This window comes from Niveispirillum sp. (assembly GCF_017996735.1).
In the GTDB taxonomy this organism is placed as follows: domain Bacteria; phylum Pseudomonadota; class Alphaproteobacteria; order Azospirillales; family Azospirillaceae; genus Niveispirillum.
Genome location: NZ_JAGOGJ010000011.1, coordinates 1 through 57,671, shown reverse-complemented (window position 1 = coordinate 57,671; position 57,671 = coordinate 1). Strand labels below are relative to the sequence as shown.

General features: G+C 65.3%; 49 protein-coding genes. 33 read left to right on the top strand and 16 right to left on the bottom strand.

Annotated elements, in window-relative coordinates:
* Positions 1-72: 72 nt before the first annotated feature.
* From mutL to KBA48_RS06365, 4 genes are all read right to left on the bottom strand, one after another.
* Complete coding sequence (gene mutL, locus KBA48_RS06380) at positions 73-1,938, bottom strand: DNA mismatch repair endonuclease MutL (RefSeq protein WP_292904348.1); 1,866 nt, start codon at positions 1,936-1,938, stop codon at positions 73-75.
* A gap of 48 nt (positions 1,939-1,986) precedes the next feature.
* The gene (locus KBA48_RS06375) at positions 1,987-3,273 is read right to left on the bottom strand and encodes a pentapeptide repeat-containing protein (RefSeq protein WP_292904346.1); all 1,287 of its coding nucleotides are present in this window, start codon (positions 3,271-3,273) and stop codon (positions 1,987-1,989) included.
* Positions 3,274-3,387: 114 nt separating this feature from the next.
* Positions 3,388-4,260 carry a universal stress protein gene (locus KBA48_RS06370; protein ID WP_292904344.1) on the bottom strand — a complete coding sequence of 291 codons (873 nt, stop codon included), beginning with the start codon at positions 4,258-4,260 and terminating at the stop codon, positions 3,388-3,390.
* Positions 4,261-4,322: 62 nt separating this feature from the next.
* On the bottom strand, positions 4,323-7,049 hold the full coding sequence (locus KBA48_RS06365) for a cation-transporting P-type ATPase (RefSeq protein ID WP_292904342.1): 2,727 nt from the start codon (positions 7,047-7,049) through the stop codon (positions 4,323-4,325).
* A 242-nt stretch (positions 7,050-7,291) separates the two neighbouring features.
* Between KBA48_RS06365 and dnaE the strand changes: the two genes are divergently transcribed.
* Together dnaE and KBA48_RS06355 are read left to right on the top strand one after the other, a co-directional pair.
* Positions 7,292-10,783 (top strand): DNA polymerase III subunit alpha, encoded by a 3,492-nt coding sequence (dnaE, locus tag KBA48_RS06360; RefSeq protein WP_292904340.1) that lies wholly within the window; start codon positions 7,292-7,294, stop codon positions 10,781-10,783.
* Between the two features lie 64 nt (positions 10,784-10,847).
* The gene (locus tag KBA48_RS06355; RefSeq protein ID WP_292904338.1) at positions 10,848-11,471 is read left to right on the top strand and encodes a hypothetical protein; all 624 of its coding nucleotides are present in this window, start codon (positions 10,848-10,850) and stop codon (positions 11,469-11,471) included.
* A 6-nt stretch (positions 11,472-11,477) separates the two neighbouring features.
* On the opposite strand, the gene KBA48_RS06350 is transcribed toward KBA48_RS06355, so the two are convergent.
* A complete protein-coding gene (locus KBA48_RS06350; RefSeq protein ID WP_292904336.1) occupies positions 11,478-12,053 on the bottom strand; it encodes a hypothetical protein in 576 nt (191 codons plus the stop codon).
* A gap of 187 nt (positions 12,054-12,240) precedes the next feature.
* On the opposite strand from KBA48_RS06350, the gene KBA48_RS06345 reads away from it, so the two are divergent.
* The 16 genes from KBA48_RS06345 (at position 12,241) to lpxB (ending at position 28,086) form a co-directional block, all read left to right on the top strand.
* Entirely contained in the window at positions 12,241-13,221 is a 981-nt protein-coding gene (locus KBA48_RS06345) for a tetratricopeptide repeat protein (RefSeq protein WP_292904334.1), read from the top strand.
* A gap of 252 nt (positions 13,222-13,473) precedes the next feature.
* Entirely contained in the window at positions 13,474-14,247 is a 774-nt protein-coding gene (gene rpsB / locus KBA48_RS06340) for a 30S ribosomal protein S2 (RefSeq protein WP_292904332.1), read from the top strand.
* 135 nt (positions 14,248-14,382) lie between these two features.
* A complete protein-coding gene (gene tsf, locus KBA48_RS06335) occupies positions 14,383-15,306 on the top strand; it encodes a translation elongation factor Ts (protein WP_292904330.1) in 924 nt (307 codons plus the stop codon).
* Positions 15,307-15,380: 74 nt separating this feature from the next.
* Complete coding sequence (pyrH, locus tag KBA48_RS06330; RefSeq protein ID WP_292904405.1) at positions 15,381-16,145, top strand: UMP kinase; 765 nt, start codon at positions 15,381-15,383, stop codon at positions 16,143-16,145.
* 1 nt (position 16,146) lies between these two features.
* Positions 16,147-16,707: a ribosome recycling factor gene (gene frr / locus KBA48_RS06325; RefSeq protein WP_292904328.1), complete on the top strand. Its 561-nt coding sequence runs from the start codon at positions 16,147-16,149 to the stop codon at positions 16,705-16,707.
* Positions 16,708-16,744: 37 nt separating this feature from the next.
* Positions 16,745-17,485 (top strand): isoprenyl transferase, encoded by a 741-nt coding sequence (locus KBA48_RS06320; protein ID WP_292904326.1) that lies wholly within the window; start codon positions 16,745-16,747, stop codon positions 17,483-17,485.
* A gap of 4 nt (positions 17,486-17,489) precedes the next feature.
* A complete protein-coding gene (locus KBA48_RS06315) occupies positions 17,490-18,248 on the top strand; it encodes a phosphatidate cytidylyltransferase (RefSeq protein WP_292904324.1) in 759 nt (252 codons plus the stop codon).
* Positions 18,230-19,426, top strand: coding sequence for a 1-deoxy-D-xylulose-5-phosphate reductoisomerase (gene dxr / locus KBA48_RS06310; protein ID WP_292904322.1), 1,197 nt, complete (start codon positions 18,230-18,232; stop codon positions 19,424-19,426). The genes KBA48_RS06315 and dxr overlap by 19 nt, the downstream gene beginning before the upstream one ends.
* Before the next feature lie 21 nt (positions 19,427-19,447).
* The gene (gene rseP / locus KBA48_RS06305; protein WP_292904320.1) at positions 19,448-20,599 is read left to right on the top strand and encodes an RIP metalloprotease RseP; all 1,152 of its coding nucleotides are present in this window, start codon (positions 19,448-19,450) and stop codon (positions 20,597-20,599) included.
* Positions 20,600-20,616: 17 nt separating this feature from the next.
* Positions 20,617-22,944 (top strand): outer membrane protein assembly factor BamA, encoded by a 2,328-nt coding sequence (gene bamA / locus KBA48_RS06300; RefSeq protein ID WP_292904318.1) that lies wholly within the window; start codon positions 20,617-20,619, stop codon positions 22,942-22,944.
* Positions 22,945-22,958: 14 nt separating this feature from the next.
* Positions 22,959-23,552: an OmpH family outer membrane protein gene (locus KBA48_RS06295; RefSeq protein WP_292904316.1), complete on the top strand. Its 594-nt coding sequence runs from the start codon at positions 22,959-22,961 to the stop codon at positions 23,550-23,552.
* A 132-nt stretch (positions 23,553-23,684) separates the two neighbouring features.
* Positions 23,685-24,734 carry a UDP-3-O-(3-hydroxymyristoyl)glucosamine N-acyltransferase gene (gene lpxD, locus KBA48_RS06290; protein WP_292904314.1) on the top strand — a complete coding sequence of 350 codons (1,050 nt, stop codon included), beginning with the start codon at positions 23,685-23,687 and terminating at the stop codon, positions 24,732-24,734.
* The gene (fabZ, locus tag KBA48_RS06285; RefSeq protein WP_292904312.1) at positions 24,712-25,185 is read left to right on the top strand and encodes a 3-hydroxyacyl-ACP dehydratase FabZ; all 474 of its coding nucleotides are present in this window, start codon (positions 24,712-24,714) and stop codon (positions 25,183-25,185) included. The genes lpxD and fabZ overlap by 23 nt, the downstream gene beginning before the upstream one ends.
* Positions 25,186-25,311: 126 nt before the next feature.
* Positions 25,312-26,100 (top strand): acyl-ACP--UDP-N-acetylglucosamine O-acyltransferase, encoded by a 789-nt coding sequence (gene lpxA, locus KBA48_RS06280; protein ID WP_292904310.1) that lies wholly within the window; start codon positions 25,312-25,314, stop codon positions 26,098-26,100.
* Positions 26,101-26,107: 7 nt separating this feature from the next.
* Positions 26,108-26,926 (top strand): LpxI family protein, encoded by an 819-nt coding sequence (locus tag KBA48_RS06275; protein WP_292904308.1) that lies wholly within the window; start codon positions 26,108-26,110, stop codon positions 26,924-26,926.
* Entirely contained in the window at positions 26,923-28,086 is a 1,164-nt protein-coding gene (gene lpxB, locus KBA48_RS06270) for a lipid-A-disaccharide synthase (protein ID WP_292904306.1), read from the top strand. Before KBA48_RS06275 ends, lpxB begins: the two co-directional genes overlap by 4 nt.
* A 24-nt stretch (positions 28,087-28,110) precedes the next feature.
* On the opposite strand, the gene KBA48_RS06265 is transcribed toward lpxB, so the two are convergent.
* Entirely contained in the window at positions 28,111-29,838 is a 1,728-nt protein-coding gene (locus tag KBA48_RS06265) for a tetratricopeptide repeat protein (protein WP_292904304.1), read from the bottom strand.
* A gap of 35 nt (positions 29,839-29,873) precedes the next feature.
* Positions 29,874-30,308, bottom strand: a complete 435-nt coding sequence (locus KBA48_RS06260; protein ID WP_292904302.1) for a VanZ family protein — start codon at positions 30,306-30,308, stop codon at positions 29,874-29,876.
* 200 nt (positions 30,309-30,508) lie between these two features.
* Here KBA48_RS06260 and KBA48_RS06255 point away from each other — a divergent pair, with 200 nt between their 5' ends.
* Both KBA48_RS06255 and KBA48_RS06250 read left to right on the top strand, forming a co-directional pair.
* The gene (locus KBA48_RS06255) at positions 30,509-30,838 is read left to right on the top strand and encodes a hypothetical protein (RefSeq protein ID WP_292904300.1); all 330 of its coding nucleotides are present in this window, start codon (positions 30,509-30,511) and stop codon (positions 30,836-30,838) included.
* A 61-nt stretch (positions 30,839-30,899) separates the two neighbouring features.
* Entirely contained in the window at positions 30,900-31,412 is a 513-nt protein-coding gene (locus tag KBA48_RS06250) for an MmcB family DNA repair protein (protein WP_367273814.1), read from the top strand.
* Positions 31,413-31,458: 46 nt separating this feature from the next.
* Here KBA48_RS06250 and KBA48_RS06245 read toward each other — a convergent pair whose 3' ends face one another.
* The 4 genes from KBA48_RS06245 to KBA48_RS06230 form a co-directional block, all read right to left on the bottom strand.
* Positions 31,459-32,817 (bottom strand): hypothetical protein, encoded by a 1,359-nt coding sequence (locus KBA48_RS06245; protein WP_292904298.1) that lies wholly within the window; start codon positions 32,815-32,817, stop codon positions 31,459-31,461.
* Positions 32,798-33,325, bottom strand: coding sequence for a BON domain-containing protein (locus tag KBA48_RS06240; protein ID WP_292904296.1), 528 nt, complete (start codon positions 33,323-33,325; stop codon positions 32,798-32,800). The genes KBA48_RS06245 and KBA48_RS06240 overlap by 20 nt, the downstream gene beginning before the upstream one ends.
* Before the next feature lie 159 nt (positions 33,326-33,484).
* Positions 33,485-34,258 (bottom strand): N-acetylmuramoyl-L-alanine amidase, encoded by a 774-nt coding sequence (locus KBA48_RS06235; RefSeq protein WP_292904294.1) that lies wholly within the window; start codon positions 34,256-34,258, stop codon positions 33,485-33,487.
* Between the two features lie 204 nt (positions 34,259-34,462).
* Positions 34,463-38,248 carry a vitamin B12-dependent ribonucleotide reductase gene (locus tag KBA48_RS06230; RefSeq protein ID WP_292904292.1) on the bottom strand — a complete coding sequence of 1,262 codons (3,786 nt, stop codon included), beginning with the start codon at positions 38,246-38,248 and terminating at the stop codon, positions 34,463-34,465.
* A 471-nt stretch (positions 38,249-38,719) separates the two neighbouring features.
* Between KBA48_RS06230 and KBA48_RS06225 the strand changes: the two genes are divergently transcribed.
* Positions 38,720-39,691: a lysylphosphatidylglycerol synthase domain-containing protein gene (locus tag KBA48_RS06225; RefSeq protein ID WP_292904290.1), complete on the top strand. Its 972-nt coding sequence runs from the start codon at positions 38,720-38,722 to the stop codon at positions 39,689-39,691.
* A gap of 88 nt (positions 39,692-39,779) precedes the next feature.
* On the opposite strand, the gene KBA48_RS06220 is transcribed toward KBA48_RS06225, so the two are convergent.
* A complete protein-coding gene (locus KBA48_RS06220) occupies positions 39,780-40,679 on the bottom strand; it encodes a hypothetical protein (protein ID WP_292904288.1) in 900 nt (299 codons plus the stop codon).
* A gap of 106 nt (positions 40,680-40,785) precedes the next feature.
* On the opposite strand from KBA48_RS06220, the gene KBA48_RS06215 reads away from it, so the two are divergent.
* The 4 genes from KBA48_RS06215 (at position 40,786) to KBA48_RS06200 (ending at position 43,649) form a co-directional block, all read left to right on the top strand.
* Positions 40,786-41,985 carry a hypothetical protein gene (locus tag KBA48_RS06215; protein ID WP_292904286.1) on the top strand — a complete coding sequence of 400 codons (1,200 nt, stop codon included), beginning with the start codon at positions 40,786-40,788 and terminating at the stop codon, positions 41,983-41,985.
* Between the two features lie 107 nt (positions 41,986-42,092).
* A complete protein-coding gene (locus KBA48_RS06210) occupies positions 42,093-42,482 on the top strand; it encodes an NADH:ubiquinone oxidoreductase subunit NDUFA12 (protein ID WP_292904284.1) in 390 nt (129 codons plus the stop codon).
* Positions 42,483-42,591: 109 nt separating this feature from the next.
* Positions 42,592-43,068: an outer membrane lipid asymmetry maintenance protein MlaD gene (gene mlaD, locus KBA48_RS06205; RefSeq protein ID WP_292904282.1), complete on the top strand. Its 477-nt coding sequence runs from the start codon at positions 42,592-42,594 to the stop codon at positions 43,066-43,068.
* Positions 43,069-43,142: 74 nt separating this feature from the next.
* Complete coding sequence (locus KBA48_RS06200) at positions 43,143-43,649, top strand: DUF2155 domain-containing protein (protein ID WP_292904280.1); 507 nt, start codon at positions 43,143-43,145, stop codon at positions 43,647-43,649.
* Here KBA48_RS06200 and aat read toward each other — a convergent pair.
* The 3 genes from aat to KBA48_RS06185 form a co-directional block, all read right to left on the bottom strand.
* Positions 43,583-44,239, bottom strand: a complete 657-nt coding sequence (gene aat, locus KBA48_RS06195; protein WP_292904278.1) for a leucyl/phenylalanyl-tRNA--protein transferase — start codon at positions 44,237-44,239, stop codon at positions 43,583-43,585. The genes KBA48_RS06200 and aat overlap by 67 nt on opposite strands.
* Positions 44,240-44,304: 65 nt before the next feature.
* Positions 44,305-45,717, bottom strand: a complete 1,413-nt coding sequence (locus KBA48_RS06190; RefSeq protein ID WP_292904276.1) for a hypothetical protein — start codon at positions 45,715-45,717, stop codon at positions 44,305-44,307.
* Complete coding sequence (locus tag KBA48_RS06185; protein ID WP_292904274.1) at positions 45,714-46,610, bottom strand: ABC transporter ATP-binding protein; 897 nt, start codon at positions 46,608-46,610, stop codon at positions 45,714-45,716. Before KBA48_RS06185 ends, KBA48_RS06190 begins: the two co-directional genes overlap by 4 nt.
* Positions 46,611-46,889: 279 nt before the next feature.
* On the opposite strand from KBA48_RS06185, the gene KBA48_RS06180 reads away from it, so the two are divergent.
* The 8 genes from KBA48_RS06180 to KBA48_RS06145 all read left to right on the top strand — a co-directional run bounded on the left by KBA48_RS06180 (position 46,890) and on the right by KBA48_RS06145 (position 56,286).
* Positions 46,890-49,040, top strand: a complete 2,151-nt coding sequence (locus KBA48_RS06180) for a methyl-accepting chemotaxis protein (RefSeq protein ID WP_292904272.1) — start codon at positions 46,890-46,892, stop codon at positions 49,038-49,040.
* 63 nt (positions 49,041-49,103) lie between these two features.
* Positions 49,104-49,427: a helix-turn-helix transcriptional regulator gene (locus tag KBA48_RS06175; protein WP_292904270.1), complete on the top strand. Its 324-nt coding sequence runs from the start codon at positions 49,104-49,106 to the stop codon at positions 49,425-49,427.
* On the top strand, positions 49,417-49,959 hold the full coding sequence (locus tag KBA48_RS06170) for an SRPBCC family protein (RefSeq protein WP_292904268.1): 543 nt from the start codon (positions 49,417-49,419) through the stop codon (positions 49,957-49,959). Before KBA48_RS06175 ends, KBA48_RS06170 begins: the two co-directional genes overlap by 11 nt.
* 118 nt (positions 49,960-50,077) lie before the next feature.
* Positions 50,078-51,328, top strand: a complete 1,251-nt coding sequence (locus tag KBA48_RS06165; protein WP_292904266.1) for a Bcr/CflA family multidrug efflux MFS transporter — start codon at positions 50,078-50,080, stop codon at positions 51,326-51,328.
* 58 nt (positions 51,329-51,386) lie between these two features.
* Positions 51,387-51,680, top strand: coding sequence for a type II toxin-antitoxin system ParD family antitoxin (locus KBA48_RS06160; protein ID WP_292904264.1), 294 nt, complete (start codon positions 51,387-51,389; stop codon positions 51,678-51,680).
* Between the two features lie 5 nt (positions 51,681-51,685).
* Entirely contained in the window at positions 51,686-52,042 is a 357-nt protein-coding gene (locus KBA48_RS06155) for a type II toxin-antitoxin system RelE/ParE family toxin (protein WP_292904262.1), read from the top strand.
* On the top strand, positions 52,039-54,261 hold the full coding sequence (locus tag KBA48_RS06150) for a primosomal protein N' (protein WP_292904260.1): 2,223 nt from the start codon (positions 52,039-52,041) through the stop codon (positions 54,259-54,261). Before KBA48_RS06155 ends, KBA48_RS06150 begins: the two co-directional genes overlap by 4 nt.
* 90 nt (positions 54,262-54,351) lie before the next feature.
* The gene (locus KBA48_RS06145) at positions 54,352-56,286 is read left to right on the top strand and encodes a S9 family peptidase (protein ID WP_292904258.1); all 1,935 of its coding nucleotides are present in this window, start codon (positions 54,352-54,354) and stop codon (positions 56,284-56,286) included.
* 46 nt (positions 56,287-56,332) lie between these two features.
* On the opposite strand, the gene KBA48_RS06140 is transcribed toward KBA48_RS06145, so the two are convergent.
* A complete protein-coding gene (locus KBA48_RS06140; protein WP_292904256.1) occupies positions 56,333-57,565 on the bottom strand; it encodes a divergent polysaccharide deacetylase family protein in 1,233 nt (410 codons plus the stop codon).
* Positions 57,566-57,671 lie beyond the last annotated feature (106 nt).

Below are 57,671 nucleotides of genomic sequence, written 5' to 3'. Positions count from 1 at the left end.
GGTAAAAAGGACGGGAGGGGATAAGCAAGCCATATGCCGGTTTTTACAGGGAAAAATCTGCCCAGTGGGGGATTACCGCCGGCCGAACAGCCGCTCGATATCGCCCAGTTTCAGCTCCACATAGGTGGGGCGGCCATGGTTGCACTGGCCGGAATGGGGCGTGGCCTCCATCTGGCGCAGCAGGGCGTTCATTTCATCCACATTCATGGGCCGGCCGGCCCGCACGCTGCCATGGCAGGCCATGCGCGAACATATGGTGTCCAGCTTTTCCTTCAGCGCGTGGGCATCACCCATTTCCGCCAGTTCGTCGGCGATATCCTTGATCAGGCCGCGCACATCGGCACGCACGCCCAACATGGCCGGCACCTCCCGCACCACAATGGCGCCCGATCCGAAGCTTTCCAGCACCAGCCCCATCTCCGCCAGTTCGTCGGCGCGTTCGCCCACCCGCTCCGCATCGGCGGGGTCTAGTTCCACCACCTCCGGGATCAGCAGGATCTGACGCTTCACGCCACCGCCCAGCATCTCCTTCTTCATGCGTTCATAGACCAGCCGTTCATGGGCCGCGTGCTGGTCCACGATGACGATGCCATTGTCGGTCTGCGCCACGATATAGGTGGCGTGCAACTGCGCCCGCGCGGCACCCAGGGGGAAATGGGCCGGCGTGGCTTCCAGGCTTTCGGCGGATTCCGCGCGCGCGGCCGGGGCGAAATCGGCGGCGGCCGGTACCGGGGCTGTGGCGGGCTGCGGCGCCTGGAACCGCCAGGCCGCCTCTGCCATCTCCCGGTTCACCGGCGGCGGCGCGTGGTGGGTCTGGGCATAGGGCGGTGGGGCGGCGGCCGGGCGTTGTGGTTCCCAGAAAAATCCGGTCTGTGGCGCCACGCGCGGCGTCAGGCTGGCCAGCGTATCGGCGGCGACGGTGGTGCTGGCCCGATGGCCGGCGGCGGCCAGCGCATGTTTCAGGGCGCCCACGATCAGGCCCCGGATCAGGGCCTGATCGCGGAACCGCACCTCCGTCTTGGCCGGATGCACGTTCACATCCACATCATGCGGGTCCAGCGACAGGAACAGGGCCAGCACCGGATGCCGGTCGCGGGCCAGGAAATCGGCATAGGCGCCGCGCACGGCCCCGACCATCAACCGGTCTTTTACGGGGCGGCCATTGACGAACAGATACTGCCCGGCCGCCGTCGGCTTGTTGAAGGTGGGCAGGCCGATATGCCCGACCAGCCGCACCCCGGCCCGCTCGGCATTCACCGGAATGGCATTCTCCTGGAACTCGCGCCCCAGGACGGCGCCCAGCCGGCCCAGGCGGGCGGCTTCCTCCTCGCCTGAGCTTGCCGTCAGGCGGACGGGTGTGCGTCCTTCATCCGTCACCGTGAAGGCGACATGGGGATGGGCCATGGCCAGCCGTTCCACCACATCGACGGCATGCTGACTTTCGCTGCGGCTGCTTTTCAGGAATTTCAGACGGGCCGGCGTGGCGAAGAACAGGTCCCGCACCTCCACCCGTGTTCCCAGGCCGCCCGGCGCCGGCCCGACCGGATGCACCGCGCCGCCCTCTACCAGAATGGCGCTGGCATGGTCGGCGGCTTCCGTGCGGCTGGTGATGGTCAGGCGGCTGACGGCGCCGATGCTGGGCAGTGCCTCCCCCCGGAAACCCAGGGTGCGGATGTCGGTCAGGTCGCCGTCGGGCAGCTTTGACGTGGCATGCCGTTCGACGGCGAGCGCCAGTTGCTCCGGGTCCATGCCGCAGCCATCGTCGGACACGGACAGCAGCGCCTTGCCGCCATCGCGCAGGGTGACGTCGATGCGCCGGGCCCCGGCATCCAGCGCGTTCTCCACCAGCTCCTTCACGGCGGCGGCGGGACGCTCCACCACCTCACCGGCGGCGATCTGGTTGACGAGATTATCGGGAAGGCGGCGGATGGTCGGCATGGGGTGGTCATAGCACCGATGGGGGGCCGGTGCCAAGACGGCCACAAGTTATGGGAGCTTCACCCCGATAACCTCCGCCAACTGCTCCCGCTTCATTTTGGTGCCCGTCAGGCGGGTGCCCGTCAGGTCTGTCTCTTTCATGTCGGCCAGCAGCAGGTTGGCGAAAGACAGGTCGGCACCACTGAAATCCGCCTTCACCAGCCGCGCGCCCGACAGGTTGGCATAGCGCAGTCTGGCGCCCGAGAGGTCGGAACAGACGAAGCGGTTGGCATCGATTTTCAGATAGCCCAGGTTGGCTTCCGACAGGTTGGCATTGCCCAACTGTGCCTCGGCCAGATTGATGCCGCGCAGGTCGCAACCCGACAGGTTGGCCCCGCGCAGGTCCGCCCCCCGCAGGGTTCCCACCTGTATCTGGGCGCGGGACAGATCCACGCCATACAGGATGACGCCCGGCGCATGCAGACGGGTCAGGCAGGCATGGGTCAGACAGGTTTCGTGCCGCAGGTCGTATCCGGTCAGGTCCAGCGCCAATCCGCCCTGGCCCGCCGTGCCCACCCATTCGGCATGCAGCTTCAGCATCTCTTCCAACGGAAGGGGCAGGGCGCTGGCGGGTTTGCCGGCGGGTTTATCGGTCAGGGCGCCCGCCATGTCGGCACCGGCCATCTCCGTCAGCATCAGGACGGCGCCGGTCAGTACCGCCCCTTTCAGGCTGGCGCCGCGCACATCGGCGCCCGACATGTCGGCCCCTTCCAGAATGGCGCCGTCCAGGGTGGCGTTGCGCAGGTTGGCCCGCACCAGCTTGGTGCCGCGCATCACCGCATCGGTGAAATCCGTGTGCTGGGCGATGGCGCCCGACAGCTTGGCCTGGGACAGGTTGGCGTTGGCCAGCTTGGCCCCCTGCATGTCGGCCGGGCTGGCATCGCTTTCCACGACAAGGATCTTCAGGCTGCCATCGGCGCCCCGTTCGGCCAGCGACCCATCGCGCAGATCGGCGCTGACCAGATTGGCGCCCGTCAGGTCGGCCCCGCGCAGGCTGGCGCCGCGCAAATCCACTTTTACCAGCGAGGCGCCGTTCAGGTTCGCCTCCCGCAGGTCGGCGGCGAACAGGGTGCAGCAATCCAGCGTGGCCCCCGCCAGATTGGCGCGGCGCAGGACACAGCCTGTCAGGTCGGCATGGGCCAGATCGCGGCCTGCCAGGTTCAGCCCCGTCAGGTCGTAATTGGTCAGGACCGCGCGGGCACCGCCCATGCGGGCGTTACGGAACATCTCGTGCCGCTTCAGCAAAGCGTCGAGCTGTTCCTGTGTCACCTTAAATAGCGGACGGTGTTCGCCCACGCCTGTCCCCCGGTGTGGCTGGCTTTCCCGAATGATGAGCCATCCTGCGCCGGTGCTTGCAAAGGAATTATGAATCCGGTCGCCGCCGGACCGGATTCCCCTTTGGTTGCAGGGTCACGCCCCGTCGGTTGTCACAGACGTCGCAGTCGTCAGCAGCATGTCGCATGGGGCCGCCTCCAGAATCGATCCCGCCGTGCTGCCCAACAGGAAGGTAAGGACGGGTCCGTGCCGGGGTGCGCCGATGACGGCCAGATCCACCCCTTCCGCCAGGGCGTAATCGCGCAGGCTCTGCGCCGGCTCCCCATCCACCAGCAGGGGGCGCACCCTGGCCTGCTGTTGCGGCGGCAGCGTGTCGCGCAGGAACCTGTCCAGATCGGTGGTCATGGCCTGGGCGTAATCGGCGCGCAGGCGCGGTTCATTGGCGACCAGCCCCGCAAACGGTGTGCGATAGGCGTGGAACAGCGTCAGGTCGGCCTGTGGGAACAGGGCGGCGGACGTGCGCAGCACCTGGGCCGATCCCTCGCCCAGATCGGTGGCGACCAGGACATGGTTGTAGTCATGCCGGGGGCGGCAGCGCACAACCAGGACCGGGGCAGGCGACAGGCGTGCCAGCCGTTCCACCGTGCCGCCCAGCCGGAACCGGCCCAGCGCCTCGTTGCGGGCCAGACCCGTGACGATCAGATCGCAGCCCTGGTCACGCGCGATGCCGGCCGTGATTTCCGCCGCGTCGCCCCGGTCCACGATGATGGTGACGGGGCCGGCATCGGGCGGCAGGTCGGCCTCCAGCGCCTGGGCCGCCAGGGTTTGCGGATCGCCGGGCCGCTGCCATCGCGGCGCCTCCGCCATGTCCCTTTCCGGTTCCAGCACATGCAGGATGGTCAGCCGGGCGTTCCAGTCGCGGGCCAGCCAAACGGCCCGGTCCAGCGCCCGGTCGCAGCGGGCCGACAGGTCGGTGGCCAGCAGGATGTGGCGCGTGGTCTCCGTCATTCTTTCCTCCTTCATGGGATGTCGGGAGCCATGGTCGAAGGCTCCTGACAGGTTTGGTTCCCTCACAATTCATCGCTGAACAGGCCGACGCGGCGCAGCAACGTCTTCTCCGCCTCCAGCACCAACAGCAGCAGGATGCCCGTCGATATGATCACCAGCCCGTCCAGCAGCCCTATGGGCCGCGTATCGAACAGGAGCTGCATGAAGGGGAGATAGGTGAAGGCGAATTGCGCCACGGTGACGGCGCCTACGGCCAGCAGCACGGCCGGCGTGCCCACGATGCCGCGCAGGGTGATCGACCCCATATGCAGATAGCGGACATTGAACAGGTAGAAGATTTCCAGCACGACGATGGTGTTGACCACCATGGTCCGCGCCGTTTCCAGGTCCTGCCCGCGTGCCAGGGCATAGAAGAAAATGGCCAGCGCGCCGGCCACGAACAGGGCCGATACCAGAAACACACGCCAGACCAGAAAGGGCGACAGCAGCGGCGCATCGCCGGCCCGGGGGCGGCGGCGCATGACATTGGGCTCCGACGGCTCGAACGCCAGGACCAGACCCAGCGTCACGGTCAGGATCAGGTTGATCCACAGGATCTGTGCCGGCGTCATGGGCATGGCAAAGCCGGCCAGGATGGCGGCGATCACCGTCAATACCTCACCCCCGTTGGTGGGGAGCGTCCAGGCGATGACCTTGCGGATATTGTCATAGACGGTCCGTCCCTCATGCACCGCCGCGACGATGGAGGCGAAATTATCGTCCAGCAGGACGATCTCTGCCGCTTCCTTGGCGGCTTCGGTACCCTTGCCCCCCATGGCGATGCCAACATTGGCCTGTTTCAGGGATGGCGCGTCATTCACCCCGTCGCCCGTCATGGCGACGATCCCGCCCTCGGCCTGCAGCGCCCGCACGATGCGCAGCTTGTGTTCCGGGCTGGTGCGCGCAAAGACGCTGGCCCGCGCCGCCACGCTGCGCAGGTCCGCATCGCTCAGCGGGTCCAGATCGGCGCCGGTCACCACCTCCGGCTTTTCCGCAATGCCCAACTGTGTGGCGATGGCGGCGGCGGTGGTGCCATGGTCGCCGGTGATCATCTTCACCTTGATACCCGCCGTGCGGCATTCGGCGATGGCGGCGATGGCCTCCGGCCTCGGCGGGTCGATGAAGCCGATGATGCCGACAAAGACCAGCCCGTCCGTCAGGTCGGCGAAGGACAGCCGGTCCGGCGTGCCCGTCACCGGCTTCACGGCGAAGCCCAGGACGCGTTCCCCCTGACCGGCCGCCGCGTCGATGCCGGCCTGCCAGAAGACGGTGTCCAGCGGTTCCGGACCATTGGCCCCGGCCTGGTGGGCGGCCATGGACAGAAGCTTCTCCGGCGCGCCCTTCACGAAGATGTGGGACCCGTCCAGGCCACGGTGAAGCGTCGCCATGAACCGGTGCTGTGCGTCGAAGGGGATTTCATCCTGTCGTGGCCATTCGCCCCGCACATGCGCCGGGTCCAGCCCGGCCTTCATGGCGAGTGAGACCAGCGCCCCCTCCATCGGGTCGCCATCCACGCGCCAGGCCCCATCCTCCCCCTGGTGCAACCGGGCGTCGTTGCACAGCAGGGCGGTGCGCAGCAGCGGGCCGGCGGTGGACAGCGACAGCACATCCTCGTCCTGACCGCTGACACTGAAGCTGCCTTGGGGGGCATAGCCGGCGCCGCTGACCCGGATATCATGCCCGGCGGTGACCAGACGGGTTGCCGTCATCTCGTTACGGGTCAGGGTGCCCGTCTTGTCGGAACAGATGATGGAGGTGGACCCCAGCGTCTCCACGGCCGGCAGGCGGCGGACGATGGCGTTGCGGGCCGCCATGCGCTGGACCCCGATGGCCAATGTGATGGTGATGACGGCCGGCAGCCCTTCCGGGATGACGCCCACGGCCAAGGCCACGACGGCGATCAGCGCCTCGTCCCACGCAAACTCCCGCACCAGCACGGCAAAGGCGAACAGCAACAGGGACGCCGCGATGGATATCCAGGTGAAGCGACGGCCGAACCGGTTGATCTGGGCCAGCAGCGGCGTGGTGATCTCCTGCACCTCGCTGATCATGCGGCTGATATGGCCGATCTCGGTTGCGGACCCGGTGGTCACCACCATGCCCGCGCCCTGACCCGCCGCCACCAGCGTGCCGGAATAGGCCATGCAGGAACGGTCGGCCAACGGGGACTCGGCGGCAACCGGGTCTTCGGATTTCTCCGACGGGACCGATTCCCCGGTCAATGCTGCTTCCTCCACCAGCAGGGCGCGGGCCCGGATCAGGCGCAGGTCGGCCGGCACACGGTCACCCGCCTCCAGCAGCACCAGATCACCCGGCACCAGATCGGCCACGGGCACGGCCTGCCGCGTGCCCTCGCGGATGACATGGGCGTGCGGGGACAGCATGGATCGGATGGCGTTCAGTGCCTTTTCCGCCTTGCCTTCCTGTACGAAGCCGACAATGGCGTTGATGGTGACGACGGCCACGATGACCAGACTGTCAATATGGTGGTCCAGCGTCCAGGCCGCGACGGCGGCGGCCAACAGGAAATAGATCAGCGCATTGTTGAACTGGGCCAGGAAGCGCAGCAGCGGGTTCTTTGCCGCCGTCGCCGGCAACTGGTTGGGGCCGAAGGCCGCCAGCCGTTCGGCCACCTTGTCCGGGGTCAATCCCGCGGGGCCGCTTCCCAGCGCCGCCACCGTGTCGGCGGCGGGCAATGCATGCCAGACCGGTCCATCGCCACCCGCACCCGGCGGGGGCTCCTGCATCATCGGTTCCATCTGCCTGCCTTGTGTTCTTTATAGATGAACGCGTTGCCATCGCGTTTCGTCCCGAAACTTTAAAGGCTGGCTCCTGTCATGCCGTTGATCTCGGTCAATAAGGGTTTCGTTTCCGATCCTTTCGGCTACCGGCCGATTGCCGCCATCGGCATTACGGATGTCAGAGTCGCATTCGCCTGGCCATCCGCGCTAAGGTCTGCGCGTCCATATCCGTCGCCACAGGCACAGCGCCCATGTCCGCCGATCCCGGTTTTATCCATCTGCGTGTCCATTCCGCCTATTCCCTGGCGGAAGGGGCCATCAAGACCAAGGAACTGGTGAAGCTGTGCAAGAAGCACGGCTATCCGGCCGTGGCGGTGACCGATACGGGCAATCTGTTCGGCTGTCTGGAATTCGCCATGGCGGCGTCGGATGACGGGATACAGCCCATCGTCGGCTGCCAGATGTGGATCACCCCCTTCGGGCCACAGAAGAAGGTGGGCGGGCGTTTGCTGGGTCCCGGTGCGGATCAGTTGGTGCTGCTGGTGCAGAGCGAGCAGGGCTACCGCAACCTGATGCGCCTGGTCTCCGTCGCCTTCATGGAGACGGAGACGGGCCTGCTGCCGCAGGTGTCGCTGGACCGGATGGAGGGGCTGACGGACGGCCTGATCTGTCTGACGGGCGGGGTCGGCGGCGGGTTGAACCGGCTTTTGCTGGACGGGCAGAAGCCGCATGCGCTGGACCTGCTGGAACGGCTGAAGGCCCTGTTCCCCGGCCGGCTTTATATTGAGCTGATGCGCCATGTGGAGGGGCCGCTGGCCCAGGCGGAGGAGAGGGTCGAACCCGACCTGATCGACCTTGCCTATGCCCACGACATCCCGCTGGTGGCCACCAACGACGCCTATTATGCCGATGCGTCGATGTATGAGGCGCATGATGTGCTGCTCTGTATCGCGGAGGGTGCCTATGTGATGCAGGAGGAGCGGCGGCGCGTCTCCCCCCACCATTATTTCAAGTCGCCGCAGGAGATGCGGGAACTGTTCGCCGACCTGCCGGAGGCGGTGGACAATAGTGTCGTCATCGCCCGGCGTTGCGCCTATATGCCGCGCAAGGTGAACCCGATCCTGCCGCCCTTTGCCACCGAGGGCGGGCGGGCGGAGCTGGACGAACTGCGCGCCCAGGCCCATGACGGCCTGACCTACCGCCTGAACAAGTACGTGTTCACCAGCGGCATGGGTAGGGAAGAGAAGGAGAAGATAGAGAAGGAATACCGGGCGCGCCTGGATTTCGAGCTGGAAACCATCATCAAGATGAAGTTCCCCGGCTACTTCCTGATCGTGTCGGACTTCATCAAATGGGCCAAGGACAATGGTATTCCCGTCGGGCCGGGCCGTGGTTCGGGCGCCGGGTCGCTAGTGGCCTGGTCGCTGTTGATCACCGACCTTGATCCCATCCGGTACGGCCTGCTGTTCGAACGCTTCCTGAACCCGGAACGCGTGTCGATGCCCGACTTTGATATCGATTTCTGCCAGGACCGCCGTGAAGAGGTGATCAAGTACGTTCAGCAGAAATACGGCACCGACAAGGTCGGCCAGATCATCACCTTCGGTAAGCTGCAGGCCCGCGCCGTCGTGCGCGACGTGGGGCGCACCTTGCAGATGCCCTATGGCCAGGTGGACCGCATCTGCAAGCTGATCCCCAACAATCCCGCCAACCCCGTGACCCTGCAGCAGGCGCTGGACGGGGAGCCGCAATTGCAGGAGATGAAGCGCGGGGACGAGACGGTGGATCGCCTGATCACCATCGCCCTGCGCCTGGAAGGGTTGTACCGCCATGCCTCGACCCATGCGGCGGGCGTGGTGATCGGCGACCGGCCGCTGGACCAGCTTGTCCCCATGTATCGCGATCCGCGTTCCGACATGCCGGTCACCCAGTTCAACATGAAATATGTGGAACTGGCCGGGCTGGTGAAGTTCGACTTTCTGGGCCTGAAGACGCTGACAGTGCTGAAGACCGCCGTCGACCATGTGCGCGACCTGGGGCCGGAACTGGACCTGCTGGACCTGGATATCGAGGATAAGAAATCCTACGACATCCTGGGGCGGGCCGAGAGTGCGGGCATCTTCCAGCTTGAAAGTTCGGGCATGCGCGACGTGCTGCGCCGCATGAAGCCGAACCGGATCGAGGACATCATCGCCCTGGTCTCGCTCTATCGTCCCGGCCCGATGGACAATATCCCGAAATACATCAAGGTGAAGTTCGGGCAGGAGAAGCCCGATTACATGCACCCGGCCCTGGAACCGATCCTGAAGGAAACCTTCGGCATCATGGTCTATCAGGAACAGGTGATGCAGATCGCCCAGGTCCTGGCCGGATATTCGCTGGGCGGCGCCGACCTTCTGCGCCGCGCCATGGGCAAGAAGATCAAGGAGGAGATGGAGAAGGAACGGGCCAAGTTCATCAGCGGCTCGGCCGAAAAACTGGCAGTGCCTGAGGAACAGTCCGGACTGATCTTTGATCAGGTGAACAAGTTCGCCGGTTACGGCTTCAACAAGTCGCACGCGGCGGCCTATGCGCTGGTCGCCTATCAGACGGCCTTCATGAAGGCCAATTACCCGGTCGAGTTCATGGCCGCCACCATGACCTATGATATGGGCAATACCGACAAGCTGAACCAGTTCCGTCAGGAACTGGTGCGTCTGGGCATCCGGCTGCTGCCGCCCGATGTCAACGCGTCGGACCCGCGCTTCCGGGTGGAAAAGCTGCCCGATGGCAGCCGGGCCGTGCGCTATGCGCTGGCCGCCGTCAAGGGTGTGGGCCAGCAGGCCATGGAGATGGTGCAGCGCGAACGGCAGGCAGGCGGCCCCTTCAAGGATATTTTCGATTTCGCGCGGCGCGTGGACAGTTCGGCGCTGAACAAGCGCATGCTGGAAAAACTGGTCTGCGCCGGCGCCTTCGACAGCCTGAACCGCAACCGCCAGCAACTTTTCGCCGGGCTTGAAACGGTGGTGCGTTACGCCCAGGCCGAGGCGCAGCAGCGGGAAAGCGGCATGGCCAGCCTGTTCGGCGGGTCGGAAGCCATGAAGGCGCCGGATCTGCCCAAGGTGCCGGACTGGGACCCGCTGGAACGGCTGCGGCACGAATTCGAAGCCATCGGCTTCTACCTGTCGGCCCATCCGCTGGACAGTTTTGCCCCCGCCATGGCCCGCATGAAGGTGGTGAAGTTCGCCGACCTGCCGCGTCAGATGCGCGATGCCAAATCCACCCGGTTCAAACTGGCCGGCATCGTCGTTGCTAAACAGGAACGAACCGCCAAGAGCGGTAATCGTTTTGCCTTCGTAACCTTATCCGATGCCTCCGGTGTCTATGAGGTTACCCTGTTCGCCGAGACGCTGGCCCAGAGCCGGGAGATGCTGGAGGCGGGCAGGGCGGTGCTGATGTCCGTCGATGCGCAGAAGAATGGCGAGGAACTGCGCCTCACCTGCCACGGCGTCCTGTCGCTGGAGGATGAGGTGGCGAAAAGCGCCGCCGGCCTGCGTATCCTGCTGGACGACGCCAATGCCGTGCCGGCCATCAAGACCACGCTGGGCCGGCTGCCGCCGGGCCGGGGCAAGGTGACGCTGGCCGTGGAACTGGACGCGCTGCGCGAGGTGGAGATCGCCATTCCCGGCGCCGTGGCCATCAATGCCGCCAGCCGGGGGGCGTTCAAATCCATTCCCGGCGTCATCGAAGTACAGGAACTCTGATTAACGGCTGCGGATGGGGGCCGGATCGGGTAGAAGCGGGGCTCTTTTTCGGGAGTACCGGTTCATGAGCAAACCCTACTGGGATCTGGAACAGCCGCGCGGGCGGATTTTGCCGGCGGTGGCGGCGGGACTTGTGCCGGTGCTGGTGGCGCTTGTCGCCGTGGGCTTGCTGCTGATCCGGCCGGCCTTCCGGGGGCTGGACCATGCCCAGACAGTGCTGTCGGCCGCCACGGAACTGCGCTCCACCAGCCGCGCCCTGCAGCGTGATGTGCTGCTGCTGATCTTCGACGAACCGACGCGGGAGAAGACGGATCAGCGGCTGGCGGCCCGCCTGCCGGAGTTTCGCACGGCGGTCGACGGGCTGGGCGCGGCCTTGGACCCGGTCGACCCGGAAAAGGCCCGCCGCATCCGCGAGACGCATGCGGCCCTGGCCGACGGAGTCGCGGCCGTCGTGGCATCCGTCCAGGCCCGTGAAGGCATAGATGCGACCTGGCGGGTGCAGCAGGACCGGGTGCTGGCGGCGGAGATCCCGGCGGCCCGCACCAATGATCCGATCATCGACCAGTACCGGATCTTCGTGACGGCGTCGGTGGGGGAGGTAAAGACAGCCTTGTGGCTATCCTTCCTGATCGCCTTTGTGGCCCTGGGTTTTGGGATCGCGTCGGCTGCCGTGGTGCTTCGGCGGTAAGCCGGCTTACCCCGGCTGGTGCCCGCTCAGCAGTTCGACGGCATTGGCCAGGACCTTGCCGTCGGCCTGGGCATACAGGGTCGTTGCCCGGCCATAGATGGCGGCCCCGGGCGTCACGCGCAACAGGCGGGACAATTCCTCGCTGGCGACCAGACGCAGAAAACCCGCCGGGCGGCTTTTGAACGAGACGCCGCAGGCGGACAGGATGGCCCCGAAGGGAATCCGCCGCTGACGCACCGCGAACAGGGCGCCGGGCGGTAACGCGTCCAAACGGATTTCGATCAGGCCAAGTTCAGCCGGCATCCCGCTGTCGACACCCGTCAACAGCACATGCCGGCGCAGCAGGGTCCCCACTTCTTCGGTATGCAGAACCGACAGGCGCATCTGCTCGCCCCAGAACGCCTCCAGCGTGGCGGTCATGCCATGGTCATGGACCAGCAGCCGGCGCGGTACGTCCGGCAATCCGTCGCCCTCCAGCCAAAGCGGCGGTGACGGCTCGCGACCAGGGGATTGCAGGCGCAGGAAGCCTGTCAGCAGGTCGGGGGCGGCGTCGGTCGGGCGGACAGGGGCGGTCATAATCACGGGGCAAAGCCATTCTGGGTGCGGGCACGGTCGGCACGCGGGGCGGACCATAGCCACGCCCGGGCCGCTTGCCAAGGCATGGCGGACCTGCACTGCCCAAGTTCGCGTAATTGGAACCATAACGCCATGAATCCGCCACAGCGAGCCGTCAAAGGGTTAATTCTCCTTAATCTTTTCGGTCGAGCCCATGCGTCTTATGCTGTCCGCCGCCGCGCTGTCGCTGCTGGCCCTTGCCGGGTCTGCCATGGCCCAGGTGACCCCGTCCGATTATGCCGCCCTGGTCGAGCCGGATGACCGGGAAGAGAGTGCTGCCGGACCGCTGAAGGAGAGGCTGGCGGCCGACCCGGCCGACTGGGCGGCGGCGCGCGATCTGCTGCTGGTTTATGAGCGTTTCGGCGATTTCGAGGTCGGGCTGCCGCTGGGTGCAAGGCTGGGCGCGGAAATGCCGGACGACCGTAAGGTGCTGGAGGCCCGGATGGTGCTGGCCACCCGGCGCATCGACGATGCCTCCCTGTTCTCCAAGAAATCCGCCGCCACTGAACTTCTGTCCCTGTGCGAGGCGGAGAGGAAGCGCGATCCGCGCAGCGTCCCGGCCGTCACCTGCATCGCGCAATATCACCTTGTCGCCCCTTCCATCGCCGGCGGCGACACGGCGAAGGCGGATGAGGCCATCGCGGCGATGCAGGCGCTGGACGAAGGGCAGTATCTGCTGCTGCGGGCGAATCAGGCATTGAGCAACGATGATCTGGCAGAGGGTCAGAAAAAGCTGACCGAGGCGATGTCGAGGCTGACCGATGCCTCCGATCTGGCGGGTGCGGGGGTGCTGCTGGGGCGGCTGGGTGACGTGGACGGTGCCTTCCTGGCGCTGGACAAGGCGATGTCTGTCGATCCGGCCGACCCCTTCACCCTGTATCAGCGGGGGCGGGCCGTGGCCGTCACCGGCCGCAACCTGGATAGCGGGCGCGAGGCGCTGTTGCGCTTCCTGTCGGGGTCGGCCTGGATCGGGGGCGTCAATTACCGGGCTGCGGCACATTGGCGGCTGGGCATGGTCTATCAGGCCATGGGGGACCGGGTGACGGCGGAAAAGGCCTATAAGCGCGCCCTGGTGCTGGAGCCCAAGCACAAGGAAGCCCAGGCAGCCCTGAAGGCCCTGAAAACCGCCGGATAAGGCCGCTTGATGCCCGGCCATGCGGAGATGGCGGGACGGGCGGGCGTAAATGGCTGCCGGGCGGGGTTGCAATGCGGGCCCGCCTGCGCTATTCCACGCCCCGTCGTTAATCCCACACGTGGGCTTGCGGTGTGTCGGCTTTTATCCGGGCGCTGGTTGCCCGGTCGGCCTTCGCATCGATCCGGTGTTCGCCGGGCATGCTGCCCCTCGGACGTCGCCCACGGAGGACAAACCGGAAAAGGAAGTTTTCCTATGGCTATGCCGACCTTTACCATGCGTCAGCTCCTGGAAGCTGGCGTGCATTTCGGTCACCACACCCGTCGCTGGAACCCGAAGATGTCCACGTACATCTTTGGCGCCCGCAATGGCGTGCACATCATCGATCTGGAACAGACCGTTCCGCTGCTGCACCGCTCCATGCAGGCCGTGCGTGACGTCGTCGCCGGTGGCGGCCGCGTCCTGTTCGTCGGCACCAAGCGCGCCGCCCAGGAGCAGGTTGCGGCGTCCGCCAAGCGCTGCGGCCAGTACTATGTGAACCATCGCTGGCTCGGCGGCATGCTGACCAACTGGAAGACCATTTCCCAGTCGATCCGTCGTCTGAAGGAAATGGACGAGGCGCTTGCCCATGGTGAAGGCTCCGGCCGCACCAAGAAGGAACTGCTGAACATGACGCGCGACCGCGATAAGCTGGAGCGCGCGCTGGGCGGTATCCGTGACATGGGCGGCCTGCCCGACCTGCTGGTGATCATCGACACCAACAAGGAAAGCCTGGCCATTCAGGAAGCCAACAAGCTGGGTATCCCGGTTGTCGCCATCCTGGACAGCAACAGCGATCCGGACGGCATCACCTTCCCGGTTCCGGGTAACGACGACGCCCTGCGCGCCATCGAGACCTATTGCGAGCTGCTGAGCGGCGCCGTTCTGGACGGTCTGCAGGCTGAGATGTCGGCTGCCGGCATCGATGTCGGCGCCCAGGAAGTGGCCCCGGTCGAGGCTCTGCCCGCCGAAGAGGCTGTCGAAGCCTGAGTTTGAGGTGCGACGGCCGGGCCGCATCCAGTAGGGTGCTGTCCGGCCGTTGTGCTGTCCGGGCTAGGCGCGAAAACGCCATAGTCCCTATGCTAAATGATATCCCGTCACACTCCGACGATTAGAGAGGCGAAAATGGCCGAGATCACCGCTGCCCTGGTGAAGGACCTGCGCGAGAAGTCCGGCGCCGGCATGATGGACTGCAAGAAGGCGCTGACCGAGGCGAATGGCGACGTGGAAGCCGCCATCGACTGGCTGCGCAAGAAGGGCCTTGCCGCCGCCGCCAAGAAGGCCGGCCGCGTTGCCGCCGAAGGTCTGGTTGGCGTTGCCGCCAATGGCCTGTCCGGCGCCGCTGTCGAGCTGAACGCCGAGACCGACTTCGTTGCCCGTAACGATGCCTTCCAGACCGCCGTTGCCACCGTCACCAAGCTGGCGCTGGACACCGACGGCACGCTGGACAGCCTGAAGGCCGCCACCTATCCGGGCACCGGCCGTACCGTCGCTGACGAGCTGCCGAACCTGGTCGCCACCATCGGCGAGAACATGAACCTGCGCCGCGTCGCCAAGCTGTCGGTCACCGATGGCGTGGTGTCGTCCTATGTCCACTCCGCCCTGGTCCCGGGCCTGGGCAAGATCGGCGTGCTGGTCGCTCTGGAGTCGACCGGTGACAAGGCCGCTCTGGCCGACCTGGGCAAGCAGATCGCCATGCATGTCGCCGCCGCCCGTCCGGAAGCGCTGGACATCGCCGACGTGTCGACCGCCAATCTGGAGCGTGAGCGCGCCGTTCTGGTCGAACAGGCCCGTGCTTCCGGCAAGCCCGAGAACATCATCGAGAAGATGGTCGAAGGCCGCGTCCGCAAGTATTATGAAGAAGTGGTCCTGCTGGAGCAGCTCTACGTCATCGACGGCGAAACCAAGATCCGCAAGGTCGTGGAAAACGCCGCCAAGGCCGTTGGCGCCCCGGTTGCCCTGACCGGCTTCGTCCGCTTCCAGTTGGGCGAAGGCATCGAGAAGGAACAGTCCGACTTCGCCGCCGAAGTGGCCAAGATGGCCGGCTGAGGCGGTCCGGGGCCGGACCCTGTGCCGGCTCTGGAGCGTTATTCTGTCGGGGCCGGTTCGCCGGCCCCGATATGATGTGTGTGAAGACCGGATTCCCAACCCGAAAGGACAAGCCCGTGCCCGAGGCCCGTTACAAGCGCGTTCTTCTGAAGCTTTCAGGCGAAGCCCTTATGGGGGAAAGGGAATACGGGATCGATCCCAACGTCGTCAGCCGCATGGCGACGGAGATCAAGTCCGTGATCGATATGGGGATCGAGGTCTGCGCCGTGATCGGCGGGGGCAACATTTTCCGTGGCATTTCGGGTGCCGCTTCCGGTATGGAACGCGCCACGGCCGACTATATGGGCATGCTGGCCACCGTCATGAACGCGCTGGCCGTGCAGAACGCCCTGGAAAAGGCCGGTGTGCCGACCCGCGTGCAATCCGCCATTCCCATGGACAGCGTGTGCGAGCCCTATATCCGCCGCCGCGCCGAGCGCCACATGGAAAAGGGCCGGGTGGTGATCTTCGCCGCCGGCACGGGCAACCCCTTCTTCACCACTGACACGGCCGCCGCACTCCGCGCCTCTGAAATGGGCTGCGATGCGATGTTGAAGGCCACGAAGGTGGATGGCGTCTACAGCGCCGATCCCAAGAAGGTGAAGGATGCCATCCGTTATGACCGCCTGACCTATCTGGACGTGCTGTCGCGCGATCTGCAGGTCATGGACGCGTCGGCGATTTCACTTGCCCGCGAGAACAAGATTCCCATCCTTGTCTTCTCCATCCAGAAGGACGGCGGTTTCGCCGAAGTGATGGCCGGACAGGGCAAATTCACCATCATAACCGAAGAGGCATAAGGTGGCCGCTCCCGATCTGATCAAGGACATTGAGCATCGCATGGCCGGTGCTCTTGAGGTGCTCCGCAAGGAATTCGCCGGTCTGCGTACTGGTCGTGCTTCCGCCAATCTGCTGGAGCCGGTGACGGTCGAGGCCTATGGCACGACGGTGCCCCTCAATCAGGTGGCCAACATCTCCGTGCCGGAGCCGCGCCTGATCTCGGTGCAGGTGTTCGACCGTTCGACCGTAAAGGCGGTGGAAAAGGCCATCCGTGACGCCGGCCTGGGTCTGAACCCGCAGACCGAGGGTGCGACCATCCGCGTGCCCATTCCGGAACTGAATTCCGAGCGCCGCAAGGAACTGTCCAAGGTTGCCGCCAAATATGCCGAGCAGACCCGCGTGGCCGTGCGCAATGTGCGCCGCGACGGCATGGACGGGCTGAAGAAGCTGCAGAAGGACGGTTCCCTGTCCGAGGACGAGCAGAAGGTCTGGGCCGACAAGGTGCAGGCTGCCACCGACGCCCATATCAAGAAGGTGGACGAGGCGCTGGCCACCAAGGAAAAGGAAATCCTGCAGGTCTGATCGTTTCCCGGTACCCAAGGGTTAAGGACCTGCCGCCATGCCGGGCCCCGACACAACAGCCTTTACGCCGCCGCCCACACACATCGCCATCATCATGGATGGCAATGGCCGTTGGGCGACGGCGCGGGGCCTGCCGCGCACTGCGGGACACAAGAAGGGCGTGGACGCCGTCCGTCACGCGATCGAGGGGGCACGCGAACTGGGCGTGCGCTTCCTGACGCTTTACAGCTTCTCCACCGAGAACTGGAGCCGTCCGGAGGACGAGGTTTCCACCCTGATGCAGCTTCTGCGCTTCTACCTTCGGGGAGAGATCGCAAAGCTGCACAAGAACGGCATCCGCCTGCGCGTCATCGGCGATCGCTCCCGCCTGTCATCCGACATCCAGGCCCTGATCGAGAATTCAGAGGCGCTGACGGCCAACAATGCCGACATGACCCTGGTCCTGGCCCTGTCCTATGGGGGGCGGCAGGAACTGGTGGATGCGGCGCGCAAACTGGCCCAGGCGGTGGAGCGGGGGGAGATGACGCCCGGCGACATCACGCCCGATACCTTTGCCCGCGAACTGACCACGGGCGGGGACATTCCCGACCCCGACCTGATGATCCGCACCAGCGGGGAAAAGCGCATCAGCAACTTCCTGCTCTGGCAACTGGCCTATGCGGAGCTGGTTTTCCTGGACACGCTGTGGCCGGACTTCACCCGCCGCGATCTGGAAGCCGCCATTCAGGAATTCCACCGGCGCGAGCGGCGCTTCGGGGCCACGGTCGGAAGCCGTTGATATCGTGATCGACAGCCAGCGCCCCCCCAAGAAGCCCCGGTCCAACTTCACGCAGCGCGTGATCTCCGCCCTTGCCCTGGCACCCCCTGTGCTGGCCGCCGTCTGGTATGGCGGACTGCCGTTCCAGGTGCTGGTCGCGGTGCTGGCGGGGCTGTCGGCGTGGGAATATTACCGGCTGGTGATGCCGGGTCCTAACCGCTCGGGCCATCTTGCGTTTCTACCTCTCTATATCGGTCTGCCCTTTTTCTCCATGCTGTGGCTGCGGCTGGAAAGCGGCCCCTATGGTCTGGCCCTGTTCCTGTTCCTGATGCTGTGCATCTGGGCCACCGATATCGGGGCCTATGCGGCGGGCAAGAGTATTGGCGGGCCGAAACTGGCACCGCGTATCAGTCCGAAAAAGACCTGGGCCGGCCTGATCGGCGGCATGGTGGCGTCGGCCACGCTGGGCGGGTTGTTCGGGGCGGCGCAAAGCGGGGACTGGCTGCCGGGCTGGCTGGTGCCGCCGGCCGCCACCGATGTGCCGCACCATGTGCATGCCGCCGCCGTCATGGCCTATGCCGCCATCGGTGCCGTGCTCGCCGTGGCGGGGCAGGTGGGTGACCTGTTCGAGAGCTATATGAAGCGCCGGGTCGATGTGAAGGACAGTTCCAGCCTGATCCCTGGCCATGGCGGTATCCTGGATCGCATCGACGGGCTGCTGTTCGCGGCCCCGCTTTATGCGCTGTTCGAAATGACGGCCGGAGAATGGGTGCGATTTTGGTGACGCCTGAGACGACGCGCCGGGTAACCGTGCTGGGCTGCACCGGATCGGTGGGCAGCAACACGGTCGAACTGCTGGCGGCCTATCCCGACCGGTTCCGCACAGAGGTACTGGTGGCCGGCCGCAATGTGGGCAAGCTCGCTGAACAGGCCCGGTTGCTGCGTCCCGCCCTGGCGGTTATTTCTGACCCTGCCGGCTATGCCGATCTGAAGGACGCGCTGACCGGGACCGGCATTGCCGTGGCGGCCGGCCCCGCCGCCGTGGTGGAGGCCGCCAGCCGCCCGGAAGCCGACTGGGTGATGGCAGCCATTGTCGGTGCCGCCGGCCTGGCCCCGACGCTGGCCGCGGTACAGCGTGGTGCCACGGTCGCGCTGGCCAACAAGGAAGTGCTGGTCTGCGCGGGCGAACTGGTGATGGCGGAGGTGCGCCGCTGCGGCGCCACGCTGCTGCCGGTCGACAGTGAGCATAGCGCCATCTTCCAGGTCTTTGACGAGGCCCGGCGCGATCGCATTTCCCGCCTGATCCTGACCGCGTCGGGCGGGCCATTCCGCACCTGGACACGGGAAGCCATGCAGGGCGTGACGCCGGCCCAGGCCTGCGCCCACCCCAACTGGTCCATGGGCGCCAAGATCAGCGTCGACAGCGCCAGCATGATGAACAAGGGCCTGGAACTGATCGAGGCGCATCACCTGTTCGCCATGCCGGAAGACCGGATCAATGTGCTGGTCCATCCGCAATCGGTGATCCATTCCCTGGTCGAATATGTCGACGGGTCGGTGCTGGCTCAGTTGGGAACACCCGACATGCGCACGCCCATCGCGGTGGCGCTGGCCTGGCCGGACCGGGTGGCGACGCCGGGCGATCGGTTGGATCTGGTGAAGGCGGCGAACCTGACCTTCGAGTCGCCCGATCCTGTTCGATTCCCCGCCCTGGGGCTGGCGCGGCTTGCCTTGCAAAGCGGCGGGGCGGCCCCTACAATCCTGAACGCGGCGAACGAGGTGGCGGTTGCCGCCTTCCTGGCCGGGACTCTGGGCTTTCTGGATATCCCGCGCGTCGTGGAGAAGTGCCTGACCACGCTGGCGCATGGCCCGTTGGGCACGCTGGCGGATGTGGAAGCGGCCGATGCGGAAGCGCGTTGCCACGCCATTGCCGAAATTGCGGTTTTATCTCGCGCGAACTGAGCGGCCCCTGGAGGCGCATTGATGGAAGTCTTCGGCTTCGTCTGGAATTACGGGGTGATGTTCCTGGTCGTGCTGACCGTGCTGGTCTTTGTGCACGAAATGGGGCATTTCCTGGTGGCGCGCCGCAATGGCGTGCGGGTGGAGGTATTCTCCATCGGCTTTGGGCCGGAGATTTTCGGCCGGACCGACCGCCACGGCACCCGCTGGAAATTCAGCCTGATCCCGCTGGGCGGCTATGTGAAGATGTTCGGCGATGCCGGTGCCGCCAGCACGCCGGGAAGCGGCCTGTCGACGATGAGTGCGGCCGACCGTGCCGTGTCTTTCCATCACAAGCGGGTGGGACAGCGCATGGCCATTGTGGCGGCGGGGCCGGCGGCGAACTTCCTGTTCGCCATCGTTGCCCTTGCCTTCATGTTCATGGTCTATGGTCAGCCCTATACGCCGCCCGTGATCCGCGACGTTTTGCCCGAAGGGGCGGCGGCGGAAGCGGGGATGAAGCCCGGTGACCGCATTCTGTCCATGGATGGGCGTGACACGCCCCGGTTCGAGGATGTGCTGGGCGTCATCGTCATGAATCCGGGCCGCACCGTGTCGATGGTGGTGGAGCGGGTCGAGGTGGAGGGTGCGGAGCCCAAGCGCCTCGAACTGACCGTCACACCGCGGGCGGAGCAGATGGAGGACCGGTTCGGCAATATCCACACGATAGGCCGGCTGGGTGTGATGCGTGGTAATGACGAATACCGCCGCCAGACCCCGCTGACCGCCTTGTGGGAAGCCGGCAAGGAGACGGTCCGGATGACGGAGGGCACGCTCGATGCTGTCTGGCAGATGGCGATGGGCATGCGCAGCACGAACGAGTTGGGCGGACCCATCCGCATCGCGCAGATGTCGGGTCAGGTGGCCCAGACCGGTTTCGTGACCATGATCTGGTTCGTGGCCGTGCTGTCCATCAATCTGGGCCTGATCAACTTGTTTCCCATTCCGATGCTGGACGGGGGACATCTGCTGTATTACGCAGTGGAGGCCGTTCGCGGACGGCCTCTTGGCGAGAGGGCTCAGGAATATGGTTTCCGGGTCGGTCTGGCTTTGGTATTGACCTTGATGGTTTTCGCCACGTGGAACGACTTGGTCCAACTGCGTGTCGTCGATTTCGTCAAGGGTGTCCTGTCTTAGCCTTTTTGGGGGAACAGTTGGTCTCGGTTTCCAGGTTCGCGCTGTGCCTGCTGCTGGGCGGCACCGCAACATCCGCTATCGCGCTGTCGACCGGCGCCATGGCCCAGGAGGCGTTTGATGGTGGCATCATTCGCGAAATCCGTGTCGAGGGGTCGCAGCGCATCGAAAGCGCCACGGTCCAGTCGTACATGACCGTCCGGCCGGGCGACAGCTTCGATCCCGATAAGATCGATCAGTCGCTGAAGTCGCTGTTCGCGACCGGCCTGTTCGCGGACGTGTCGATACGACGCGAAGGTGGGGTGATGCTGGTGCAGGTGGTGGAAAATCCCATCATCAACCGCATCGCCTTCGAAGGGAACAAACGCATCAAGACCGAGGATATCAATCCCGAGGTCCAGTTGCGCCCGCGCACCGTCTATACCCGCACCCGCGTGCAGAACGACGTCGAGCGCATCCAGGAACTCTATCGCCGCAAGGGCCGCTTCGCCGCGCGCATCGAGCCGAAGATCGTTCAGCTTGAACAGAACCGCGTCGACCTGATCTTCGAGATCGAAGAGGGGCAGATGACGGGCGTGCAGGCCATCAACATCGTGAACAACAATGTGTTCGATGATGATGATCTGCGTGAGATCATGATCACCAAGGAGTCGCGCTGGTGGCGGTTCCTGTCGTCCAACGACAATTATGATCCCGAGCGTCTGCGCTATGACCAGGAGCAGGTCCGCCGCCACTATCTGCGCAACGGCTATGCCGACTTCAAGGTCCTGACCTCGGTCGCCGAACTGACGCCTGACCGCGAGGAATTCTTCATCACCATGACGGTGGATGAGGGCAAGCGGTACAAGTTCGGCAAGATCACGATCCAGTCGGACATCCAAGACATCGATATCAACCCGCTCTATGAAGCCATCAGCGCCTATCAGGGCGAATGGTATAATGGCGACAAGATCGAGGAGAGCATCACCGCCCTGACCAACCGTCTGGGTGATCTGCAATACGCGTTCGTCGAAATCGACCCGTTGCTGGACCGCAATCAGGAAGATCAGACGATCGACGTGGTCTTCGAATTGAAAGAAAGCCCGCGCGTCTTCGTCGAGCGTATCGATATTGTCGGCAATTACAACACGCTGGACAAGGTCATCCGCCGCGAGATGCTGCTGGTCGAAGGCGACCCGTTCAGCGTGTCCAAGGTCAAGCGCTCCGAACAGCGCATCAAGGATCTGGGCTACTTCCTGGATAGCGGCGTCGAGGTGAAGACGGCCGAGGGCAGCACCCGCGACCAGTCGGTTATCACCATCGAGGTCGAGGAACAGCCGACGGGTGAAATCCAGCTTGGTGCCGGTTACTCCTCCACCGACGGCGCGCTGCTGGACTTCTCGATCCGTCAGCGCAACCTGCTGGGCAAGGGCCAGGACCTGCGCCTGTCGACCCTGCTGTCGAGCCGCAGCTTTGAGGTCGATCTGGGCTTTACTGAGCCCTATTTCCTGGATCGCGATTTGGCGGCCGGCGTGGATCTGTTCCGCGTGGTCCGCGACAATCGCGACACCATCTCCTACGATCTGGAATCGACCGGTATCGTGCTGCGCGCCGGCTATCCGCTGTCGGAGAAGCTGCGCCAGCGCGTCAGCTACTCGCTGGTTCAGAACAAGATCGACAATATCTATTTCGGTTCGTCCCTGTTCCTGCAGGATCAGTTGGGCACCACCATCACCTCGTCGGTGGAAAGCCAGTTGCTGTACGATGACCGCGACAGCAAGGTCGAGCCGACCAACGGCTATTATTTCCTGTGGTCGGTGGAATTTGCTGGTGTCGGCGGCGACACCCGCTACCTGCGCAACCGCGTCACGGCGGGCCAGTATTGGGAACCGTTCGAGGAAGTGGTTCTGGGTCTGACGACAGAGGCCGGTTACATCTGGGGCATGGGCAAGGACCTGCGCATCAATGACCGGTTCTTCATCGGTGGCGATACGCTCCGCGGCTTTGAGATCGGCGGTATCGGACCGCGCAACGTGCCCGACCCGACCAATCCGGAGAACAGCGACGCCCTTGGTGGCACTATCTTTAGCCGCGCTAGCCTTGAACTGACCACCAAGTTGGGCCTGCCGGACGAGTTGGGTGTGAAGGCCCACGCCTTCTACGATGCCGGTACGCTGACGGCCGCGAAGGAGACGCCGGGCGTCGGCGACGTGTTCCGCGACAGCAACAAGGTCCGCATGTCGGCCGGTGTCGGCGTGTCGTGGAAGTCGCCGTTCGGTCCGATCCGTCTGGATCTGGCCTACCCGATCGCCAAGGAACCGTATGACCAGACCGAAACGCTGAAATTCAGCTTCGGTACCCGGTTCTGACGGGGGATAGGGCATTGGCGCTTCGCCCCATCGCCCTGTTTTTTACCGGCCTGGCCCTTGTGGTCGGGCCGGTCGCGTCTTATGCCCAGGAAGCCGCGACGGTGGCGCCGCAGCCGGCGCGCCGGCTGCCCTATGCCCAGGTTGCGGTGGTGGACATTCCCACCATCCTGCAGCAAGCGACCGCCATGCGCACCATCCAGCAGCAGTTGGATGTGCAGAAGGACCAGTTGCAGCGCGACGTGGCGCAGCAGCAGGAAGGGTTGCGCCAAGCCGAACAGGAACTGGCCCGCCTGCGCCAGACCGTGTCGGTGGAGGAATTCGACCGCAAGCGGACGGAGTTCGAGACCCAGGTGTCTGCCACCGGCCGCGCCCTGCAGGAACGCACCCGCCGTCTGGACATCGCCTTCAACCAGGCCCGCAACAGTGTGATCAACACGCTGGACCAGGTGATCGCGGAGGTGGCGAAGGAGTCCGGTGCCACGCTGGTCATCTCCCGGCAGTTCATCGTCTATCAGTCGGGTGCCGCCGGTGACATCACCGCAGAGGTGCTGGAGCGCCTGAACGGCCGTCTGCCGCAAGTGACGGTCAGCGTTCCACCGCCGACATAATATAATCGGTCACGAATCCGGACCGATTGTATCCGCGCCGAAGCCTTTAATCCCGATGGGCCGGGATTAAAGGTCGCTGATATAAGGTGAGGGGGGCCAAGGTCCCCTTGATCAACACATGAAGGACATCCCATGGCCGATCCCCGTTTCTTCGACCGTGCCGGTCCCTTCACGCTGGCCGATCTGGCGGCCCGGTCCGATGCGACGGTGGCGCCCGGTGCCGACCCCTCTCTGATCTTGACGGATGTGGCGCCGCTGGACCAGGCGGGGGAAGGGCATCTCTCCTTCCTGGATAATCGCAAATATATCGATGCCTTCCAGGCCAGCCGGGCCGCGGCCTGCGTGGTGCATCCGGCCCTGGCCGACAAGGCGCCGGCCGGCATGGCCCTGCTGCTGTCGACCAAGCCCTATCGAAGCTATGCCCTGTGTGCCCAGGCCTTCTATCCGCTGCCGGCCTCCACGGGCTTGATCTCCCCGGCCGCCCATGTCGACCCGACTGCTGTGCTGGGTGAGAATGTGGAGGTGGCGGCCGGAGTGGTGATCGAGGCGGGGGCGGAAATCGGTCCGCGCACCCGCATCGCGGCCAATGCCGTGATCGGGCGCCATGTCCGCATCGGCGCCGACAGCATCATCGGTGCCTGCGCCTCTCTCTCCCACTGTCTGGTGGGTGACCGGGTGGTGATCTATCCCGGTGCGCGTATCGGCCAGGATGGGTTCGGCTTCGCCATGGACGTGACCGGTCATGTTCGCGTGCCGCAGATGGGCCGTGTCATCATCGAGGATGATGTGGAAGTGGGGGCCAACAGCACCATCGACCGGGGGGCCGGCCCCGATACCATCATCGGCCGGGGCACGATGATTGATAATCTGGTCCAGATCGGGCACAACGTCACGCTTGGTGCCGGCTGCGTCATCGTGGCCCAGTCCGGCATCTCGGGCAGCACGAAGTTCGATCATCATGCCGTGCTGGCGGCGCAGGCGGGGGTGGCCGGCCACCTTTCCATCGGGGCCGGGGCCCGCATTGCGGCACAGAGCGGCGTGATGCGGGATGTACCGCCGATGACGGAGGTGTTCGGCACGCCGGCACAGCCCAAGCGGCAATATTTCCGCCAGGTCGCCATGATGGCGCGGCTGGCGAAGGGGAAAAGTGGACGGGGCGATGAGCACGACGGAAACGAATAAGGTCGCGGTGACCGAGCTGGATATCAACCGGATCATGCAACTGATCCCGCACCGGTATCCGATGCTGCTGGTCGATAAGGTGAAGGACATCGTTCACGGTGAAAGCTGCACCGGCATCAAGAACGTGACGATGAACGAGCCGCAGTTCACCGGCCATTTCCCACAGAAGCCGGTGTTCCCCGGCGTCATGATCGTGGAGGCCATGGCCCAGACCTCTGCCATTCTGGTCATGCAGACCCTGGGACAGGAGGCGGAGGGCCGTCTCGTGTATTTCATGGGGATCGAGGAGGCGAAGTTTCGCCGCCCCATCGGCCCTGGTGACCAGATCCATATCAAGGTCCAGAAGGTCCAGAACCGCCGTAATGTCTGGAAGTTCCGGGGCGAGGCCTGGGTCGACGGCAACCTGCATGCCGAGGCCACCTACACGGCCATGATCGTCATGGGTGATTAAGGTCGGCATTTGCTCCCCTTGGTGGACATGGAGCCGACGTAATTTTGTCAAACGCCTTTGTTAAAGGCGGTGGGAAGGGCGGGAGACCGCCCTTTCGCATGTCAAGAATGAAGAAGGGTCCGGCCCATGAGCGCCAATATCCATCCCAGTGCCATTGTCGATCCCGGTGCCCGCATCGGTACGGGTGTGGAGATCGGCCCCTTCTGTGTGGTGGGGCCGCATGTGGTGCTGGGCGATTATGTGCGCCTGGTCAGTCATGTCGCCGTCGATGGCCGCACCAGCATTGGTGAAGGCACCATCGTCTATCCCTTCGCCTCGCTGGGCCATGCGCCGCAGGATTTGAAGTACAAGGGCGAGCCGTCGGAACTGATCATCGGCCGCAACAACCGCATCCGTGAGAACGTCACCATGAATACTGGCACCGAGGGTGGTGGCATGGTGACGCGTGTCGGCGATGGTGGCTTGTTCATGGTTGGTGTCCATATCGGCCATGACTGTATCGTCGGCAACAATGTGATCTTCGCCAACAATGCCACGCTGGGCGGGCATGTGGTGGTGGGCGACCATGCCGTGCTGGGCGGCCTGTCGGCTGTGCACCAATTCGTGCGCATCGGTGCCCATGCCATGATCGGCGGCATGTCGGGCGTAGAGGCCGATGTCATCCCCTATGGCTTGGTCAAGGGCGACCGCGCCTTCCTGGCCGGGCTGAATCTGGTGGGGTTGCAGCGTCGCGGCTTTGCCAAGGACGATATCCACGCGCTCCGCGCCGCCTTCCGCCGGCTGTTCGAAGGGGATGGACAGATGGCCGAGCGTGTCGCCGCCGTCACGGCGGAAGCGGGGGAGGTGCAGCCCGTGGCCGATGTGCTGTCCTTCCTGGCCGACCGGGGCAGCCGCGCCCTGACCCTGCCGCGCTGATCCCACCATGGCGGGGCGGCTGGGCATCATTGCCGGGGGGGGCGATCTGCCACGGCAGGTGGCGGAGACCTGCCGGCAGGGCGGCCGCTCCTGTTTCGTCATCGCGCTGGAAGGGCAGGGGGCGGAAGCCTGGTTGTCTTCCGACGTCCCCCACGCCGTTTTCCGCTTGGGGGCTGCGGGTGCCATGCTGGACCGGCTGCGGGCGGAAGGGGTGACACAGATCGTTCTGGCTGGCGGTGTGCGCCGTCCATCCCTGTCCGACCTGCGCCCCGACTGGTACGCCACCCGCTTCTTTGCGCGTCTGGGCCTGAAGGCGCTGGGGGATGATGGCTTGCTGCGCGCTGTGGCGTCGCTGCTGGAGGAAGAGGGGTTCCGGGTGGTTGGCATCCAGACGCTGATCGCCGACCTGCTGATGCCGTCCGGGGTGCTGACACAGGCGGTGCCGGATGAACAGGCACTCTTGGATATCAATCACGGCCTGACGGTCGCCCACGCCTTGGGTGCCGTCGATGTGGGACAGGCGGTTGTGGTTCAGGCGGGGCTGGTCCTGGGCGTGGAAGCCATTGAGGGCACGGACGCCCTGATCGCCCGCTGCGCATTGTTGAAGCGCGAAGGGCCGGGGCCTGTGCTGGTGAAGCGTGCCAAGCCCGGCCAGGACCGCCGGCTGGACCTGCCCACCATCGGCCCGGACACCATCGCCGCCTGCATCGCGGCCGGCTTTGCTGGCATCGCGGCGGAAGCGGGGGGGACCTTGTTCGTGGGGCGTGACGATGCGGTCCGGGCTGCCGATCGGATGGGGTTGTTCGTGACGGGGGTGGCGGGATGACGGCCCCCCTGATCTATCTGATCGCCGGTGAGCCGTCCGGCGATGTGCTGGGCGCCCGGTTGATGGCGGCGTTGAAGCAGGCGACGGGCGGACAGGTGCGGTTTGCCGGGGTGGGCGGGGATCGCATGATCGCCGAAGGTTTGGACAGCCTGTTCCCCATGGAGGAATTGACCCTGTTCGGGCTGGCCGAATTGCTGCCCAAACTGCCGAACCTGATCCGCCGCATCGGGCAGACGGCCGAGGATATTCTGGCCCGCCGGCCCGACGCCGTGGTCACCATCGATGCGCCGGATTTCTGTTTCCGGGTGTTGAAAAAGGTGCGGCGAGTCGATCCGACCATCAGGCTGATCCATTATGTGGCGCCCACCGTCTGGGCCTGGCGTCCCGGCCGCGCGCAGAAGATCGCCCGCTTTCTGGACCATCTGCTGGTCCTGCTGCCGTTTGAGCCGCCTTATTTCGAGGCGGTTGGTCTGCCCGCCACCTTTGTCGGCCATTCCATTGTCGAGGCGGGGGTGGAACGTGGTGACGGTGTCGCCTTCCGTGCCCGCCACGGCATCGCTGCCGATACGCCGCTGCTCTGCGTCCTGCCGGGCAGCCGGCGCAGCGAGATCAAGGTGCTGCTGCCCGATTTCTCCGCGACCCTGGCCATTCTGACGGAACGACATCCCGGCCTACGGGTCGTGGTGCCCACCCTGGGTAAGGTTGCGGCACCGGTGCGCGCGGCAACCGCCGCCTGGCCCGTCCCCACAATCGTGGTGGAAGGTGACGGGGAGAAATATGATGCCATGGCCGCCAGCGACGCGGCCCTGGCGGCCAGCGGCACCGTGGCCCTGGAACTGGCCCTGGCCCGGCTGCCGTCGGTGATCGCCTATCGTATCCACCCGCTGACCTATCGGCTCTACCGCCACCTGATCCGCGTGAAATATGCCAATCTGGTCAACATAATGCTGGACCGGATGCTGGTGCCGGAGCGGTTGCAGGATGAGTGCACGCCGGAAAAGCTGGCCGCCGCCGTCACCACATTGCTGACCGATCCCACCGCCCGGCGGGAACAGGTGGATGGTGTGGCGCAGGTGGCCCACTGGCTGGGCCAGGGCGGCGACAAGACCCCCAGTCAGCGGGCGGCGGCGGCCGTGCTGGGCGTGATATCCCGCCGCTGACGTCCTGAACCATCCCTGACCGGGTTATGGCGCGGTATTGTCCGCCTTCACCGTGGCCATCATGCCGTTCTTCAGCTTGGCTTCGGCTGACCGGCGCAGACCGTCATCCTTGCCGGCCTGATGGGCGGCACGGGACCATTGGAACCGGGCCTCGGCCTTGCGGCCCACGGCCCAATAGGCGTCGCCCAGATGGTCGTTGATGGACGGATCGTTGGGTTCCAGTTCCAGCGCTTTTTCCAGCGTCTCCACCGCCTGTTCCGACTTGCCCAGTTTGAACAGGGCCCAGCCAAGACTGTCGGTGAAGAACCCGTCATGTGGGCGCAAGGACAGCGCCTTTTCGATCATGGACTTGCCTTCTTCCAGGCGCTGCCCCCGGTCGATCCAGGAATAACCCAGATAATTCAGGACACTGGGTTGGTCGGGCTGCAGCTCCAGTGCCTTCTTCAGCCCGGCTTCCGCCCCCAACCAGTCGCCCTTGGCATCCAGCACCATGGAGCGGGCATAGTACAGCATCCAGTCACGCGCGCGGGGTTCCTTCACGCGGGCCAGCGCCTGGTCATAGGCGGCCAGCGCCTCGTCGGTGCGTTTGGCGATGCGGTGCATGTCGCCCAGGCGCAGAAGGGCGTCGGTTCGGTCCGGCCGCTCCGCCGCCATCTTCCGCAACAGGGCCTCGGCTTCTGCGTCGCGGTCCAACTGGCGTAGCGCATCCACCTGCCGCAGCCGGGCCATCCACAGCATGCCGGGGCCGCCTGCCGTGGCGCGGAATTCCGCCAGTGCCGTGCCGTCGCGGTCCCGCGTCATCAGGATATCGCCGACCAGCAGGTGGGCTAGCGGCTGACCGGGGTCCAGGTGCAGCGAAACCCGGCCATACAGCAAGGCCATTTCCGCGGCTCCTTCCTGATGCAGGGCGGAGGCCAGCTCGAACAACGCCTCACCCAGGCCGGCGGCGGCATTGCCGACCAGCGGCGCCGGGGTGCCGCCCTTTTCCAGCCGGTTCAGCGCGTCTTCCACCACCATGCTGTCGGGATTGGCATCCAGATATTGCCGGTAGAGTTTGCGGGCCGCGTCGGCGGCCCCCGACCGTTCCTGGAAATTCCCGATCAGCAGGGTCAGGCGCAGCGGCATGCCAAGCTTGGCCGCCTCGGCATAATACTGGAATGCCGCGTCCCGATTGCCGCGCATATCCTCGATCAGGGCCAGTTGCTGGGTGCGGATCGACTTGAACCCTTCATGCGTGGACAGTGGGTCCAGCAGCTTTGTGGCGCGGTCATAATCCTTTTCCGCCACGGCGATCCAACTGGACAGAAGCGGGCCGATATAGGGGGACATGCCATCGGTCGGCAGGGCCGCGACCCGTTCCGCCGCCTGCTGCGTGCGGCCGGCCCGCAGGTCATCGGCGACCAGAAGGGCATGAGCCACGAAGCTGCCGCTGCCCGGATCGCCCGACACCTGACGGCGGGCCAGGATCAGCGCCTCCTCCTCCTTGCCTTCACCCAGTGACAGCAGGAAGGTCCGGCGCAGCAGCGCGGTGTTGCCGGGGTCCTGTTTCAGCACCGCGCCCAGATTTTCGCTGGCGACATCCCAGGCGCCGGCATTCTGGGCGATGCGACCCATAAGATAGCGTGCGATGGCGCTGCTGTTGGTGGGGGTGGGTGGGGGTGATTGCTGGGCTGACGCCATTCCCGTCAGGGCCAGGGTCAGCAAGACCGTCGACAGGGTCGCCACCGGCGACCGGAAACCCAATGCACCCACGCGCCACCATCCTTCCACCGGGCTACCCCGACAGGTCAATCCCCCTGTCGGCCCGCCTTCCATATACGATCAAATAGCATATCCCGTGCCAGGGGCCATTGTCGCAAAAGGATGATCGCAACGACCAGACCCGCGACATCGGCCACCACATCCTCCACGCTGGCCTGGCGTTCCGGGACCATGCCCTGGACCAGTTCGATCCCGATCCCCAGGATCAGCAGCAACACCACCACCAGAACCCGCCCCCGCCGGCTGCGATAGGCCCAGAAGCCAAGGATTCCCAGACCCATGAAGCAGAGGACATGGAGAATCTTGTCGGTATAGCCATCACCGGGCGGGGCAAGGCTCGGCTCCGCCCCCATCCAGGGTAGAACCAGCATGGCCAGCCCCAGCATCACGGCGCCGAAAAGCCGTCGTATATGGGGTGGAGGGTCGCGCAGAAAGGTGAACAGGGGCCAGACTCCAATCATTCCGCCGGACGGTACCGGCGCAGGATAGCGGAGTTCCGGCCTTAGGGCGAGGATGCGTGTCGAGGTCGTCATGCATGCATATTTTGCAGGCTCGTTGCGCATTCTACGCACCATCTCTTGCCTATTTTTTAACAAACCCTGCTGTAATAAAGGGCCTGCTGACGGCGAAGTCGTGAGCTGCTCGAACCCAGGGACCTTGCATGTTTCCCGCAGTGGCGACCGGAGCCCTCAATCCGGCCAATGGCATCGTGGCTGCCGCTCTGTCCACACCCGCTTTCGGAACGACCGCGGCGCACACGCCGCCCCCCGCCAATGATCCCGTGTTCGACGGGGTCGAGGTGCTGGCAGAGCAGATCCTGTCGGCCGTGGCGCGCAGCCGGGCGCTTGGACACCGTGACACCCGCATCACCCTGACCCGCCCCACCGATACGGTGGAAGGGGTCCGCAACCGCCTGCTGATGGCGGGGCTGACGCCGGTGGTCCGGGCCTCCAGCACGGGTGGCGTCTCGGTCCTGTCGGTCCGCTGCTGACCTGATCCGGACGTTATATCGGGCTTGCCTTGATCGGCGGACATGTTCATGATCCGTACTCATGACCATGTCCGCTGCACCCGATATCTTGCCCGTGGCCGATCCGCCGTCCGTGGTGACGGTGATGCTGCCGCGTCCGCAATCCGATGCCGCCGCCGCCATCACGCGCGGCGTGCGCCGGATGCTGGCGGAACGCGGTTTGCGCGGACTGGTGGAATTTCCCCTGGCCAATGGACGGCGGGCCGACATACTGGCCCTGGCCGATGACGGGGAAGTCACCATCGTCGAGGTGAAAAGCAGTCCGATCGATTACAAGACCGATCAGAAATGGCCGGAATATCTCGATTTTTGCGACCGTTTCTTCTTCGCCGTCGATACTGACTTCCCGGTTGAACTGATCCCCGCTGACTGTGGCCTGATCATCGCCGATGCCTTCGGGGCGGAAATCATCCGTTCGTCGCCGCTTGCAAAACTGGCCGGTGCCCGCCGCAAGGCGCTGACCCTGCGTGTGGCACAGGTGGCCATGGCGCGGCTGCACCGGGTGGAGGATCCGGGATTCCGGATTGCGGAGTAGGGGGGGCACCCGCCGCAACGACATCACGGCGATGGCCCCCGCCCCTTCATTCCAGCATCGGTTTGCCGGTTTCGATCTCCACCAGCGCGGCCAGCAGGGGTACCGCGATATCGCGGCGCTGGCCGGACCCGCGCTCGGCCTCTGATATGGCGGCCTGGAACGTGCCGCGCCAGCGATTGTCACTGAAAAGCAGCTTGTCGGCGCGTGCCCGCTGGACCAGCGTGATGGGTGTGCGGCTGTCCGTCACCGTCTTGTCCAGCCGCGCCGACAGCGTGTCGGCCTGACCCCGGTCCTTGGCCTTCAACGCGCCGTCGATCAGCTCGACATAGGTTTCGGCCTTCAGGTCATTGTCCTGCAACTGGTCGGCATAGGTCAGGGTCAGCACCTTTTCGCCGCGCGCTTCCAGCCGCCCCAGAACCTGTGGGATGGTCCAGGGGCTTTCCTCCTGCACGGTCCGCAACAGGCCCAGCGCCAGATTGGTATCGCCCAGATCGCCGGCCGCGACCGCCAGTTCCGGCGGACAGCAATTGCCGCGACGGTCCTTGAACCGGCTGAACTGCTCCTCCACGGTGTTCAGGAACAGGGTGCGCGCCCGCGCCTCCAGCCCGACATTCAGCAGCGATTGTGCCACCAGACCCAGTTCCCAGGCGCAGCCCTGGGTACGGGCGAACTCCGTCAGTTCCTCGGTGATCTCCGTCGCCTTGGTCATGTCGCCGCGCCAGACCAGTGCCTCGACAATGTCGGACAGGTTGTAGACGCGGGTGGCGCAATCATGGAACTCACGCGTGATGACCAGGGCCCGGTCGACCTCGCCCGTCAGGGCCAGGGTACGGCTGACGAACAGGTCGGGGCTCACGTCGCCCTTCGCCCCCCCCGTCCGCAGGGCCTGTACGAAAGGGGCGACGATGGGCCGTACCCGCACCTTGTCCCCGATCTGGTAATGCGCGACGGCCAGCGACAGCCAGTCCCAGCGCGGGGCGGCGATGGGATATTCAATGGGCGTCACCAGCGCCTCGATCCGGTGCAGCAGGCAGGCATTCGACTTCGGGTCGGCACAGACCAGCCCGCGCAGCCGGTTCTTGAACTCGACATAGTCGAAATCGCCGATGAACTGGTTGGTCATCAGTTGCACGGCCAGCGTGCTTTCCGGCAGCCGGACAATGATATCGGCCAGCAGCGCATCGGCCTGCTGCAGCAGCTTTGTCTGCTCCGTTTCGTCATACGATTGGTCGGCCTGACGGATGGCCTGCATGGCTTGCACGAACTGGCGGTTGGCCTGCGCATTCTGGTCGCCGGCCTGGGCCCAGGCGGCGGACGGTGCCATCAGCAGGACAAAGGCCAGCAGGGCGGGGGCGAACAGCGCCTGACCCCAGAGGCGGGCGGCGTCAATTCGGTACTTGGACATGGCTCACCACCCGGCGTACCCGCGCGATTTCCCGCGCATGGTTTCGTACCCGTTCCAGTTCCTGCGGCGACCGGGCCCGGCCCATCAGATAGATCACCTGATTGACGGTCTCGATCGTGTAATTGCTGGACGTGATCTCCGGGTCGGTCATCAGATCCTTGCGCAATTGTGCCGTGATCCACATATCGGCGGCCTTGTCGGACAGGCCGCTTTCGTCGCCGATCCCGATCTCGTTGATCACTTCCTTCAACCCGTCGACCTGCCAGGCCAGGCGCACGGCGGTCACCCGCTCGTCCGCATTGGCCGCGCGGCCGGTCAACAGCGCGCGGGCGTCGCGCACCTCCACCCGCAACCGACTGTCCAAGCCGCCGGCTTCCTTCCAGCGTTTTTCGACTTCACGGCGCAGCCCACTATCATCCAACGCGACAGTGGCCGGATTATTCCCCGCATCGGTCTGTGCAATGGCCGGGGCGGTCAGGGCCAGCCCCGTCGCCAACAGCATCGCCATCCCCAGACCCCTGGGCGCCCAAAGGCGCATGTTCCCCATCGTTCATGCCTCCTGCGGCCGTGATTTTCCCGTGGCACGGCCGGACTTTAACGGTGAAATGTGGTGAGAACCGGGCCGGGGGATGCGGTTTCCGCCCCGGCGGGGTGGGTCAGGGGGGCCTCAGGCGAAGGGGGCGGCTGTCAAAACCGCGGTGAGTTCACGGGCCAGGATGCCGGCGATGTTGCGGCGGGCCTTGGCATCGCGCAGCAGCGTTTCGTCCTGGGGATTGGAAAGAAAACCGGTTTCGATCAGCAGCGATGGGATGTCCGGTGCCTTCAACACCGCAAAATTCGCCGACCGCATGGGGTTTTCCAGCAGGCGGACATCCTTGCCCGCCCCCTGGATGATCGATTGTTTGGCATGAAGCGCCGCCGTCACCGTATGGCGCGCGGCCAGATCCATCAGGATGCCGGCCACCCGCTCATCCAGGCCCGACACATCCAGGCCCAGACCGCCGGCTATATTCTCCTGCTGGGCGATGGCGGCGGCGAAATCGTCGCTGGCCTTCTCCGACAGGGTATAGGCGGACATGCCACGGGCCGCCTTGTTGGGCGCGCTGTCGGCATGGATGGAGATGAACAGGTCGGCCTTCGCCCCCTGGGCGATGCGCACGCGTTCCTTCAGATCGATGAATTTGTCATCGTCGCGCGTCAACTCCACCTGCCAGCCCTTGGTCTTGCCCACCTGGCGGGCGACCTCCTTGGCGATGTCCAGCACGACATTCTTTTCATAGGTGCCGCGGGCGCCGATACAGCCCGGATCGTGACCGCCATGGCCAGGGTCCAGCATGACCAGCCGGGATGGGCGTGGCTTGCGCGCGGGCGGCTTTGGCTTGCCCCCCTCCTGCGCCTGGGCATGCGACGGGGGGACGTGCAGCAGCGTGACCGATGCCATCGGCACAGCGACCGGGACACCCAGAGCAAAACGGAGTAAATCCCTGCGATTCATCGACGCGACCACCAATCGGGCCCGGAACGTTCTGGCCCTTCGTCAACGGACCATGTTTGGACCCCGGCGCACCGTTGCGCAACAGAAACATGCGTGTCTGTTGCGCAGATGCGGCATTGTGTGCCTGCAAGGCTACAGTGGGCGGTGGGCTCAGCTACAGCCCGTGGTGCCGCCGCACGTGTCGCATTTCAGGCAGGTGCCGTTGCGCACCAGGGTCATGTTGCCGCATTCGGGGCAGGGGTCACCCTCATAGCCGCGGGCGCGGGCCTCCTTCATGCGTTCGAACCGCGCGTCATGTCGCCCCACCGTGCCCCCGCGCAGGGCCGTGCTGGACAGGCTGTCGGAATGCACCGATGAGCCGCCGGCGTAATTGGTCACGTCCGTGCCCGTGGCGGCATAGGCGGTGGTTGCCTGCTGGAACCCCGCGATGACGCGCCCCTGCTGTCCGCCCGGCACCACGCGCAGGTTGGACCGGACATAACCGGTCGATGCGATGCGGGCCACGGCAGCCAGCGTTTCCTGCGTCATGTACGCGGCATTGTCCGGCAGTTCGGGGGCCGTGTTGGCGGCTTCCGGCATGCCGGCCAGATTGGCCTGGGCATCGCCACGGCCCATCGTGTCGGGCAACAGATCCTCCGGCGTGGCATGCGCCAGATCGTTGCGACCGAGGTAGGAGATGGCCAGTTCCCGGAAAACATAATCCAGGATGCTGGTCGCCATCTTGATGGCGTCGTTGCCCTGCACCATGCCCGACGGTTCGAACCGGGTGAAGGTGAAGGCCTCGACATATTCCTCCAGCGGCACGCCATATTGCAGGCCCAGCGACACCGCGATGGCGAAATTGTTCATCATCGACCGGAAGGCGGCACCCTCCTTGTGCATGTCGATAAAAATCTCGCCCAGGCGGCCGTCCTGATACTCGCCGGTGCGCAGATAGACCTTGTGCCCGCCGACATTGGCCTTCTGGGTATAGCCCTTGCGCCGCTGCGGCAGCTTTTCCCGCTCGCCCGACCGCAGGACCTTTTCCACCATACGTTCGACGACGCGCTCCACCACCCGTTCGGCGACCAGGGGGATTCGGGCGGCGGCCGGGGCCTCCACCACGCGCTCCATCAGGGTCGGCTCCTCGCCGGACAGATCCTCCTCATCCTCTTCCAGGACCTGGGCGTTCAGCGGCTGCGACAGTTTCGATCCGTCGCGGTACAGCGCATTGGCCTTCAGGCCCAGTTGCCAGGACAGCATATAGGCGTCGGTGCAGGCGGTGACCGAGGCGCTGTTGGGCATGTTGATGGTCTTGGAAATGGCGCCGGAGATGAAAGGCTGGGCCGCCGCCATCATGCGGATATGAGCTTCGGCCGACAGGTAGCGCTTGCCGATCTTGCCGCAGGGGCTGGCGCAGTCGAACACGGGCAGATGCTCGTCCCGAAGAGCGGGCGCACCCTCCAGCGTCATGGCGCCCGCGACGTAGACATTGGCGGCCTCGATCTCTTTCCGGGTGAAGCCCAGATGGGAGAGAAGGTCGAAACCGGCGCTGTCCAGCAGATCGGCCGGAATGCCCAGCGTGCCGGTGCAGAACTCCGCCCCCAGCGTCCATTTGTTGAACACGAACTTGATATCAAAGGCGGACGCCAGCGCGCTCTCCACCTTCTCGATCTCGCCGTCACCGAAGCCCAGCTTGCGCAGCCGGTCATGGGTGATGCCGGGCGCGCCGGTCAGCGTGCCATGCCCCACGGCATAACGTTCGATCTTCGCGATAGTCGCATCGTCATAGCCAAGGCGCGACAGCGCCTCCGGCACGACGCGGTTGATGATCTTGAAATAGCCGCCGCCGGCCAGCTTCTTGAACTTCACCAGGGCGAAGTCCGGCTCGATCCCCGTCGTATCGCAATCCATGACCAGCCCTATGGTGCCGGTGGGCGCGATCACGGTGGTCTGGGCATTGCGGAACCCATGGGCGCGGCCCTGTTCCAGGGCGTGGTCCCACGCCTGGCGCGCGGCCAGGATCAGGTCGGCATCGGGGCATTCATCGGCCAGCAGCGGCACCGGCGCCACCGACAGGCCCTCATAGCCTGTGCGGGCGCCATGCGCGGCGCGGCGGTGGTTGGCGATGACGCGCAGCATCGGTTCGGCATTGGCGGCGAAGCCGGGGAAGGGCCCCAGCTCCCTAGCCATTTCCGCCGAAGTGGCATAGGCCACGCCCGTCATCAGCGCCGTGATGGCCCCGGTCAGCGACCGGCCCGCGACACTGTCATAGGGCAGGCCGGCAGCCATCAGCAGCCCGCCGATATTAGCGAAGCCCAGGCCCAGGGTGCGGAAATCAAAGGACAGGCGCGCAATCTCCCGCGAGGGGAACTGCGCCATGGCGACGGAGATTTCCAGGACGACAGTCCAGAGCCGGCAGGCATGGGTAAAGGATTCGATATCGAAACGACCATCGGGACGGCGGAATTCCATCAAATTGATGGAGGCAAGGTTACAGGCCGTGTCGTCCAGAAACATATATTCGCTGCACGGGTTCGACGCGTTGATGCGGCCGGACGCCGGGCAGGTGTGCCATTCGTTGATGGTGGTGTCGAACTGCACGCCGGGATCGGCCGACTGCCAGGCGGCATAGCCGATCTTGTCCCACAGGTCGCGGGCGCGCAGCCTTTTCGATACCTTGCCGTCGGTGCGCCGGATCAGGTTCCAGGGACCATCACTCTCCACCGCCTCCAGAAAGGCGTTGGGCACGCGCACCGAATTGTTGGAATTCTGTCCGCTGACGGTCAGATAAGCTTCGGAGTCCCAATCAGTATCGAAGGTGCGGATATCGATCCCGGCATAGCCCTGGCCGGCCAACTGGATGGCGCGCTGAATATAGTTCTCGGGCACCAGATCGCGGCGGGCCGCGATGATCGCTCGCTTCAGCGCACGGTTCCGGGCCGGATCAAGCCGGTCGGCATCGGGTCCGATGCCTTCATTGGCCGCCGCCATCACCATGTTCAGGTGGCGCGATACCTGCTTGGACCCGGTCACCAGGGCGGCGACCTTCTGTTCCTCCACGACTTTCCAGTCGATATAGGCCTCGATATCGGGGTGATCGAGGTCGACCGTCACCATCTTGGCGGCCCGGCGCGTGGTGCCGCCGGACTTGATGGCGCCCGCCGCCCGGTCGCCGATCTTCAGGAAACTCATCAGGCCCGACGATTTGCCGCCGCCCGACAGTTTCTCATCTTCGCCGCGCAGGCGGGAGAAGTTCGTTCCGCTACCGGAACCATATTTGAACAGCCGGGCCTCGCGGACCCACAGGTCCATGATCCCGCCTTCATTGACCAGATCATCGGCCACCGACTGGATGAAGCAGGCATGCGGCTGCGGCCGTTCATAGGCGGAGGGGGAGGCGACAACCGCACCCGTGCTGGGATCGACATAGAAGTGGCCCTGGGCCGGGCCGTCGATGCCATAGGCCCAGTGCAGGCCGGTATTGAACCATTGCGGGCTGTTGGGGGCTGCCATCTGACGGGCCAGCATGAACCGCATCTCGTCAAAGAAGGCGGCCGCATCGGAATCCGAATCGAAATAGCCGCCCTTCCAGCCCCAATAGGTCCAGGTGCCGGCCAGACGGTCGAATACCTGGCGTGCCGACGTCTCGCCGCCTGTACGCTGGTCGGCGGGCAGCGTGGCCAGGGCCTTTTTGTCCGCGACATGGCGCCACAGGAAGCTGGGGACGCTGTTCTCTTCGACCGCTTTCAGGGCCTTGGGCACGCCGGCCCTGCGGAAATATTTCTGGGCCAGGATGTCACAGGCCACTTGGCTCCACTCCGCCGGAACCTCGATATCCTTGGCCTGGAAAACGGTGGAGCCATCGGGATTGCGAATCTCGCTGGTCGCCGTTCGGAACGGGATGTCGGCATAGGCATCCTGACCTTCGACGGTGAAACGGCGTTCGATACGCATGCGCTTAAGGCCCCTTTTCCCAGACAAGGCGGCGGTCCCGGTCGTCCCCGTCCAACCGGACAGGTAACCCCACACCGCAATATATGGTGACGGACCAGAGGCTAGGCCACAGGGGCGGGTGGGGCAACGAGATTTTGTTGTGAAAAACAGAGGCATATACCGCTTATTGTGGTTGACGCTCCCGGTCGCCGGAGTCCGTGTGCATGGGGAGAAAATGCGGCGGAAAATCTTGGTTCCCCGTCAACGGGTCTTGTGTGAGTCGTTTGCGCCCCCATCTGCCCCATACGCATAAGGTCAGGTGCCCCGCCACTGGGCATATCCACACCGGACAGGGGGTTTCATTCCGGCCCCAACGGTGGCAGGGTGCGCCCGCCGAATGTGGCCGGTATCATCGTACAAGTCGTGCCCTGAATGTCCCTGACGCCAGATCCCGAGTCTCCGCCCCCTCCCGCCGCGCCGCTTGCCGAAGGCATGAGCAGGCGGCAGAAGGCGTTGTTGGGCATCGGCACCGTTCTGTTCCTGGGCTTTCTGCTGGCCGTCGCCGTCAAACATGTGATGGCGGAGGTGAATTTCGGTGAAGTGCTGGCCTATCTGGAGGCACTGCCGCTGTCCAAGGTGATCAAGGCCATCGGCCTGACGGCCCTGGCCTTCTGGCTGCTGACCCTCTACGACCTGTCGGCGCTGATCTACCTGAAGAAGAAGGTGCCTTATCGCACCACGGCCTTTGCGGCGGCCTGCGGCTACGCCATTTCCAACAATGTGGGCTGGGCGGTGATCAGCGGTGCCGGCGTGCGCCTGCGCGCCTATGGCGCGGCGGGATTGTCGGCCGGTGACGTGGCCAAGGTGGTGGTCTTCTCCACCACCACCTTCACCCTGGGCCTCACCTTCACCGGGGCGGTCGGCATGATCGTCGGGCCGCATCCCGTGTCGGTGCTGCTGAAAATCCCCGAACTGGCGGTACAGGGTATGGGTGCCGCCATGCTGCTGGGCCTGTTCGCGATCTGCGTCGTTACGGCCGTCACGCACAAGCCGGTGAAGATCTGGCGCTGGTCGATCCAGTTGCCCAGTTGGGGCGGTGTGGTGTCGCAGATCACCATCTCTTCGGCCGAACTGGTGGTGACGGCGGGTATCCTGTGGATGCTGCTGCCGGTGGATGTGCAGGTGCCTTTCACGTCTTTCGTGGCCCTGTTCTGTGCCGCTCTGATCGTGGCGATCTTCAGCCATGTGCCGGGCGGTCTGGGCGTGTTTGAAAGCATCATCCTGCTGGGCATGGCCGACCATGACGCCGCCAGTTCCATCCTGGGGGCGCTGCTGGCCTATCGCTTCATCTATTATGTGCTGCCGCTGGCCGTGGCCGGCTTGTCCATCGCCACCTGGGAAATCCGCCATCATACAGGCCGTATCGGCCGGGCGGCCGACCGGCTGCGCGGGCGGGGGGAGTAGGCGTTCCCTGGCTTACAAGGGGGCAGCAAATCATGCCTCTCGCATGACCGGACCAATGTCCGGAGCGTCTGGCCCCACCCGTCAGGCGCTAAGGGCCGGGCGGATATTCCGCCCGCGTTGGCAGGGTCTGGAACCGGCCCCGCGTCTCCAGCTTCTTCAGGAGCTTGGCTTGTGGCCAGGGCGTGTCGATGACGACAGTCATCTCCCTTGCATCAGCCTTCACGGCGACCAGGGCCAGTGACACGGTGGCGTTGCGGACGGCGCGGACCCAGGAGCCGGATTGCGGGGCATAGGGGATCGTCAGGAAGCCGAAAGGCTGCCCCATATCGGACAACGCGATGTAATAGGACCGGCGGTAACGCTCTTCCCCGTCGGGTCCGGCACCGTCGCGGATGACATGATCCACCTGAGCATATCCATCGCGCAGGCCAGCATAGACCAACTGCCACGTCATGGTGCCGGCGAGCGTGTCGATCTGTTCCCGCTGATAGGGCACGGGGACGGGCAGCTTCTGCCGTTCAAGCGGGCGTGATGATCGTCCTGTTGCCGGATTGCCCATGACCGGATGCACGACATCGAACCAGCCGTCATTCTCCTCATCCCGATAACAGCTATAATGCTGCGGTTCTTCGATGGGGAAGCTTCCGGCCGTGGGCTCCATGGTGCAGAAAAAGGGAACACCATCGAAGCTGACCATCATCAGGCGGGTGCGTTCCGGCACCTTGTGCCATATCCCCAAGCTCGACTCGCGGCTGCCTGTGCCTTTCAGGACGGCCCCTTCCGACACGGCGCTGATTGTGTCGCTGTAGAACACGGCCCCGGCCTTGGCCAGGATGGGTTTGGAAATATCCTCCGGCACGCGGGTGCGGGTGATCGTATCACCGCTGACGATCAGGGGCGGCGGTGGCTGCGTGGCGCAGCCGGCCATGGCGAACAGGGCGATACCACTGAGCAAACCTGTCAGAACCCGCGTGGTCTTTGTAGACATGCTGCGCCCAAATCCATCCCGTTCAACAAGTTGCAGGTTGAGGGTTGTATATCTAGTCTATTATGTCAATCATCTGTCAGGTTGTAACCCGACGCGGGAGATATGGATGCGGTCGGTTCTGGTGCGGGGTGCAATGCTGTGCCTGCTGCTGGCGGCGTCAGTGATCGCGCCATCACATGCTGCGCTGGCCCCGGATGACGAGGGAACCTGGCGCGCCTGTGACGGGCAGGGACGACCCTCATCCGCTGCGGCGGTCACGGGCGTCAAGGTGGCGCTGCTCCCGCTGCTGCTGCTGGCGCCAGATCGCCCGCCGGTTCTTCCGCGACCTGAGGGGTTGGCGTTCGGAGTTGTCGGCATCGAGGCTTGCCGTGCGGCCATGTCCGACCCCAGGTCCCGCGAATGGCCCGACCGGCGCACCATGCAACATCTGGCAATGGCCGTGCATTTGCTGGATGCGGGGCTGCAGGGCGGGGCGGATCTTTCCGCCTTGCCCGCCGCGAAGGCCGCGTGGCTGGCGGACAAGGACAGCAGCGGTGTCACGCCCGCCGTGCGCTGGATGATCGAGCCCCTGTTCGATCTGGTCCTTGCCGTCGGCGCTGCAGAGCGGCGGGACCCAAAAGCGGCTGCCCTTTTAAGCAGCGTCATCGACCGGCGTCCGGGTAGTTATGAACTGGCGGCGCTGACGGCGGAGGCATCGCTGTCGCAGGGAATCGATATGGAGACGCGCCGTCGCTTATGGTGGCACGCCGCTTCGCATGAGCAGGAACGCGTGCTGGTGGCAATGGGACTGCGCGCTGCCCAAAGTGCTCCGTTCCTGCCCAGCCGGGAGATGTTGCGCGATACGCTGATCCCCCTGTTGCACGACCAGCTCGTCGTCGCTTCCTATGCCAATCGTGTGGACCTTTACAGCGCCAAGGGTACCTTCAGCAGCGATGGCTATGTGTCTGAAAGCAGTGCTGCCGGCGAATTGATCACCTATCAGGTCGACAAGGCACCTGTGGCCTGGGCGCGTGAACTGGCCTTGTTCCGCGCCGCAGAACTTGCGGCGGCGGCGGGACAGACCCGATTCGTGCTGCTGGAGGACCGATCGGCTCAGTTGGTCGCCCGCCAATTCACCGGCTATGGCGCGTATGCCGGCTCCTATGTGATGCGCAACGACGTGACCCTTCTGGTCGGGCTGGGTGGCCCGCCGGCCGGTGCGGCACCGGTCAGCCGGGAGCCGGCGGCCTGGATGTCGGTTGACAAGATGCTGACGGCGCTGAACGGCAGCTTCCTGAAACAGCAGCGCGCCACGCCGAGGTCCTGAACTTGCCCTGCGGAAGGCGCAGGCCCGTCCCCCACCGTGGGGGTGGATTTTGTTGCGCTGCCGGTGCATAGTCCCCGCCGATCTTCGTTCCGCATCACGGAAAAGCCATGAGCGACCGTATTTCCCTGGCCACCTGGATGGCCAACATCCAGATCAGGCTGCTTGTCTGGCGCGCCGGCCGTCAGGTCGGCACCGACGCGGCCGGGAACCGCTATTTCGAGGAAAAGAAGGCCCGTCCGGGCATGAAGGCCCGCCGCTGGGTCCTGTACAAGGGCGAGCCGGAGGCGACCAAGGTGCCGCCGGAATGGCATGGCTGGATGCATTACAACATGGCGGCCCCCCTGCCGGCCGACAGCGCCTTCCACAAGCCCTGGCAGAAGCCCTATCTGCCGAACGCGACCGGCACCAGCCAGGCCTACCGTCCGCCGGGCCATCTGTTCGCCGGTGGCAAGCGTGACAAGGCAACGGGCGATTATGAGGCCTGGACGCCGAACTGATCATCCCTATCTTTGGGATGTCGCATGGCGGCGCCGCAAAAGCGCCGCCATGATCATTTAAGGGATCCTGGGGACCTTTCCCCTGATCCGGCAGGAGTAGATCTGTGCCATGCGCAAGAACGTGATCGAGACCGTCCTGGGTGCCGTCGTCCTTCTGGTTGCCGGCTTTTTCCTGTTCTTCGCTTATACGACCAGCAGCGTGAAGGCCGTGTCGGGATATCCGCTGGAAGCGCGGTTCAGCAGCACGGGCGGCCTTTCCTCCGGTGCCGATGTGCGCATTTCCGGCGTGAAGGTGGGGACCGTCACCAGCCAGCATCTGGACAAGCAGACCTTCCAGGCCGTGGTCCTCATGGATATAGACAGCAATGTCCAATTGCCCCGCGACACGACGGCCAGCATCGCCAGCGAAAGCCTGCTGGGTGGCCGCTATCTCCAGTTGGACCCCGGTGGGGAAGAAGACAAGCTGAAGCCCGGCGACACGATCGAATATACCCAGTCCGCCGTTAACCTGGAGGAGTTGCTGGGCCGCTTCATCTTCAATTCCGCCAGCGGTGACAAGAAGACGGAAGCCCCGGCCACGCCGTGATGATGGGGGCCACGAAGCCGCCGCAAAGCTTTGCTTTCCCTGTCAGAGATTTTCCTGTTGCCCGCGGTGCGCCGATGACCACCCGCCTTGCCCTGATCGGTCTTGCCTTCGCTTTGGCCCTGCCGGCCACCGCGCAGGAGGTCCTGCCGGCCGATCCGGCCGCTGTGCCCCCGGCCGGACCGGAGGTGCAGGCCCCGGTGGGTGCGGTGCAGCGACCGGCCCCGCCGCCGCCGCCCGCCCGTAAGTTCGACCCCATGCCCGTGGCCCTGTTGCAGGGGTTGGACAAGGTCACCGCCCGGACCAGCACGTTCGAGGCGAAGGTGGGCGAGCCGGTGAGCTTTGGTCAGTTGACCATCCTGGTGAAGGCCTGTCAGAAGGCATCCCCCATTGATCCGCCGGAATCCGCCGCCTTCCTGGACGCGCAGGAAAAGCGCGCCGACGGCACCATGGCGCCTGTGTTCCAGGGCTGGATGTTTGCCTCCAGCCCGGCCCTGTCAGCCATGGAACACCCGGTCTATGATGTCTGGGTCAAGGATTGCAGGAAGTCGGACAGCAAGGTCCGCTCATCCTCCAGGCCGTAAAAATCAGCCTGGGCGTGGATCGCCTTGGACAAAAGCGCACGATAACGGTGGCGGGGGATTTCCGACGCCCCGAACTGTGACAGATGTTCTGTCAGGAATTGCGTATCCAGCAGCAGATAACCACCGGCCTTCAGCCGCGCCACCAGATGCACCAGGGCAATCTTGCTGGCGTCGGTCGCGCGGGAAAACATGCTTTCTCCGAAGAAGGCAGCCCCCAGCGATACGCCGTAAAGCCCGCCCACCATCTGCCCATCCTGCCAGCATTCCACCGAATGGGCCTTGCCCATGGCGTGCAACTGGCAATAGGCCTCCATGATCTCGGCATTAATCCAGGTTTGCGGCCGGTCGGGGGCCGGTTCGGCGCAATGCATCATGGTGGCGCGGAAATCGCTGTCGACCCGCACATCGAACGGAAAATGGCGCAGGGTCTTGCGCAGCCGGCGCGGCACATGAAAGCCGTCCAGCGGCAGCACCCCCCGGAAGGGCGGGTCGAACCACAGAAGATCATTGGCGTCCGCACTTTCCGCCATGGGGAAAACCCCACCGGCATAGGCGCGGATCAAAAGCTCGGGCGTCAGTATACCCATCATTCCCCGGCGCGTGGTGGCAAGGGCCGGATACAACCATAGCAAGCTGTGCGTCCGCTTACAAACCTTCAGGCCGAGAACAGCAGATAACAGGCAATCAGTCCCAGCATGGAGAAGGCCTGCCCCGACCCCGTCAGCCGACCCAGCAGCAGGGCGACCGCCGGCAACAGTACGGCGACCAGACCCAGCCATGGCCCAGGCCAGTTTCCGCCGCGCAACAGCGTCCCCGTCAGAAGCAGCAGAAGCGGCGTCACGACCAGTACCAGCCCCGCCAGATACCCGGCCAGCCGCCTCACGGCGGTGGAGGCCGGCACGGCCATGGCCAGGGGCAGCAGAGACCTGCCCGAAGCTCTGACACCGAGGTCTCCGAGCGGAAACAGGGCGGGCAGCAGCAGCAGCGCCACCGCGCGCCGCATTGCATCCGGCCCGTCGGTCAGCAGGGCCAGCGCGACAGCACCCACCAGCCAGACGGCCAGCAGCTTCGATCCCGGCCGCGACAGGCGGAGCTCCGCCAGCAGAAGGACGATGAGGCCGGTTCCCTTATTCGGGCGCACGGGGGTTGGGGCGGTCTCCGCCATGGGTGCGGCGCCAGCGCCCTTGCCTGCCTCACCGGCTCTGCTGGCGTGAACCGCGCGCTGGAATCGGTCGCCCAGCAGGCCGGCAGCCACGGCCAGGCCTGCTCCCGCCAGGAACCAGATGCCCCGGGACGCCAGGTAGGAGGGGTCGAACCAGTCAAATCCGTCCCAGGTGAAGCTGCCGTCGATGGACCTTGTGATGTGGATGCCAAAGGTGGTGCCATGGTTTCCCGGAATCATCCCGCCCATATCATGCATGGGCTGGCCGGCGCCAAGCGGGTCGGCGACGGGCCCCAGCATGCCCCGCGACACGGTGGTGGTCAGGGGCAGCACGACCAGCCAGGCAACCATCATCAGGATGCCCGCCGCCACCGGGCCGCGTGTCCAGCGCCGTGCCTCCACCAGCCCCCGGAACCCCGCCAGCAACGAAGCGCTGGGCACACCGACCAGCAGTAGCGGACCCAGCAACGCCAAGGGCTGTTCCACCGGGGCCTCGCCGCGGACAGCCTGGATGAACAAACCGCCGAGGCCAAAACACAGCAAAAATGCCACCAGAAAGATTGTGTCGGCCAGCCAGCGGCCCAGGGCGAAAGCGGTATCGCTGACCGGCGTGGCCCCCGTCAGCAGCAGCGGATGCCGCCCGGGAGGGAATGCGATCCGCAAGGCGATGAAATGGGCCGGCAGCAAAAGGGTCACACCCAGTGCACCGACGACAAGCCCGACGGTTTCCGCCGTGTAGATCGGGCGTAACGTGCCCACGGACACCGTGACATAGCCGGCATCGGCCGGCGGCAGGGCAAGACTGGCCAGCATACAGGCCAGCGCCAGCCAGACCCACAGACTGCGGCGCCGCGTGAAGCCAGCCAACTGGAACCGGGCGACCGCCAGGATCACGCCGATATTCATGCCCGGTGCTCCGCCACGGCGGCCAGATAGGCATCTTCCAGGCTGGGGGCCTCTGGCATGGCGCCGTGCGGCGCCGCCTTTCCGGCATTCAGCACAAGCCGCAGGCGGACGCCGTCCGCCATACGCTTGCGCCCCGTGACAGTGCCGAATTGCAGGGCATGATCGATCGCCGTTGCGGGTACCGTCAGGCTGACAACCCGTCCCTCCAGGGCGGCGGCCAGCATCTCTGGCTGTCCGACGGTAATCGCCTGCCCCCGTGAGAGGATCAGCAGATCCTCCGCAATGGCCTCCAGATCGGAAACGATATGGCTGGAGAAGACAATCACGCAGCGTGGTGCCATCTCCGTCAGGATGGATTGCAAGGCCAGCTTCTCGAACCCGTCCAGTTCCGCCGTCGGTTCGTCCAGCAGCAGGATTTCCGGCTGTCCAAGCAGCGACTGCGCCACGACCAGCCGGCGGCGCATCCCCCCGGACAGATCGCCTACCGGCGTATCCAGTTTTGCGGCGATATGCAGGGCGTCCGCCAAGCCCGCCGCCTGTCGGGCTGCCTCCCGCGCCGGCAGGCCCTTCAGGGCGGCCATGTAGGCCAGCAACTGGCGTGGTGTGGCATGGGGCGGCAGGTCTACCGATTGCGGGGCATAGCCAAGGCGCGCATGATGGGACCGCATGGCCCGGGCAATGTCCTGACCGCCGCTTTCCACCCGCCCCTCGCTGGGCATAAGGGTGCCGGCCAGCATCGACAGCAAGGTGGACTTGCCCGCACCGTTGGGCCCCAGCAGCCCGTGAATCCCTGGCCCCAAGGTCCAGTTCACATCATGAACAGCCCGGACCGTGCCGAACCGCCGCCCCAATCCAGTCAGTGTCAGGGACGGCGCAGCAGTTGGGGTGGTCATCAAGATGTCGGCACCAGGATAAAGCGGCGTCATCAGCATACCAACGCCGCATGAGGGGGATGCCGATCATGGTAAACCGCAGGCTCCCTCGCTGCAACGCTGCGTCGCTGGGTTCCGTCACTGAAAATTCACGGAACTGCCGCCAATCCTTTACGAGACCGTCCCTATGTGATGGGACCGAAGGCCCCCGCGCGGCGGCACATTCCGTTGCCCCGCGTGGGGGAGTGGAAACGGGATTTGCTGGGATTTTAGCAAAACCCCATCTATGGGATGCGCGGCATGACCGAACTGACCTTGCCCAGTGAGGAAACCTCCCGTTCGCAGGATTTGCCGGCCCCCGTGCCCGCAGAGGGCACTCGACATGTCTGGCTGAACCGCCTGTCGGCACTGGCCGACCAGTTGATGGCCCGGATGCCGGCCGGACTGATATCCACCGGGGACGCGGGAGAGGGCGGCTGGCTGGCGCGCCTCTCCATCTCCACCCGCATCGGTTTTCTGGTGGGGGCGGCCCTGTTGACGGTGCTGCTGACGGCAGGCCTGTTCCTGTTGGGTGACGCGCGGCGAGAAAGCGCGTCCGACCGGATGACGGGCTTGTCATCCCTGGCAGAGACGGCGGCGGACCTGAACCGGGGCATGACGGCGCTGCAACTGCATGTGACGCGGTTCCTGCGTGAACGTGATCCTGCCGCCGGCGATGCCTTCAAATCGACTCTGGCCGAGGCGGAAAAGGCTGCCGCCGCGCTGGCCGATCATCCCGCCGCAAGGGAAGAAACGGCGACGGTCACGGCATTGGCGGAGAAACTGTCGCGCCTGACCGCTGCGTTCGACAAGGTGGACCAAGCGACGCGGGCCGTGGGCTTCACAGATGAGGACGGTCTTCGGGGCCAGATGGCGCGGTCCGTGGCCGCGACGGAGGCGGAGCTGAAGAAGTGGCCCGCCACCATGGACGCGCAATTGTTCATCGGCATGGCCGAAATGCGGAACGCCGAGAAGTCATTCATGATGACGGGCGAAGAAAGCTATATCGGCCAGCATCGAAAGGCCTTTAACGAATTCTCGTTTTTCATTCCGGAAAGCCAACTTGACCCGCAGACCAAAGAAACCCTGGATACCCTGTCCCGGCAGTACCGCCAGGATATGGTGGCGCTGTCATCGGCGGTGACCGCCCAGGGAGAGGCGGTGAAGGAGTTCAATGCGGCCTTCGCCGAAACCGCGCCGCTACTCGACCGGCTGTTCACCTATACCAGATCCGGGCTGGCGGAGGCCAAGGAGGCGGAAAGCAGCATTCGTACCCAGACGCAACGTCTGACCATGGCTATCGGCGGGGTGTTGGTGGCCTTGTTCTGCGGGCTGTCGCTGCTGCTGGTCCGGTCCATCACGGCGCCACTGGCCCAGATCGAGGGAGCGATGGAGGGGTTGGCCCGGGGTGAACGGCTCAGCTTCATCCCCGGTACCGGGCGCCGGGACGAGATCGGCGACATGGCCCGCGCCATTGATGTCTTCCGGGTCAATGCCGAGGAGATGGACCGGCTGAAGGTGGAAGAGCAGGAGCGCGAGCGCGAGCATAAGCAGGAGATGGCCGACCGGCTGGGCAGTCTGGCCCAGGCGCTGGAACAGGAAATGACCCGCCGGGTGGAGGCTGTGCTGACCGAGGCGGCAGGCATCGCGGCCATGGCGCAGCGCATGACCGGCGCCGCCACCCGCACCGGTGAACAGTCGGACGGGGTCGCGGGTGCCGCCCATGATGCCACCAGCAATGTCCAGGCGGTGGCGGCGGCGACGGAAGAACTGGCTACATCCTCGCGGGAGATCGGGCGGCAGGTGACGGCCGTGGCCGACATGGTGCATGACGCCGTGCAACGGGGCGCGCAGACCCGCGCCATGGTCAACCAACTGGCCGATGCCGCACAGAATATCGGCCGCGCGGCACAGTTGATCGGCGACATCTCCGGCCAGACCAACCTGCTGGCCCTGAACGCCACGATCGAGGCGGCGCGGGCGGGAGAGGCCGGGCGGGGCTTCGCCGTGGTTGCGGCCGAAGTGAAGACCCTGTCCAACCAGACGGGCATGGCGACGGAGGAGATCACATCGCAGATCACCGCCGTGCAGCGCGCCACCGAACGGGTGATCGCCGATATCCACCAGTTACATGACGTCATCGCCCGCATTGATGAGATCGCCGGATCGATCAGCGCCGCCGTCACCCAGCAGGGCAGCGCCACGGAAAGCATCAGCGCCAGCGCTTCCGGTGCCGCCGACGGCACGATGGAGGTGTCCGACCGCATCCGCTCTGTCGCGGCCGACGCCAGCGAGACCAGGACCCTGTCCCAGGATCTGGGCCATCGCGCCACGCAGGTAACCGCTGAAATGCGGGCCCTGCGTGAACGGCTGGCCGTCATCCTGGCCGACAGCCAGCGTCAGGCGGCGTGAGGCTTCTTCATAGGAAGATATTTCGGTATTGACTTAATTAAGTAAATACTGAAATATCTTCCTATGGACAGCTTCACCGCCCTTGCCGACCCGACGCGGCGTTCGATCCTGGAAATGCTGGGGCAGCAGCCCCATGGCGCCGGGGACATCGTTACCCGCCTGCAGCAGGCGGGCGCCATCAGCGCGCCCGCCGTTTCCCAGCATCTGAAGGTGCTGCGTGAAGCCGGTCTGGTGCGGGTGAAGGTGGATGGACAACGCCGCATCTACAGCCTGGACCCTGCCGGTCTGGATGCCATGGACGCCTGGATCGCGCGGGTGCGCGGTTTCTGGGCCTCGCGGCTGGATGCGCTGGAACAGGCCCTGCTGGAGGGGGAGGATGATGAGTGATTTCGGCGTGGTGACGGAAGCGGGTGCCGTGCGGTTCGACCGGTTGTTGCCGGGACCGGTGGAGCGGGTCTGGTCCTTCCTGACCGACAGCGACAAGCGTGGCCGCTGGCTGGCCTTCGGCGCCATGCAGGGACGGGTGGGCACGTCCTTCCGCCTGGAATTCCACAATACGAAACTGGGGCCCGGCGATACGGATATTCCCGCCAAATATCGCGACAATTGCCAGGATGGCGTGGCGACCAGCGGCGTGATCCAGGCCTGGGAACCGGGCCGGCTTCTGTCCTTCACCTGGGCGGAGGAAACGGGCGCGCCGTCGCTGGTCACCATCGAACTGACCCCGGTGTCGGATAAGGTCCGTCTGGTGCTGACCCATAGGCGCCTGGATGGCCATGACATGATGATCAGCGTGGCCGGCGGCTGGCACACGCATCTCGACATATTGGCGGCCGACCTGTCGGGCACGCCGGCCCCCGGCTTCTGGACCCGGCATACGGCGCTGGAGGCTGATTATGATCGTATGCTTGCCGGCTGAGGCCATGCGGTGAGCGGACCTCTGCCATCGGGACAGGCTGGGTGCGCTGCGGCATGGCTGGTGCTTTAATTAATGCACTACCCGGTACCAGCCGGGTTCAGGTGCAAGGCAATCCGACATGCGCAGTGTTGATATCGGGAACATTCTCACGGAACAGACGGCGGGCGGCCAGTCCGTCGCCGGACCCGGTGGCCTGCCGCCCGGCACCAGCTTCGCATGGTTCGTCATTGTCATGGGTTTCCTGACCATGTTCGGGCCCATGGCCATCGACATGTATCTGCCGGCCCTGCCTGCCATCGCCGCCGACCTGGGCGCCGATCAGGCGCAGGTGCAGATGACCCTGTCGGTTTTCCTGATCGGCTACGGCGCCGGGCAATTGCTGTGGGGGCCGCTGGGCGACCGGTATGGGCGCAAGCGGCCGATCGCGCTTGGCATCGTCCTGTTCGTAACGTCATCGGTCGGTTGCGCGCTGGCGCCCGACATCTGGTCGCTGACGGCGTGGCGGTTCCTGAACGGGGTGGGGGCCTGCGCAGCCCCCGTCATTGCGCGCGCCATGGTGCGCGACGCGTTCGACCGCGACCGGGGCGCATCGGTCATGTCGCTGATGATGCTGGTCATGGGCGTGGCCCCCATGCTGGCCCCGCTGGCGGGCGGGCAGGTCCTGATCCATCTGGGCTGGCGCGGCATCTTCTGGTGCCTGTGCGGTTTTGGCCTGCTGGCCGGGCTGGGCCTGCTGACCGTGAAGGAAACGGGGCGGGTGGCGGCCAACCATGCGGGCGGGCTGCTGTCCAACTATGCGCTTCTGCTGCTGGACCGGCGTTTCATGGGATATGCCCTGTCCTCCGGTTTCGTGTTTGCCGGCATGTTTGCCTATATTTCCGGCACGCCGTTTGTCTATATCGAACATTTCGGCGTGTCGCCGGACCATTTCGGTTTTCTGTTCGGGGTGAATGTCATTGCCCTGATGATCTCCAACATCATCAACAGCCGGCTGGTCCTGCGTTTCGGCGTGGATCGGATGATGGGCTGGGGCATCCTGGCTACGGCGGGGATCGGCGCGGTCCTGATCGTCACGGGCGGGCTGGGCATTGGCGGCATCGTCGGCGTGGCCGTGCCGCTGTTCCTGTATCTGGGCGCGCTGGGTCTGGTGGGGGCCAACGGCATGGCCGGATCGCTGGCCGCCTTTCCGCATATGGCGGGCACGGCATCGTCCCTGTCAGGCGCGCTGCAGCTCTGCATCGGGGCCGTGGCCGGCGGCATTGTCGGTGCCCTGTCGCAGGGCGGTTCGCCGTTGCCCATGTGCGCCGTCCTGTGCGGCTGCGCCCTGGCGGGGCTGGCATCCGACCGGCTGCTGATGCGGCGGGGATGAGCGTCATTGGCATGATCTGCCAATTGTGGGAACATGGGGACCCAACCAGAGGTGCCCCATGCCCACGCGCAACGTCGTCCTGACCGACCATCACGAGAAGGTGATCGAGGAACTGGTGCGTTCCGGCCGCTACCAGAATGCCAGCGAGGTGCTGCGCGAGGGCATCCGTCTGATCGAAAAGCGCGAGACGGCGGAGAAGGCGAGGCTGGAGGCGCTGCGTGCGGCGGTGAACCTGGGGGCGTCGCAGATCGACAATGGCCATTTCCTGGAGATTGACGACGAGGGGCTCTCCACCCTGTTCGATGAGATCGAAGAGGAAGTTGAACGCCGCGTGGCCGAACCGGCGCGGTAAAGCCGATGGGCCGTTACCGTCTTGCACCCGCCGCCCGCGCCGATGCGGCGGAGATTCTGATTCATAGCGAAGTCACCTTCGGCACCCTGGCCCGGCGACGCTACCGTGCATTGCTGGAGGCGGTTTTCAGGTTGGTGGCCGAGCAGCCGGGCCGGCAAGGCGCCATGGCGTGCCCCGATCTTGGAGAGGGCTATATGGAATTCCATCTACGCCATTGCCCCAGGGGCGTGGTCGCGGAAGGGCGGGTGCAGCGGCCGCGGCATGCCCTGTTCTACCGCGTTGCCGGTCCGGGTATGATCGATATCCTCCGCATCCTGCATGACCGCATGGACCCGCGCCGTCATATGGATAACGACAATTGACCGGTGATCTGCTTTCCGGCGTGACGGCGCCCCCGGCCCGTGTGCGCGTGCAACTGCCGCTGCCGCTGCCGGAACCCTATGATTATCGTGTCCCCGGCGACATGGTGCTGCTGCCCGGTTCCTATGTGGAGGTGCCGCTGGGTCCGCGCCGGCTGTTCGGTGTGGTCTGGGGCGACGGGGAAGGGCAGGTGGAGCGGGTGGAGGAGCGCAAGCTGCGTCCCGTCATCCGCGCCATTGATCTGCCGCCCATGCCCGATATCACCCGCCGCTTCGTCGAATGGGTCGCCGCCTATACGATGTCGCCAGTGGGCGCCGTTCTGCGCATGGCCGTTTCCGTATCCGCCGCGCTGGAGGATCCGCGCGCCCTGACCGCCTATATGCGGGCCGAGGGGGAGGTGCCGGAAGACCTGCGCCTGACGCCAGCTCGCAAGCGCATCCTGGAAATCCTGTCCGACGGGCCGCCGCGCCTGGCCGCCGACATCGCGGCAGAGGCCGGGTGCGGTACGGGCGTGGTGCGCGGGCTGGCGGAGGCGGGTGTGCTGACCACGGTGCCCATGCTGGCCCTGCCGCGCTTTCCCCGGCCCGACCCGGATGCCAGCCCCAAGACCTTGTCGGGCGCGCAGCGTCTGGCGGCGGATGATCTGGCGGCGAAGGTGGCGGCCGCCACCTATTCCGTGACGCTGCTGGACGGGGTTACCGGATCGGGCAAGACGGAGGTCTATTTCGAGGCGGTGGCCGCGGCCCTGCGCGCCGGCAAACAGGCACTGGTCCTGCTGCCGGAGATCGCCCTGTCGGCGCAATGGCTGGACCGGTTCGCACAGCGTTTCGGGGTCAGGCCCGCCGAATGGCATTCCGAAATGGCCCCGCCGCTGCGCCGCCACACCTGGCGGGCGGTGGCCAGGGGAGAGGCGCGGGTGGTGGTGGGCGCGCGCTCGGCCCTGTTCCTGCCCTATCCCGACCTGGGCCTGATCGTGGTGGATGAGGAGCATGAGGCCGCCTTCAAGCAGGAAGATGGCGTCATCTACCATGCCCGCGACATGGCGGTTGCGCGCGCCCATCTGGGCCGGTTCCCCATCGTGCTGGCATCCGCCACCCCGTCGCTGGAAACGCTGGTGAATGCCGAGACGGGGCGGTACAGCCGCATCGACCTGCCGTCGCGCCATGGTGGCGCCAGCATGCCCGATGTCACCCTGATTGACATGCGGCGCAAGGATCAGGCCCCGCCTGCCCGGCAATGGCTGTCGCCCGTGCTGCGTGAGGCGCTGTCCCAGACCATGCTGGCCGGCGAACAAGGCATGCTGTTCCTGAACCGGCGCGGCTATGCCCCGCTGACGCTCTGCCGCGGTTGCGGCCACCGGCTGCAATGCCCCAACTGCACCGCCTGGCTGGTGGAACACCGGCTGACGCGGCGGCTGCAATGTCATCATTGCGGGTATCAGGCGAAAAGCCCCGATGCCTGTCCGGAATGCGAGGCGGAGGGCAGCTTCGTCGCCTGCGGCCCCGGTGTGGAGCGCGTGGCGGAGGAGGTGGCGACCCTGTTCCCCGATGCGCGGGTGGCCATGATGACATCCGACACCCTGACCGGGCCGCAGGCGCTGCGCACCGTGATCGAACAGGTGAAGGACGGGGCCGTCGATCTGCTGATCGGTACGCAGGTCATGGCCAAGGGCCACCATTTCCCTATGCTGACCCTGGTGGGCGTGGTGGATGCCGATCTGGGCCTGGCCGGCGGCGATCCGCGTGCGTCGGAGCGGACGTTCCAGCTTCTGCATCAGGTGGCGGGCCGCGCGGGGCGGGAGGAACGGCCGGGCCGCGTCATGCTGCAAACCTATATGCCGGAGAATCCGGTGATGCAGGCCCTGCTTACCCATGACCGGGATACGTTCCTGGCGATCGAGGCCGAACAGCGCCGGCCCCTGGAAATGCCGCCCTTTGGCCGCATGGCGGCGCTGATCGTGTCCGGGGAGGATGAGGCGGCCGTGGATGCCGCCGCCGCCGCCCTGGGCCGGACCGCCCCGCGTGAGCGTGAAGACCTGACGATTCTGGGGCCTGCGCCCGCGCCTCTGGCGGTCCTGCGCGGCCGTTACCGCCGCAGGTTGCTGCTGAAGGGGCCGAAAACCGTGGCATTGCAACCTGTACTGCATGAATGGCTGATGCGGGTTCAGGTGCCGTCATCCGTGCGTATTCAGGTTGATATCGACCCCTATAGCTTCCTCTAGTACGTGTGGGTTATCCTTTGCCGGACGGGTGGCAATCTTCTAGGCTACAATCAGAGGGGCGGGGGAACGCCATGATGATGGGGAGCCGGAATGCGTAAGGGGTGGAGGGCGTCCTGGATTGCCGGGGCGTTGCTGGCTGGCTTGTGTGCGGGCTCCGCGTTGGCAGAGGCGGCACCGGAATTGCCGGTGGAAAATTTCGCGCATCTGCCGGTGATGGCGGATGTGGATATGTCGCCCGATGGCAGCCATGTTGCCTTTCTGGCCCCCGTCAATGGTCGTCAGCATCTGGTGGTGCGCAAGCTGCCACTGACGCCGGGGGAGAAGCCGGCCGTTATCGGCCCGTCCGATGCCGAGATCGTGGGTTTCGACTGGATCAGCAATGAACGCTTGCTGGTCCGCATCCTGACCACGGAAAAGATGAATACGTCGGATGGGCGGAAGCCTCTGCGTTTCACGCGGACGGTCTCCATGTCGCGCGATCTGAAGGACATGAAGGTGCTGTTGTCGCGGGCACCCGACAATGGCTATTTTTTGCAACACACGCCGATTCTGCAATTCATCGATGATGAAAACGTGCTGGCCGCCTATCCCACCGAGGACGGGCCCTGGCCGGGTGTTGTGAAGTTGAACGTGATCTCCGGCAGTTTTACGCGTGTGCGCCGGCCTGTTCGAAACGTCATCGCCTTCATCCCCGATCCCACCGGGGAAATCCGTATCGCCGAAACCTATAACGACCGCGCGCTGGAAAGCCGCTACCTGCGTCGCGTGGCCGGCGGCGATTTCGAACTGATGATGAAGAACAAGGTGATGGAGGATGATGGTGGCTTCGGCATCCTGGGTTTTGATGCCTCCGGCCAGAATCTCTTCGTCGTTTCCCGGCATGAGGGAGACCTTTCCGCCATCTATCGATACGATCTGGCCAGCGACCAGATGGGGGAAAAGGTGGCCAGCGATCCGCGCTTTGATGTCAGCAGCGCGGTCGTGCAGCGCGGTGCCGTGGTCGCCTTTGCCTGGCTGGATGATCTGCCCCGCCGGCAATGGGTGGACCCCGCCGTCCAAAAGCTACAGGACGCCTTGGACAAGGCCGTGCCCGACAGTCGGGAGATCGTGATGGATGTCGCGGACGGGGGCAATCTGGTGCTGGTCGCCAGCTATTCCCTGTCGGCGCCCACCACCTATCGCCTGTTCAACCGGCGGACCAAGGAATTCTCGATATTCGGGGACACCTATCCCGGTATCCCCCAGGAAAGTGTCAGTCCCCGTAAACCCGTGACCTACAAGGCCACCGACGGCACCGACATTCCGGGATATCTGGTCCTTCCCGTGGGGGTGGAGGGGAAGAACCTGCCCTTCATCATCATGCCGCATGGCGGGCCGTTCTCGCGCGATGACGGCACCTTCGACGTGATGGCACAGTTCCTGGCCAATCGCGGTTACGGCGTGCTGCAGCCCAATTTCCGCGGTTCCACCGGCTATGGTTACGCCTTCAATCAGGCGGGTGAGAGGCAGTGGGGCGGGTTGATGCAGGATGATGTGACCGACGCCGCGAAATGGGCCGTGGCCCAGGGCTATGCCGATCCCAACCGCATGTGCATCCTGGGCTGGTCCTATGGCGGTTACGCGGCACTGATGGCGGCAGTCAAGACACCAGACCTATTCAAATGTGCCGTCGCCACGGCCCCCGTGGCCAACCTGGAACGGCTCTATGACGAAGTGAAATCGTCCGGTTTCGGCAACATCACGCGCGGCCTTTATTTCGGGGACAATTCCGACGCGCTGAAGCCCATCTCCCCCTATCATCAGGCGGACAAGATCAAGGTGCCGGTCCTGCTGGTCCATGGCGATCTGGATTACCAAGCCTCCGTCGCCCATGGTCGCGATATGCGCCGCGCCCTGGAGCGGGCCGGAAAGCAGGTCGAGTATGTGGAGATCAAGGGCATGGACCATGCGCCCCTGGTCACCGAGCATATGAAGATCGTCATGCAGGCCTGGGAAAAGTTCCTGAAGACGCATTTGGGGAAGTGAAACCCACTGCAATGAAAAACGCACCTGCCACAGGCCGGGGCGTTTTTTACTTCACCGCCGCCGTCAGCGGCACCAACTGAAACCCCTTGGCCTGCAGGGTCGGCAGCCATTGGGACAGGGCGGCGATGGTCACATCGTGGGGGTGGCCGATGGCGATGGCCAGGCCGTTCTTGCGCGCGATCTGTTCCACCTTGGCCAGGGACGCGGCCACGCCCTGCGCCGTCATCACATGGTCCAGGAACACGTCGCGCGACAACATGGGCACATGGTAATGCGCCGACAGGGGGCCGGCGGCTGTGGTGGCGGTGGTGCGGCTGTCCAGGAACATCAGGCCGCGCGCCCCCAGTTCCGCCATGACCACCGCCATGCCGGCACGGTCGGCGGTGAAGCGGCTGCCCATATGGTTGTTGATGCCCACAAAGCCCTGAAAGGCCGACAGATTGGCTGTCAGGCGCTGGCGCAGCGCCACCTCGTCCAGCCTGGTCAGCAGGGCGCCAGGGCCCGGATCTTCCTTGCCCGTTGGTTCCATGGGCATATGCACGATCAACTCGTGCCCATGGGTGCGGGCCTTCTCCGTCTGTTGTGGAAGATCGCGGGCATAGGGCAGCCAGGCCAGGGTCAGGGGGCCGGGCAGGGATGCCACCTTGTCCGACCGGTGCCGGTCCACGCCCATGTCGTCGATGACGATCACGATGCGCGGCTGGCCCGTGGCGGCGGGGGTCGGCAGAGCGAAATGTTTCCAGGCCGGGGTGCCGGCGGGTGGTGCGACCAGCGGGGGCAGGGGGCGGGGCGGGGCTGCCGGCAAGGCAGCGACCTGCGGCGGCACGGCGGGCTTTACCGGTTCTTCTACCGGCGCCGGTGCCGGCGCTGCGGGCTGCTCCGGCACCGTTGGGGCGGGGCCGGGGCGGCTGGGCAGATCGGCCGTTTCCGCCGCGTCCTCGTCACCGGCATCTTCCGGTTCGTCGGGGGCGGTGGCGTCGGCCTCTTCCTCCATGGGGGTCAGGGCGGGACCGGCGGGTACGGGGTGATAACGCTCCTGACCCAGCAGCGCCGTCATGCCACCCGCCACCAGCAGCAGCGCCAGCAGGCCCAGGGCGATGCGTCCGCCATTACCCAGCCGCGACAGCCAGATCAGGGTTGCCCGCCGCGCCCGAACCAGACGGTCGCGCCCCCTTTTGGCCGCACCCGCATCGACCCGGACGCGCCCGCGCGGAGGCTGGGGCCGGGCGGCACCAGGACGGGGGGCTTTGTTGCCGGGGGGCCGGGAACGGGGGGGCATGGCGGTTCGGGACCTCAGCGTCGGGTTGTTGGAATCCTTGATGCTACAAACACACGTTCATGCGCAATGCCCCTGCCGCAATGCCGCCCGCCGCAGGGGACAGGGC

Excerpts from the sequence above, each read along its gene's own strand:
- mutL (WP_292904348.1), bottom strand. The coding sequence starts at position 1,938 with ATGCCGACCATCCGCCGCCTTCCCGATAATCTCGTCAACCAGATCGCC.
- KBA48_RS06370 (WP_292904344.1), bottom strand. The coding sequence starts at position 4,260 with ATGACGGAGACCACGCGCCACATCCTGCTGGCCACCGACCTGTCGGCC.
- KBA48_RS06365 (WP_292904342.1), bottom strand. The coding sequence starts at position 7,049 with ATGATGCAGGAGCCCCCGCCGGGTGCGGGTGGCGATGGACCGGTCTGG.
- dnaE (WP_292904340.1), top strand. The coding sequence starts at position 7,292 with ATGTCCGCCGATCCCGGTTTTATCCATCTGCGTGTCCATTCCGCCTAT.
- KBA48_RS06355 (WP_292904338.1), top strand. The coding sequence starts at position 10,848 with ATGAGCAAACCCTACTGGGATCTGGAACAGCCGCGCGGGCGGATTTTG.
- KBA48_RS06345 (WP_292904334.1), top strand. The coding sequence starts at position 12,241 with ATGCGTCTTATGCTGTCCGCCGCCGCGCTGTCGCTGCTGGCCCTTGCC.
- rpsB (WP_292904332.1), top strand. The coding sequence starts at position 13,474 with ATGGCTATGCCGACCTTTACCATGCGTCAGCTCCTGGAAGCTGGCGTG.
- tsf (WP_292904330.1), top strand. The coding sequence starts at position 14,383 with ATGGCCGAGATCACCGCTGCCCTGGTGAAGGACCTGCGCGAGAAGTCC.
- pyrH (WP_292904405.1), top strand. The coding sequence starts at position 15,381 with ATGTGTGTGAAGACCGGATTCCCAACCCGAAAGGACAAGCCCGTGCCC.
- KBA48_RS06320 (WP_292904326.1), top strand. The coding sequence starts at position 16,745 with ATGCCGGGCCCCGACACAACAGCCTTTACGCCGCCGCCCACACACATC.
- dxr (WP_292904322.1), top strand. The coding sequence starts at position 18,230 with ATGGGTGCGATTTTGGTGACGCCTGAGACGACGCGCCGGGTAACCGTG.
- rseP (WP_292904320.1), top strand. The coding sequence starts at position 19,448 with ATGGAAGTCTTCGGCTTCGTCTGGAATTACGGGGTGATGTTCCTGGTC.
- lpxD (WP_292904314.1), top strand. The coding sequence starts at position 23,685 with ATGGCCGATCCCCGTTTCTTCGACCGTGCCGGTCCCTTCACGCTGGCC.
- fabZ (WP_292904312.1), top strand. The coding sequence starts at position 24,712 with ATGAGCACGACGGAAACGAATAAGGTCGCGGTGACCGAGCTGGATATC.
- lpxA (WP_292904310.1), top strand. The coding sequence starts at position 25,312 with ATGAGCGCCAATATCCATCCCAGTGCCATTGTCGATCCCGGTGCCCGC.
- KBA48_RS06275 (WP_292904308.1), top strand. The coding sequence starts at position 26,108 with ATGGCGGGGCGGCTGGGCATCATTGCCGGGGGGGGCGATCTGCCACGG.
- lpxB (WP_292904306.1), top strand. The coding sequence starts at position 26,923 with ATGACGGCCCCCCTGATCTATCTGATCGCCGGTGAGCCGTCCGGCGAT.
- KBA48_RS06260 (WP_292904302.1), bottom strand. The coding sequence starts at position 30,308 with ATGATTGGAGTCTGGCCCCTGTTCACCTTTCTGCGCGACCCTCCACCC.
- KBA48_RS06255 (WP_292904300.1), top strand. The coding sequence starts at position 30,509 with ATGTTTCCCGCAGTGGCGACCGGAGCCCTCAATCCGGCCAATGGCATC.
- KBA48_RS06250 (WP_367273814.1), top strand. The coding sequence starts at position 30,900 with ATGACCATGTCCGCTGCACCCGATATCTTGCCCGTGGCCGATCCGCCG.
- KBA48_RS06245 (WP_292904298.1), bottom strand. The coding sequence starts at position 32,817 with ATGTCCAAGTACCGAATTGACGCCGCCCGCCTCTGGGGTCAGGCGCTG.
- KBA48_RS06240 (WP_292904296.1), bottom strand. The coding sequence starts at position 33,325 with ATGGCGATGCTGTTGGCGACGGGGCTGGCCCTGACCGCCCCGGCCATT.
- KBA48_RS06235 (WP_292904294.1), bottom strand. The coding sequence starts at position 34,258 with ATGGCATCGGTCACGCTGCTGCACGTCCCCCCGTCGCATGCCCAGGCG.
- KBA48_RS06230 (WP_292904292.1), bottom strand. The coding sequence starts at position 38,248 with ATGCGTATCGAACGCCGTTTCACCGTCGAAGGTCAGGATGCCTATGCC.
- KBA48_RS06225 (WP_292904290.1), top strand. The coding sequence starts at position 38,720 with ATGAGCAGGCGGCAGAAGGCGTTGTTGGGCATCGGCACCGTTCTGTTC.
- KBA48_RS06220 (WP_292904288.1), bottom strand. The coding sequence starts at position 40,679 with ATGTCTACAAAGACCACGCGGGTTCTGACAGGTTTGCTCAGTGGTATC.
- KBA48_RS06215 (WP_292904286.1), top strand. The coding sequence starts at position 40,786 with ATGCGGTCGGTTCTGGTGCGGGGTGCAATGCTGTGCCTGCTGCTGGCG.
- KBA48_RS06210 (WP_292904284.1), top strand. The coding sequence starts at position 42,093 with ATGAGCGACCGTATTTCCCTGGCCACCTGGATGGCCAACATCCAGATC.
- mlaD (WP_292904282.1), top strand. The coding sequence starts at position 42,592 with ATGCGCAAGAACGTGATCGAGACCGTCCTGGGTGCCGTCGTCCTTCTG.
- KBA48_RS06200 (WP_292904280.1), top strand. The coding sequence starts at position 43,143 with ATGACCACCCGCCTTGCCCTGATCGGTCTTGCCTTCGCTTTGGCCCTG.
- aat (WP_292904278.1), bottom strand. The coding sequence starts at position 44,239 with ATGATGGGTATACTGACGCCCGAGCTTTTGATCCGCGCCTATGCCGGT.
- KBA48_RS06190 (WP_292904276.1), bottom strand. The coding sequence starts at position 45,717 with ATGAATATCGGCGTGATCCTGGCGGTCGCCCGGTTCCAGTTGGCTGGC.
- KBA48_RS06185 (WP_292904274.1), bottom strand. The coding sequence starts at position 46,610 with ATGACCACCCCAACTGCTGCGCCGTCCCTGACACTGACTGGATTGGGG.
- KBA48_RS06180 (WP_292904272.1), top strand. The coding sequence starts at position 46,890 with ATGACCGAACTGACCTTGCCCAGTGAGGAAACCTCCCGTTCGCAGGAT.
- KBA48_RS06175 (WP_292904270.1), top strand. The coding sequence starts at position 49,104 with ATGGACAGCTTCACCGCCCTTGCCGACCCGACGCGGCGTTCGATCCTG.
- KBA48_RS06170 (WP_292904268.1), top strand. The coding sequence starts at position 49,417 with ATGATGAGTGATTTCGGCGTGGTGACGGAAGCGGGTGCCGTGCGGTTC.
- KBA48_RS06165 (WP_292904266.1), top strand. The coding sequence starts at position 50,078 with ATGCGCAGTGTTGATATCGGGAACATTCTCACGGAACAGACGGCGGGC.
- KBA48_RS06160 (WP_292904264.1), top strand. The coding sequence starts at position 51,387 with ATGCCCACGCGCAACGTCGTCCTGACCGACCATCACGAGAAGGTGATC.
- KBA48_RS06155 (WP_292904262.1), top strand. The coding sequence starts at position 51,686 with ATGGGCCGTTACCGTCTTGCACCCGCCGCCCGCGCCGATGCGGCGGAG.
- KBA48_RS06145 (WP_292904258.1), top strand. The coding sequence starts at position 54,352 with ATGCGTAAGGGGTGGAGGGCGTCCTGGATTGCCGGGGCGTTGCTGGCT.
- KBA48_RS06140 (WP_292904256.1), bottom strand. The coding sequence starts at position 57,565 with ATGCCCCCCCGTTCCCGGCCCCCCGGCAACAAAGCCCCCCGTCCTGGT.